At 35.4% G+C, this 57,671-nt stretch carries 44 protein-coding genes (2 of these 44 only partly in view); 29 read left to right on the top strand and 15 right to left on the bottom strand.

From position 1 onward, the window contains the following. The 6 genes from VB798_RS06715 to VB798_RS06690 all read left to right on the top strand — a co-directional run. A protein-coding gene (locus VB798_RS06715) for a DUF5690 family protein (RefSeq protein ID WP_323257248.1) crosses the window boundary here: on the top strand, window positions 1-763 show its 3' portion. It extends 533 nt beyond the left edge of the window; only the last 763 of its 1,296 coding nucleotides appear in the window; its start codon lies off the left edge, out of view; it ends in the stop codon at window positions 761-763. 182 nt (window positions 764-945) lie between these two features. Next, window positions 946-1,443 carry a hypothetical protein gene (locus VB798_RS06710; RefSeq protein WP_323257246.1) on the top strand — a complete coding sequence of 166 codons (498 nt, stop codon included), beginning with the start codon at window positions 946-948 and terminating at the stop codon, window positions 1,441-1,443. Window positions 1,444-1,544: 101 nt separating this feature from the next. Then, entirely contained in the window at window positions 1,545-2,087 is a 543-nt protein-coding gene (locus tag VB798_RS06705; protein ID WP_323257244.1) for a carboxymuconolactone decarboxylase family protein, read from the top strand. Window positions 2,088-2,365: 278 nt separating this feature from the next. Then, window positions 2,366-5,659, top strand: a complete 3,294-nt coding sequence (locus VB798_RS06700) for a SusC/RagA family TonB-linked outer membrane protein (protein WP_323257242.1) — start codon at window positions 2,366-2,368, stop codon at window positions 5,657-5,659. Between the two features lie 67 nt (window positions 5,660-5,726). Continuing rightward, window positions 5,727-7,205, top strand: coding sequence for a SusD/RagB family nutrient-binding outer membrane lipoprotein (locus VB798_RS06695; protein WP_323257241.1), 1,479 nt, complete (start codon window positions 5,727-5,729; stop codon window positions 7,203-7,205). Between the two features lie 15 nt (window positions 7,206-7,220). After that, window positions 7,221-7,796 carry an HD domain-containing protein gene (locus tag VB798_RS06690; RefSeq protein ID WP_323257239.1) on the top strand — a complete coding sequence of 192 codons (576 nt, stop codon included), beginning with the start codon at window positions 7,221-7,223 and terminating at the stop codon, window positions 7,794-7,796. Window positions 7,797-7,893: 97 nt separating this feature from the next. Here the strand turns inward: VB798_RS06690 and VB798_RS06685 are convergent, their stop codons facing one another. The 4 genes from VB798_RS06685 to VB798_RS06670 form a co-directional block, all read right to left on the bottom strand. Continuing rightward, the gene (locus tag VB798_RS06685) at window positions 7,894-8,292 is read right to left on the bottom strand and encodes a hypothetical protein (protein WP_323257237.1); all 399 of its coding nucleotides are present in this window, start codon (window positions 8,290-8,292) and stop codon (window positions 7,894-7,896) included. Between the two features lie 574 nt (window positions 8,293-8,866). Beyond that, on the bottom strand, window positions 8,867-10,042 hold the full coding sequence (locus VB798_RS06680; RefSeq protein WP_323257236.1) for an acetyl-CoA C-acyltransferase: 1,176 nt from the start codon (window positions 10,040-10,042) through the stop codon (window positions 8,867-8,869). Between the two features lie 180 nt (window positions 10,043-10,222). Continuing rightward, on the bottom strand, window positions 10,223-12,622 hold the full coding sequence (locus VB798_RS06675) for a 3-hydroxyacyl-CoA dehydrogenase/enoyl-CoA hydratase family protein (protein ID WP_323257234.1): 2,400 nt from the start codon (window positions 12,620-12,622) through the stop codon (window positions 10,223-10,225). A gap of 195 nt (window positions 12,623-12,817) precedes the next feature. Next, a complete protein-coding gene (locus VB798_RS06670; RefSeq protein ID WP_323257232.1) occupies window positions 12,818-13,348 on the bottom strand; it encodes a GNAT family N-acetyltransferase in 531 nt (176 codons plus the stop codon). Between the two features lie 158 nt (window positions 13,349-13,506). On the opposite strand from VB798_RS06670, the gene VB798_RS06665 reads away from it, so the two are divergent. Both VB798_RS06665 and VB798_RS06660 read left to right on the top strand, forming a co-directional pair. Next, complete coding sequence (locus VB798_RS06665; protein ID WP_323257230.1) at window positions 13,507-14,409, top strand: LysR family transcriptional regulator; 903 nt, start codon at window positions 13,507-13,509, stop codon at window positions 14,407-14,409. Between the two features lie 17 nt (window positions 14,410-14,426). After that, window positions 14,427-14,894: an Lrp/AsnC family transcriptional regulator gene (locus VB798_RS06660; RefSeq protein ID WP_323257228.1), complete on the top strand. Its 468-nt coding sequence runs from the start codon at window positions 14,427-14,429 to the stop codon at window positions 14,892-14,894. A gap of 73 nt (window positions 14,895-14,967) precedes the next feature. Here the strand turns inward: VB798_RS06660 and VB798_RS06655 are convergent, their stop codons facing one another. Together VB798_RS06655 and VB798_RS06650 are read right to left on the bottom strand one after the other, a co-directional pair. Next, complete coding sequence (locus tag VB798_RS06655; RefSeq protein ID WP_323257226.1) at window positions 14,968-15,927, bottom strand: MlaD family protein; 960 nt, start codon at window positions 15,925-15,927, stop codon at window positions 14,968-14,970. Between the two features lie 74 nt (window positions 15,928-16,001). Further along, entirely contained in the window at window positions 16,002-16,814 is an 813-nt protein-coding gene (locus VB798_RS06650; RefSeq protein ID WP_323257224.1) for an N-acetylmuramoyl-L-alanine amidase family protein, read from the bottom strand. 176 nt (window positions 16,815-16,990) lie between these two features. On the opposite strand from VB798_RS06650, the gene VB798_RS06645 reads away from it, so the two are divergent. The 3 genes from VB798_RS06645 to VB798_RS06635 all read left to right on the top strand — a co-directional run bounded on the left by VB798_RS06645 (window position 16,991) and on the right by VB798_RS06635 (window position 21,937). Next, entirely contained in the window at window positions 16,991-19,795 is a 2,805-nt protein-coding gene (locus VB798_RS06645; protein ID WP_323257222.1) for a putative LPS assembly protein LptD, read from the top strand. A gap of 465 nt (window positions 19,796-20,260) precedes the next feature. Then, complete coding sequence (locus tag VB798_RS06640) at window positions 20,261-20,737, top strand: hypothetical protein (RefSeq protein ID WP_323257220.1); 477 nt, start codon at window positions 20,261-20,263, stop codon at window positions 20,735-20,737. A 675-nt stretch (window positions 20,738-21,412) separates the two neighbouring features. Continuing rightward, the gene (locus tag VB798_RS06635; RefSeq protein ID WP_323257218.1) at window positions 21,413-21,937 is read left to right on the top strand and encodes a hypothetical protein; all 525 of its coding nucleotides are present in this window, start codon (window positions 21,413-21,415) and stop codon (window positions 21,935-21,937) included. 159 nt (window positions 21,938-22,096) lie between these two features. Here VB798_RS06635 and VB798_RS06630 read toward each other — a convergent pair whose 3' ends face one another. Next, window positions 22,097-22,804: an Imm49 family immunity protein gene (locus tag VB798_RS06630; protein WP_323257216.1), complete on the bottom strand. Its 708-nt coding sequence runs from the start codon at window positions 22,802-22,804 to the stop codon at window positions 22,097-22,099. A 205-nt stretch (window positions 22,805-23,009) separates the two neighbouring features. On the opposite strand from VB798_RS06630, the gene VB798_RS06625 reads away from it, so the two are divergent. Further along, entirely contained in the window at window positions 23,010-24,401 is a 1,392-nt protein-coding gene (locus VB798_RS06625) for a GH1 family beta-glucosidase (protein ID WP_323257214.1), read from the top strand. A 78-nt stretch (window positions 24,402-24,479) separates the two neighbouring features. Here VB798_RS06625 and VB798_RS06620 read toward each other — a convergent pair whose 3' ends face one another. Both VB798_RS06620 and VB798_RS06615 read right to left on the bottom strand, forming a co-directional pair. After that, window positions 24,480-25,235, bottom strand: coding sequence for a LytR/AlgR family response regulator transcription factor (locus tag VB798_RS06620; protein WP_323257212.1), 756 nt, complete (start codon window positions 25,233-25,235; stop codon window positions 24,480-24,482). A gap of 126 nt (window positions 25,236-25,361) precedes the next feature. Beyond that, a complete protein-coding gene (locus VB798_RS06615; protein ID WP_323257210.1) occupies window positions 25,362-26,390 on the bottom strand; it encodes a sensor histidine kinase in 1,029 nt (342 codons plus the stop codon). Window positions 26,391-26,708: 318 nt separating this feature from the next. On the opposite strand from VB798_RS06615, the gene VB798_RS06610 reads away from it, so the two are divergent. Both VB798_RS06610 and VB798_RS06605 read left to right on the top strand, forming a co-directional pair. Next, window positions 26,709-29,243, top strand: a complete 2,535-nt coding sequence (locus tag VB798_RS06610; protein ID WP_323257208.1) for a TonB-dependent receptor domain-containing protein — start codon at window positions 26,709-26,711, stop codon at window positions 29,241-29,243. Window positions 29,244-29,299: 56 nt separating this feature from the next. Further along, entirely contained in the window at window positions 29,300-29,869 is a 570-nt protein-coding gene (locus tag VB798_RS06605; protein ID WP_323257206.1) for a YceI family protein, read from the top strand. Window positions 29,870-30,005: 136 nt separating this feature from the next. Here the strand turns inward: VB798_RS06605 and VB798_RS06600 are convergent, their stop codons facing one another. After that, complete coding sequence (locus VB798_RS06600) at window positions 30,006-30,713, bottom strand: NUDIX hydrolase (protein WP_323257204.1); 708 nt, start codon at window positions 30,711-30,713, stop codon at window positions 30,006-30,008. Window positions 30,714-31,300: 587 nt separating this feature from the next. Between VB798_RS06600 and VB798_RS06595 the strand changes: the two genes are divergently transcribed. The 11 genes from VB798_RS06595 (at window position 31,301) to VB798_RS06545 (ending at window position 50,562) form a co-directional block, all read left to right on the top strand. Then, window positions 31,301-32,230: a sugar phosphate isomerase/epimerase family protein gene (locus tag VB798_RS06595; RefSeq protein WP_323257202.1), complete on the top strand. Its 930-nt coding sequence runs from the start codon at window positions 31,301-31,303 to the stop codon at window positions 32,228-32,230. Window positions 32,231-32,726: 496 nt separating this feature from the next. Next, window positions 32,727-35,876, top strand: a complete 3,150-nt coding sequence (locus VB798_RS06590; RefSeq protein ID WP_323257200.1) for a SusC/RagA family TonB-linked outer membrane protein — start codon at window positions 32,727-32,729, stop codon at window positions 35,874-35,876. A gap of 36 nt (window positions 35,877-35,912) precedes the next feature. After that, entirely contained in the window at window positions 35,913-37,550 is a 1,638-nt protein-coding gene (locus VB798_RS06585; RefSeq protein WP_323257198.1) for a RagB/SusD family nutrient uptake outer membrane protein, read from the top strand. A 78-nt stretch (window positions 37,551-37,628) separates the two neighbouring features. Next, complete coding sequence (locus VB798_RS06580; RefSeq protein ID WP_323257196.1) at window positions 37,629-38,882, top strand: glycan-binding surface protein; 1,254 nt, start codon at window positions 37,629-37,631, stop codon at window positions 38,880-38,882. 106 nt (window positions 38,883-38,988) lie between these two features. After that, window positions 38,989-40,773 (top strand): hypothetical protein, encoded by a 1,785-nt coding sequence (locus VB798_RS06575; RefSeq protein ID WP_323257194.1) that lies wholly within the window; start codon window positions 38,989-38,991, stop codon window positions 40,771-40,773. A 46-nt stretch (window positions 40,774-40,819) separates the two neighbouring features. Beyond that, entirely contained in the window at window positions 40,820-42,688 is a 1,869-nt protein-coding gene (locus VB798_RS06570; RefSeq protein ID WP_323257192.1) for a glycoside hydrolase family 44 protein, read from the top strand. A 108-nt stretch (window positions 42,689-42,796) separates the two neighbouring features. Continuing rightward, a complete protein-coding gene (locus VB798_RS06565; RefSeq protein ID WP_323257191.1) occupies window positions 42,797-44,542 on the top strand; it encodes a glycoside hydrolase family 9 protein in 1,746 nt (581 codons plus the stop codon). Between the two features lie 231 nt (window positions 44,543-44,773). After that, entirely contained in the window at window positions 44,774-47,581 is a 2,808-nt protein-coding gene (locus VB798_RS06560; RefSeq protein WP_323257189.1) for a glycoside hydrolase family 2 protein, read from the top strand. Between the two features lie 136 nt (window positions 47,582-47,717). Continuing rightward, entirely contained in the window at window positions 47,718-48,908 is a 1,191-nt protein-coding gene (locus VB798_RS06555; RefSeq protein ID WP_323257187.1) for a PQQ-dependent sugar dehydrogenase, read from the top strand. A gap of 455 nt (window positions 48,909-49,363) precedes the next feature. Then, window positions 49,364-50,239: a pirin family protein gene (locus tag VB798_RS06550; protein WP_323257185.1), complete on the top strand. Its 876-nt coding sequence runs from the start codon at window positions 49,364-49,366 to the stop codon at window positions 50,237-50,239. Beyond that, the gene (locus tag VB798_RS06545) at window positions 50,236-50,562 is read left to right on the top strand and encodes a hypothetical protein (protein ID WP_323257183.1); all 327 of its coding nucleotides are present in this window, start codon (window positions 50,236-50,238) and stop codon (window positions 50,560-50,562) included. Before VB798_RS06550 ends, VB798_RS06545 begins: the two co-directional genes overlap by 4 nt. Window positions 50,563-50,603: 41 nt before the next feature. On the opposite strand, the gene VB798_RS06540 is transcribed toward VB798_RS06545, so the two are convergent. Continuing rightward, entirely contained in the window at window positions 50,604-51,140 is a 537-nt protein-coding gene (locus VB798_RS06540; RefSeq protein WP_323257181.1) for a C40 family peptidase, read from the bottom strand. Window positions 51,141-51,291: 151 nt separating this feature from the next. On the opposite strand from VB798_RS06540, the gene VB798_RS06535 reads away from it, so the two are divergent. Further along, window positions 51,292-51,582, top strand: coding sequence for a hypothetical protein (locus tag VB798_RS06535; protein WP_323257179.1), 291 nt, complete (start codon window positions 51,292-51,294; stop codon window positions 51,580-51,582). 9 nt (window positions 51,583-51,591) lie between these two features. Next, the gene (locus tag VB798_RS06530) at window positions 51,592-52,056 is read left to right on the top strand and encodes a type II toxin-antitoxin system VapC family toxin (protein WP_323257177.1); all 465 of its coding nucleotides are present in this window, start codon (window positions 51,592-51,594) and stop codon (window positions 52,054-52,056) included. Here VB798_RS06530 and VB798_RS06525 read toward each other — a convergent pair. From VB798_RS06525 to VB798_RS06515, 3 genes are all read right to left on the bottom strand, one after another. Beyond that, window positions 52,011-53,174, bottom strand: a complete 1,164-nt coding sequence (locus VB798_RS06525; protein WP_323257175.1) for a glycosyltransferase family protein — start codon at window positions 53,172-53,174, stop codon at window positions 52,011-52,013. The genes VB798_RS06530 and VB798_RS06525 overlap by 46 nt on opposite strands. A 12-nt stretch (window positions 53,175-53,186) precedes the next feature. Next, window positions 53,187-54,020 carry a UDP-2,3-diacylglucosamine diphosphatase gene (locus VB798_RS06520; RefSeq protein ID WP_323257173.1) on the bottom strand — a complete coding sequence of 278 codons (834 nt, stop codon included), beginning with the start codon at window positions 54,018-54,020 and terminating at the stop codon, window positions 53,187-53,189. A gap of 63 nt (window positions 54,021-54,083) precedes the next feature. Next, complete coding sequence (locus VB798_RS06515; protein ID WP_323257171.1) at window positions 54,084-54,770, bottom strand: response regulator transcription factor; 687 nt, start codon at window positions 54,768-54,770, stop codon at window positions 54,084-54,086. A gap of 358 nt (window positions 54,771-55,128) precedes the next feature. On the opposite strand from VB798_RS06515, the gene VB798_RS06510 reads away from it, so the two are divergent. Continuing rightward, window positions 55,129-56,070: an ATP-grasp domain-containing protein gene (locus VB798_RS06510; protein WP_323257170.1), complete on the top strand. Its 942-nt coding sequence runs from the start codon at window positions 55,129-55,131 to the stop codon at window positions 56,068-56,070. Between the two features lie 249 nt (window positions 56,071-56,319). Further along, window positions 56,320-57,252, top strand: coding sequence for a metallophosphoesterase family protein (locus VB798_RS06505; protein WP_323257168.1), 933 nt, complete (start codon window positions 56,320-56,322; stop codon window positions 57,250-57,252). Window positions 57,253-57,397: 145 nt separating this feature from the next. Here the strand turns inward: VB798_RS06505 and VB798_RS06500 are convergent, their stop codons facing one another. Further along, window positions 57,398-57,671, bottom strand: the end of a protein-coding gene (locus VB798_RS06500; RefSeq protein WP_323257166.1) for a response regulator. It continues 368 nt past the right edge of the window; the window shows 274 of its 642 coding nt (coding positions 369-642); its start codon lies beyond the right edge, outside the window; the stop codon is at window positions 57,398-57,400.

The following is a 57,671-nucleotide window of genomic DNA, read 5'->3' as shown; positions in this document are numbered from 1 at the left end:
TTTGGTATTTTTTCCTTTATTATTACTTTCAGTGTATGCGATGTCTATCGCTCCGAAACCAAGTAAAATTGATGAATCAGAACGGTCAGAACGTTTGCCAATGGATGCTACTGACAGAAAAAGCTTCTTGAAAAAGTATGGTTTTGGCTTAATTTCCTTGATTGCGATTTATGTATTGATGACGATTCTGAGAGATATTCGAGATAATTTTGGCGTAGAAATTTGGCGGGAAATAGGCGTAACCAACGCTTCAATTTTTACACAAACAGAATCTTTGATTGGTTTAGTGATTTGTGCTTTTACGGCTTTTATGTATTTTGTGAAAGACCACAAGCAAGCTTTTTGGATGAATCATTTAATGATTTTTTCGGGATCTGTGCTGATTCTAGTATCCACAGTTTCATTTTTAAATCATACTACTTCTCCTTTTTGGTGGTCGGTTTATTTGGGAATAGGGCTTTATATGGCTTATGTACCATTTAACGGAATGCTTTTCGAAAGACTTTTGGCAGTGTTGAAAGAAAAAGCCAATGTTGGCTTCTTGTTTTACTTAGCAGATTTTAGTGGTTATGTGGGCAGTGTCGTGATTTTAATTTATCAGAATTTTGGTACTAAAAATACTTCTTGGCTTACTTTACTAACAGATTTATCTTTGTTTTTACCTTTAATTTCAATGGTATTGATAACGATTTCTTTCTTTTATTTTAATCGAAAGCTAACGTCGAAATCTTCTTCCTCAATTGGTTCTGTAAGTACAATTTAGGCTTTATTGATGTTGGAAACTCGAAAATTGAATATTGTTCTGGGTTTCAAAAGCAATGCTGATTTAAGTCTAAAAAATCTGAATAATATTCAAAAAAATGTATAAATTTGAGGGTAATTATCAATTGATTAGTCTTGAAAAGAATCATTAGCATATCGCTTCTTTGTCTTTTGCTGTACAATATGTTCAGTACGGGGATAGTTTTGATATGTTTTGATAAAGAATACGCTCAAGCAACACCTTTTGAAGCCAACGATGAATTCTTGGAAGTTAAAATTCCGATTTCATTGCCTTACACAGCAGATTTTCATAATACTTCTCCTACAGAAGCTTTGATTCAATATAAAGGTGAATTTTATAACGTTATCGAACAACGTTATGAAAATGATACTTTAATTACCAAAATTAAAACCAACCAATCGGCAAGAGAACGATTTGCTTCTTTGTCAGATGAAATCAATACAATTCTTGCTCGTGACCATTCAGAGAAAGAGTCTCCTTTGAAAAAAGCCTTGGAGCTTTGTAAATCTTTATCCGTTAATTACATTCAAAGCAATGAAATGCACCTTGCTAAATCTCAATGGACGGAATTGAGTAAGGTTGCTCAAACTTTTGCTTACAAAGCATATTTGCCTACTGATTACAGTACTTCCTTTTTTACGCCTCCCGAATTGTCTTAATATTCAATGATTTTACCATCGTTTCGGCAGAAACTTTGGTGTTTGTTGCTATGTAAATAGCGACAGATTTTTAATTTCCATCAATCAAAGAATTTAAGACAATGGCACATATAACACTTACCAACCCAAATTTGCCAGGAATTACTGGCTTATTAGATTACAGCAAAGTAACGGCTGTTCCTTTATTAAATCTTGCAGAAGCTTTACTTCGTAGCGATTCAAGTTTGAATAGTGCAGAATGTGAGTTGATTGCTGCGCACGTTTCATATTTAAATGATTGTCATTTTTGCCATACTTCTCATGCAGCAGCAGCGGTAGCACATTTAGGTTGTGATGCAAGTTTGATTGACGACATCAAAGAAAACTTTGCTTCAACACCGATTTCTCCGAAACTCAGAGCCTTATTAGATATTGCTACCAAAGTACAAATAGGAGGAAAAAATGTATTGCCTGAAGACATCGCCAAAGCTCGTGAACATCAAGCAACAGATCGTGAAATTCATGATACGGTTTTAATTGCTTCGGCATTTTGTATGTATAATCGTTATGTGGACGGACTTGGTACTTGGGCGCCACAGAAAAAAGAAGAATACTTAGAAATGGGTCAGGAAATGGCTTTAGTAGGTTACGAAGCTCAGTATTAAATAACAAAGCCATTTATTGATATTTTAAAAATATTACCCACTAAAGCGTAGCGATTACGTTTTTTAGTGGGTATTTTTATATTTAGAAAGTGTCTTTCCCTGACAAAGATTTAGTTTCTATAGCCATTTTACCTTTCCCTAATATTCCCCTAACACTAATCCCGATAAGGGATACTTATTCACATTTATTGTTCATGGATTGATAATGTTCTGCTAAAGTTGTGGTTAAAGCAAGGTTATACTTTTGCGAGGAATTAAAAACCTTACTCACAATCAACATGAAAAACATTTTACGAATTGAATTTAAAAGAAACCTTAACTTGACTAAGAGCGCAACGTTCTTAGCAGTGATGTTTCTTTTCTTGTCGTTCGTTACGCAAGCCCAAGAACGCATTGTTACGGGTAAAGTAACAGACAGTGCAGACAACACTCCCGTAGCAGGAGCAAGTGTAAGAATTAAAGGTTCTAACAAAGGAACGACTACAAACGCAGATGGAACGTACAAAATCGCTACTTCATCTTCAGCTACTTTACAATTTTCATTTGTTGGTTATTCAGCTCAAGAAGTACAAGTAGGTGCTAAGTCGGTAGTAAATGTAGTATTAGCGTTAGATACTAAGGAAATCGGTGAAGTTGTTTTTACTGCTTTGGGTATTTCTAAAGAAAGAAGAACAGTTTCAAACTCAATCCAAACAGTAAAAGGTGCAGATTTAATCAAAGCACGTGAGCCAAACTCTATTAACTCTTTAACGGGTAAAGTAGCAGGGTTAACGGTTGGTCCATCAGCTGAATTATTAGGTCGCCCAAATGTAGTGTTAAGAGGTAATTCTGATATTTTGTATGTAGTTGATGGTGTACCTATCAACTCGGATACTTGGAATATTTCTGCTGACGACATTGAAACATATTCTGTATTGAAAGGTGCTAACGCTGCCGCTCTTTATGGTTTTAGAGGAAAAAATGGTGCTATTTTGATTACAACTAAAAAAGGCACAAAAGATAAACGTGGTTTCTCGGTCGAGTTCAATTCTTCGACCATGATTGAGAGTGGTTTCAACACCATACCAAGAGTACAAGACCTTTATGGCCCCGGTGACCACGGTAGTTATGAGTTCGTAGATGGTAGAGGCGGCGGAAAAAATGATGGTGACTATGATATTTGGGGACCAAAATTTGACCCAACTGGTCAGAAAAAAATCGCTCAATACGATTCACCTATCGATCCAGCAACTGGAAAACGTATTCCTACTCCTTGGACTGCCCGTGGAGCAAACAACCTTACACGTTTTTTGCGTGATGCTGTTTTGACGAACAACAATATTTCGGTAGCAAGTAGTAATGATAAAATGGATATTCGTTTTTCATTATCACACAATTACCAAAAAGGAATTGTCCCTAACACACAACTAAATACTGCTAACTTCAACATTTCTACGAAATACAGATTTTCAGATAAATTAACATTTGACGCCAACCTTAACTACAATCGTCAATCTACACCTAATATTCCAGACGTAAATTATGGACCAAACTCATTGATTTACAATATGGTAATTTGGGGTGGTGCCGACTGGAGCGTTGACGATATGCGTAATTACTGGCAAGCAGGTAAAGAAGGTAGTCAACAAATTTATGCTGAGTATCAACGTTATAACAACCCTTACTTTGTGGCTTATGAATGGTTGAGAAGTCATTATAAAAATGATATTTACGGATATGCTTCTTTAGATTATAAAATCAATAATAATTTTAGCATTACTGGTCGTACTTCAATTACAACGTATGATATATTCCGTTCAGAAAAATTCCCTTTCTCAGCAACCGTTTATGGTCGTGAAGAAGCAAAAGGAGATTACCGTGAAGACAAACGTACTTTGTTCGAAAACAACACAGATGTTTTAGTGAAATTTGACAAGAAATTTGCCAATGATTTTGACGTAAAAGTGTGGGCAGGTGGTAACATCCGTAGTTTCAAATACAACTCAAGTTATGTAACTACCGATTATTTGAATACACCAGGCGTTTATACTTTTGCTAACTCTTTGAGACCAATCAAGGCATTCAGTTATTTGTCGGACATGGAAGTACAAAGTGCTTATTATTCAGCTGACTTTACTTATAAAGGTTTATTTACTTTATCTGCAACGGGTCGTCTTGACCGTCTTTCAACTTTACCAAAAGGAAATAACGCTTTCTTTTATCCTTCATTTGGTTTAACAACAGTTGTTTCGGATTATGTGAAAATGCCAGAAGCAGTATCATTCTTGAAATTCCGTGCATCTTATGCTAACGTAAAAGATGGTTTGACACAATCAACAATTGGAGCAACACCTGGTTCTAGTTATCCATTAGACTATGGTTCGGGTTACAATTCTTCTTATGATGGACCAAGCTATTCCAACTCAGTTGGTTATGGAATCAGACCATCTTACAATATTCTTCCTGGTGCTACATATTCTGATAAATTGAATAATCCATCTTTAAAACCAAATACTTCTGAGCAAATTGAAGCTGGTTTAGAATTGAGTTTATTGAAAAACCGTTTCTCTGCTGACGTTACTTACTTTACTTCAAATGATGGACCAAGAATTTTTAGCCGTGACTTATCACAGACTACTGGTTATACTTCTGCAATCGTAAATGGTATTTTAACAAAGAAAACAGGTTGGGAAATTACTTTAAAAGGAACACCGCTAAAACGTAATAATTTATCGTGGGATGTAGCCTTGAACTGGTCAACTTTCAAAGAAACGTTACAAGAAGTTTATAACGAAAACGGGATTAAGATTGATAGATTGGCTTCAAACTATTTTGTTGGGGGTAATTCAGGTTCTCAGTTTATCAATATCGGCGATAGAATTGATAAAGTATATGTAGCTACTTTCCAAAGAACAGCAGATGGTCAAATCATCAATGATGCTGGTGGTCGCCCAATTCAAAACAATGCTGGTTCATTAGTTGGTTATGCAAATCCAGATTACGTTTGGGGAATCAACAACAAAGTAAATTATAAAAACTGGTCATTATCTTTCCAATTTGACGGTCGTGTGGGTGGTATCATCGAAGACTATATCCGTAAGCAAACATTCCGTGGTGGTCGTCATATCGAAACTACAGAAGGAGCTTTTGGTATCGCACGTGATTTTGATGCGCAAGGTATTAAAACTTATATCGGCGAAGGCGTAATGATTGTAGAAGGTACTCCAACTTACGATGCACAAACTGGTTTAATTAACAATTATACTCAGTTGAAATTTGCACCAAATACCATCAAAACTTATGCACAAGATTATATTAGCCGTTATAACGGAACTGCTGAAGGTAACTTGATGAGCAAAACGTTCTCGAAATTGCGTGAAGTAACATTAGGTTATACTTTACCACAAGCTATTTTAGGAAAAACATTCATCAAACAAGCTTCAGTATCGTTGGTTGGTCGTAATTTATTTTACTTCATCGACAGCAAGCATGATGGTGTTGACTTAGACCAATACACAGGTTTGAACGCTTCTTCAGGTTTACAAACACCAACGATGAAACGTTACGGTATCAATATCAATATTGTATTTTAATCATATTTAGCACAATTCTCTTACTTTTTTCGGAAAGTAAGAGAATGAATACAATCGAAAAATTCTCATGAAAAAATATATTTTATCATTCTTAATCATCACACTCTTAGCGAGTTGTAGTGATTACCAATTGTTGGAGCAAAACCCCAACTTACCAACTTCCGTACCTTCTGCTATTATTTTAAGAAGTGTTTTGAACGGAATGAACGAAGGTGCTTGGAATGGCACCATGCGTAACAATCAGTTCTATTGTTCAAATTATGCCTATTACGATACAAACGAGTACAACTGGCAATATGCTTCTTTGCAATTTACTACTTTGAAAAACGTAGTGAAATTAGAAGAAGAAGCTTTGAAAAGTGGTGCAAAAACTTTGAATCCGTATTCTGCTTTAGGTAAGTTTTTAAGAGCTTACTCTTACACAAACATGACTTTAAGAGTAGGTGATTTACCGGTAAAAGATGCTTTAAAAGGAATTACGGTTGATAAACCAAAATATGATACGCAGAAAGAAGTATTCATTCAAGTATTGAAATGGTTAGAAGAATCAAATAATGATTTAGCCACTTTGATTACTGCGGGTGATAAATCTTTAGATGGAGATATTTATTATGCTGGTGATTTAAGAAAATGGCAAAAAGCTGTTAATACTTTCAGATTAAGAGTATTGATTCATTTAAGTAAAAAAGCAGATGATGCAGATTTGAAAGTAAAACAAGATTTTGCAGCTATCATTGCTAACCCAACGAAATATCCATTAATGACTGATTTATCAGAATCTTTACAATATGTTTGGAGTGTAAACAACAAATATCCACGTAACCCTGATAACTTAGGAAATAACGCTACTCGTGAAAATATGTCGAAAACTTATATCGACTTATTGAAAAACAATAATGACCCACGTCTTTTTGTAGTATCAGAACCTGCTGAAGCACAAATTGCAAAAGGCTTAAAAGCTACAGATGTTGAAGCTTATGTTGGTGCAAGTTCTGGAGAAGATTTAGCAGATATGTCATCAAAGGCTGGTCGTGGAGAGTATTCATTCCAAAGCCGTAAGCGTTATTACAGTTCATACACTGGCGAAAATACTTTCTTGGTATCTTATCCAGAAATGTGTTTCAACATTGCTGAGGCAGTAAATCAAGGTTGGGTTACTGGTAATGCACAAGATTGGTACGAACGTGGTATAAAAGCTTCGATGTCGTTCTATGGTATTTCAGATGCTACAGCTTATTTAGCACAAGCTTCTGTAAAATATGCTGGAAATAATGCAACAGGTTTGACACAAATCTTGAGCCAAAAGTATATCGCTTTCTTCCAGAATTCAGGTTATGAAGCTTATTACAACTGGCGTAGAACAGGTATTCCAAGTTTCTTGATTGGGGCTGGAACAGGAAACGGAACAAAAATTCCTTTGCGTTTTAGATATCCACAATCTGAGCAATCGACTAATATTGATAATTTAAAAGAAGCCTTGACTCGCCAGTTTGGAGTAGGAATTGAAGGCGAAAATATCAACGCAGCAATGTGGTTAATTAAATAAAATACCTATCAACCAATGACAATCTCTGAATCTATCCTCCGTCAAAGACTTGATTCAATCTTTGGTCTTTATGAAATTAATGGTGCCGACGAATACGTCGGCGAACCATTAACTATCCTAGAACATAGTTTTCAAGCTGCCATGTTAGCAGAAGAAGAAGGCTATGATGAAGAAGTAATTTTAGCGGCTTTCTTTCATGATATTGGACATTTTTTGCCAAATCGTGATGAAATGAATGGTTTAGGAAATATCAGACATGAAATTGCGGGAGCTAATTTTCTGTACAAAAATGGTTTTTCAAATAGAATTGCTCTTTTAGTCAGAAATCACGTTGAAGCAAAACGATACTTAACTTTCAAGTATCCTGATTATTACCAAAAACTTTCGGAAGCCAGTAAGAAAACATTGGAGTATCAAGGTGGAGTAATGACAGAAGAGGATGCAAAATCATTTGAAAGAATGCCTCTTTTTGATTTATACATTAGAATGAGAGATTGGGACGATAAGGCAAAAGAAGTAGAATTTGAAAAGCCATCTTTAGAAAAATACAAACAAATGGCTTGGAAACACATTGGTTATCGATTGAATTAAGCAGCATTGTGTTGCATTAAATTTTAACTTCCTATAAAAAGCGAAAGGCTGTCAGTATTCTGACAGCCTTTCGCTTTTTATAGTTTTATATGATAGCTTATTCCACTACGATTGTACGAGTAATCTCTTGTGGTTTTGCAGAATTGATATTGATTGTACGAGTAATCGTATCAGTACCATCTGTTATTTCAATGGTATAAGCACCATCGTTAAGTTCTTGTAAATCAAATTTTCCATGATATGAACGAGCATTTTTGGCAATTTTTTCAGTGTGGATAACTTTGCCAGTTTTGTCTTTAATTAAAACACTTACTGTCTTTCCAGCGATTTTATCTAAGGTAAGGTGCATATCTAAAGTACCAACGCTTTGGTACATTCCGATGGCGAAATTGTTCGCTTTGTTGGCATTTACACTTGTTTCTCCTGCGATAGGATTTGCGAAAATTGAGCTAGTTGTTAAAGTTGCAATGGCGATGATTTGTGCTAAAGTTCTCATTGTTTTTATTTGTTTAGATACGGTTAAATTTTTATTTTAAATTAAAATTAAGAGGTTAAACAGTTGTTTATTAATTACTTACAAATGTTTTTTGCTTTATTGTTGAATCAAAATTAGCAGATGGCTTGATACTTTCAACGCAAAAACCAATGGTCGGTTTGCGGTATTGATAAACGGTAATTTGAATAGGGGATACCAAAATCGACTTCTTTCGACTGGTGATTTTCAAGGATGAATGGCAAGCGCTTATTTGAGTGATTTTTGAGAAATATTTCCACCATCAAAAACAGGGCTAAAACTATCCAAAAGAATGTCTGGAGATACTAAAAGAGTGTCGAGAGCATCTTTTTTGCGGGAAATTGCGGTATTTAGTATCTCGTGATATTCTTTTAGTATCTAACGAGATACTTTTTTGCTGTAATTAGTATCTCTCGATATACTTCTAGTATCTAAAGACATACTTTTAGTATATAAAAACCGAAAAAAACCGCAATTTTTGAGTGGGGAAACTCTTTAGCCCACAAAAAAAGGGTCAGTAAATACCGACCCTTTTTGTATGATTAGTAAACCTAAACTACAACAATTCATAAATACCAGCAACACCTTGTCCGCCACCTACACAGGCTGATACCATGCCGTACTTTTGATTTCTACGACGCATTTCATTAAATAATTGTATCGAAAGTTTTGCTCCTGAACAACCCAGTGGATGTCCCAAAGCAATTGCTCCACCATTAACATTTATCTTTGAACGATCTAAATCTAGTTCTTTAATAACTGCTAATGATTGTGCCGCAAAGGCTTCGTTCAATTCTATTTGGTCGACATCGTTGATACTTAATCCTGCTTTTTTCAAAGCCAAAGGAATAGCCGCTACTGGACCAATACCCATAATGCGAGGCTCAACGCCAGCCGTAGTATAAGTAACCATACGAGCAATCGGTTCAAGATTTAATTCTTTTACCATCGCTTCCGACATCACCATTACAAAAGCTGCACCGTCTGAAGTTTGGGAAGAATTACCTGCCGTTACTGTTCCGCCAGCAGCAAAAACAGGTTTTAGGTTCGATAAAGCCTGCATTGTTGTCCCCGCTCTTGGACCTTCGTCGGTATCAACTACATATTCACGGGTTTTCTTTTTGCCTGAATTAGCATCAAAAAAAGTTTCTTTTACTGTAATTGGTACGATTTCATCTTTGAACAAACCATTTGCTTGGGCCGCCAAAGCTTTGGTATGAGATGCTACCGAAAATTCATCTTGCTCTTCACGAGAAATCTTAAATTGTTCACGTACTTGTTCGGCTGTTAAACCCATTCCGATATAATAGTCAGGATGTTTCTGCGCAATTTCAAAATTCAATGCCATTTTGTAACCCGTTGTAGGTACTAAAGACATAGACTCAGCTCCGCCAGCAATGATACAATCTGCCAAACCCGAATGAATTTTAGCCGAAGCCAAAGCGATGGCTTCTAAACCAGAACCACAATAACGGTTGATGGTAAAACCTGGTACATTTTGTGGCAATGATAAAAGGGCGATGTAGCGAGCAATTTGCATGCCTTGCTCTGCTTCTGGAACGGCATTACCTACAATTAAATCATCTACACGAGTAGGATCTAAAGCAGGTACTTGTGCCACCAAATGTTTGATAACTTCCGCTGCCAAATCATCGGGTCTTGTAAAACGGAAAACACCTCTTGGGGCTTTTCCAACAGCGGTACGATAGCCCGCTACGATATATGCGTTCATGTTAATTTAGCTTTTGTATAGCTTTGAGCCGTAAGCTATGAGCTTTGGGCTGTTAAACTATTGTGATTTTGAATAAATTGCGTAAAAGCTTTGAGTTGTGAGCCTTGAGCTATGAGCTTTTGTGTGTAATAATTTTTTTTAAAAACTCATAGCTCAAGGCTCATAACTCACAGCTTTAAACTAATTTCTCAACGGTTTTCCGCCATTTAATAAACTTTGGATACGCTCTAAAGTCTTTTTCTCTGCTGAAAGCGAAAGGAAAGCTTCACGTTCTAAGTCTAATAAGTACTGTTCAGAAACCAATTGTGGATAACTCAAATCTCCTCCAGAAATTACGTAAGCTAATTTTTCAGCAATCTTGGCATCATGTTCTGAAATGTATCTACCCATTTTCATTCCTTGAATACCTGCTTTGAAAAGAGCAATACCTGCTTTGCCTTGTACTTTAATATCGGTACGCTTTTTAGGTTGAGTATAACCTGCTTCGGCTAATTCAATAGCGGCTTGTTTGGCATCTGCAATCAAGCGAGAGCGATTTAGAACAATTTCATCACCACGACGCAAGTAATTCATTTCAAGAGCTTCTTGTGCTGAAGTACTTACTTTTGCCATTGCAATATTCATAAAGGCATTTTGCAAAGTATTCAATTCTGGGTCGCCATTTTTGTATAAATCAGAGCAACGCAAAGCCATTTCTTTTGTTCCGCCTCCCGCAGGAATCAAACCTACGCCAACTTCTACCAAACCCATATAAGTTTCAGCACCAGCCACTACTCTGTCGGCATGAAGATTGATTTCGCAACCACCGCCCAAAGCCAAAGAATGCGGAGCAACCACCACAGGAATCGAAGAGTATCGTACTCGCATCATCGTTTGTTGGAACTGAGCAATCATCATATTGATTTCATCATACTCTTGTTCAATCGCAAACATGAACAACATCGCCAAATTTGCCCCAGCCGAAAATGCTTCTGTACTGTCATTTCCGATAACCAAACCACGGAAGTCTTTTTCTGCCAAAGCAATTGATTTCTGAATGCCTTCAATCACGCCAGCACCCATCGTATTCATTTTTGAACGGAATTCTAAACCCAGAATACCATCGCCCAAATCATACACATTACTTTCAGCATTTTTCCAGACGATATTATTAGAAAGATTTTCTAAAATAATAAAGGATTCTGTTCCCGGAATTACTTTATACGATTTCGTCGGAATATCATAATACAAGCGTTTGCCACCTTCTCTTTTGTAGAAAGTTTTTGCTCCCGAAGCCAACATTTCATGCACCCAATCTGCTGATTTCATGCCTTCATTTTGCATCAGCTCAAGTCCTTTTTCTACGCCGATAGCATCCCAAGTTTCAAACAAACCCATTTCCCAACCGAAACCTGCACAAATGGCGGCATCAATTCGGTATAATTCATCTGAAATTTCTGGAATACGTTTTGTTACGTAGCTAAAGCCATCTAAAATAGTCTTTCTGTAAAATTCGCCTGCTTTGCCTTTGTCGGCCAACAAAACTGCAAAGCGGTCTTTCAAAGCCAAAGTTTTGGTTTGTTCAAAAACTGAGAATTTCACTTTCTGAGAAGGTACGTACTCAAACGTTTTTAGATTCAATGCCAAAATTTCTGATTTGCCATTTGCTCCTTTGATTTTCTTGTAAAAACCTTGACCAGTTTTGTCTCCCAACCATTTATTTTCTTGGAGTTTTTTCACCATTTCTGGTAAAACGAAAGTGTCCTTAGCGTCGTCGTCGGTTAAACCTGCATATAAATTATTTGAAACGTTGATGGTTGTATCTAAACCTACAACATCAGATAAGCGGAAAGTACCAGATTTCGGGCGACCTACCACTACCGAAGTAAGTTTATCGACTTCTTCTACGGTCAGCCCCATTTCTTCTACCACTTGCATGGTTTTCATCATCGAGTACACGCCCACACGATTGGCAATAAAGGCAGGAGTATCTTTACACAAAACGGTAGTTTTACCCAGAAAACGGTCGCCGTAGTGCATCAAGAAATCAATTACCGAAGCATCAGTAGCAGGCGTTGGAATGATTTCCAACAATTTCAGATAACGAGGAGGATTGAAAAAGTGTGTTCCGCAGAAATGTTTTCGGAAATCATCCGAACGACCTTCAGCCATTAAATGAATTGGAATCCCTGAAGTATTAGAAGTAATCAAAGTACCAGCTTTACGCAAAGCATCTACTTTTTCATACAAAGATTTTTTAATCGCTAAATTTTCAACAATTACTTCAATCACCCAATCGTATTGATTGATTTCGGCAAGATTGTCTTCAAAGTTTCCTAATTTAATCCTATTGGCAAAAGATGCAGAATACAATGCCGCAGGATTAGCTTTTAAAGTTTGTTGAAAAGCATCATTAACGATACGATTGCGCACCGCAGGATGAGTAATACTAAGCCCTTTGGCTTTTTCAGCATCGTTGGGTTCTTTCGGAACAATATCCAAAAGCATGACCTCAACGCCTATATTAGCAAAATGGCAAGCGATACGGCTTCCCATAATCCCAGAGCCCAAAACGGCTACTTTTCTAATTGAACGGTTCATGTTGTTTGTTTTATAAAAAATATAGGTAAAGTTAAATAAAAATAAATTTGTTATGCAAGCATACCATTTATTTATTTCAATCTTTTATAAAACAAAAATCCCCACCAACGGTAGGGATTTTATGTATTAACCTTTTCTAAAAATTCACACGAAAAGTGTAAATGCTTTTGATACACATTTTTAAAAAATGAGTACTTATACTTTAAGTATATTTAATTCTTTAGTCATCAAGTAATCTGTCTGCTCATCATCTCCTAATACAAAAATATGTGTCCCACTTATTTCAAACCCCCAGCTTTTATAAAAGTTCAGTGCTTTTAAATTATACTCCCAAACACCCAACCAGAGCAGGTCACAGCCGACAGCCTTTGTCTTTTCAATACATTGATCAAGTAAATAAGCTCCCAACTTTTTCCCATGAAATTCCTTTTTTACATAGATACGCTCTAGTTCAAGGGCATTTCTGTCTGAAAACTCCGCTTTATTTACTCTTAGTTTAGCATAGCCTACTATTTCTTCGTTCAGTTCAACCATTAAGAAAATTGTACCTTCTGTTTGGATTTCACTTAATAGCTGTTCCTGACTAAAATGTTTAGAAAGATAAGCTTGAAGATTTTCAGGAGTATTTTGATGCCCGTAAGTTTCAATAAAAGTTTGTTCGCCAAGCTTGCAAAGTATTACTACATCTGCGCTATTTGCTTCTTTAATTTGAGGGTTATTACTCATAAGAACGAGCTTTTTAAACGTATATTATTCTTCTTTACAAATAAACCATTTTCTATTTATAATAAAAAATGCTTAATTTATATCAACTTATGCTTTTTAGGCATAAATAGAAAATACCGCACTTATCCATTTACTTCTTGATTTTAAAATAATAAACGATGGATTTTAGACAGTTAACTTATTTTTTGGGAGTCGCTTCTGAGCTTCATTTTTCAAAGGCATCAGAAAAAATGTTTATTGCACAACCAGCTTTGAGTAGGCAAATACAGCAATTAGAAAAAGAATTGGGTGTTTTATTGTTTGAACGTGATAAACGAAATGTAAAACTTACGCCAGCGGGAGAGTATTTGAGTAATGAAGCACAAAAAATACTCTCGCAATTGGAGCATATCAAACACAGAACGCAATTGATTCATAATGGGGGAGAAGGAGAAATTAGAATTGGACATCCCGGTTCGGCGATTTACTCGGTTATTCCGCCACTTTTATCGGCTTTGAAATTGTTTTTCCCGAATATTAAAACCAATTTATCTGAAATGCTTGATAGCTCTGTGATTGAAGCATTGAAGAAACATGAAATTGACGTTGCTTTTATTCGGGAACTCCATCCTGATAAGTATCTTACTTCAAAAGTTGTTTTTAGAGAACCTTTTGCTTTAATTTTACCTGAAAGCCACCCCATCAATGAAAATAACTTTGAAAGTTTGGCACAAGTAAGAAACGATAATTTTATTTTACCGCCCAGAAATTCAAGTTCGGTATATCATGATTTACTCTTGAGGATTTGTGAAAGAGAAGGTTTTTTACCGAATATTGTGCATGAATCAAATTATGGGGCGACGATTTTGAAGTTGGTTGAACACAATTTAGGAATTTCAGTGATGCCGATTTCATATAAATTTAGTTCGGCAATGAAGGTAAAATTTATCGAAATGAAAAACATTCCAGAACGAACGAATCTATCAATAATCTGGCGAAAAGATGATACCAACCCTGTTTTACAGAATTTCCTGAAAGTATCAGATTCCTTAGATTTTAGTGATGCACGCTTGTTAAAATAACATTTAATTTTCCGATTATGGCAGCTTTAGATAATATTGATTTACAAATATTACAGTTCTTGCAAGCAAATGCTTTGATGACAAACAAGGAAATTGCTTCAAGATTGAACCTCACGACTACGCCCATTCATGAAAGAATAAAACGTTTGGAAAACGAAGGAGTAATTGAAAAATACACCGCCATTCTGAACAAATCTAAATTGGGGAAAAGTCTGGTGGTTTTGGTAGATGTAACGCTGAAAGAACATGCAGCGAGTTTCTTGGAACAATTTGAAAAAGATGTTTTACTCTTGCCTGAAGTAGTAGAATGCTATTGCATTTCGGGAGGTTCCGATTTTCTGTTGAAAGTATTGGTGAAAGATATGGATGAGTATCGCCATTTTATTTTACATAAATTAGCGACACTCTCGAATATTGGAAATGCTCAAAGCAGATTTGTTGTCAACGAAATAAAAAGCCAAACACCTGTACCAATTAATTTGTGAGTGAGTGAATTGTGATTTCGTGATTGATTTTCTTTAGAAAACTAACTTATAGAAGCCACTTCCCATTCACAAATTACTTCACCACTGGTGGTGGTGTTTTCTTGCCTCCGAAAACAGAAATGTTTACATAACGTTTTGGCGCTAATCTGAAATCAATTAGAAGCTTATCTAAATCAGCCACTGAACGGTTGAGGTTGGTATAAAGTGAATCATCTTTCAATAATTTACCCATTGAACCTTGACCTTTTTCAATGCCTTGCATAATGCGTTGGAGTCCTTCTAAAGATTTTTGCGTTGTTGCTACCGCTTCGCTAATTTTCAAAGCATTAAGCGAATCAGCCATTGTATTAAATTTACCAATCAATGGTTTTAAGCTTTTTTCTGTTTCAATTAAATTACCAGAAAGGGTTTTCATATTGGCAGAAATTCCTGCTAAGTTATTTCTATTTTCGTTGATAGTAGCATTTAATGAAGAAGTTAGAACACCAACCGAACGGTCTGAATTTTTTACAAAACCATTTACCACCACACCCGTATTTTCAAAACTTTTAGCAACGATACGAAGCGATTTTGTTAATGAATCAAGGTTTTGAATCAATGGGAGGGCTTTTTCTTTTAATAAATCAGTTACGCCTGTTTCAGAAGAAGCGACTAAATTTCCGCCATCTTCAATGAATTTTCCTGAGAATTTTCCCATTTCAATTCTGATGAGTTTCCCACCTAATAATCCATCAGAAGCTAAAACTGCTTTGGTTCCTTCGGGTAATTGTAAATCTTTTCGGATACTGATTACGACTTTTACTTGGTTGTTTTCCCCTTTTATTAACTCTACAGCTTTTACTTGTCCAATTTTCATTCCACTTAATGAAACTTGATTCGCTGCGGTTAATCCTTGTACATCTTTGTAGATTACGACGTATTTGTTTTCCTGGGTAAAGAAATCTTGTCCTTTTAAAAAGTTGAATCCTAGGTATAAAATTACAAAGGTTGTAATGGCAAGTATTCCTATTTTGGTTTCTTTAGAGATGTTCATGTGTTGATTATTGAAGTTTTAGCAATTGATTAATCGGAACAAATATGATTTTTTGCTAGAAACAATCAATTATTCTAATTTTCAATTTCTTCTTTATATGATTTGAATGCTCTGAAAATGGCTTCTGCTACTTCGTTTTGACCCGACTGAGAAGCTAAATATTGTTCTTCGTTTTTATTCGTTAAAAAACCAGATTCTACTAATACACTCGGCATTGCGGTTTCCCAAAGTACTAAAAAACCAGCTTGTTTTACGCCGTAGCTATGTCTTTCAGTTTTTTGTTTGAATTGTTTTTCAATTTTTTGTGCCAACTTAAGGCTATTCATCATAAAGGCACTTTGGTAATTTGCCATCATGATATGCCCTAATGGTGAATTCGGATTAAAGCCATTATAGTTTTTTTCATAATTGGCTTCTTGCAAAATTACGGAGTTTTCTCGCTTTGCCACATCAAGGTTGCTACTTGTTTTATGTAACCCCATTGTGTAGGTCTCAGTTCCTGCAAGTTTAGAGGAATGATGCGCATTACAATGTACCGAAATAAATAAATCTGCTTTATTTCTATTGGCAATAGCAGAACGTTCGTGCAAATCTACAAAGACATTTTTTGTGCGAGTATAAATTACTCTTACTTCTGGATATTCATCTTTGATTCTTTCTCCTAGTTCTAAAACAATTTTTAGCGCTATTTTAGATTCGTCGTTGCTGGCTCCGTGGCAACCGGGGTCTTTCCCGCCATGACCAGCATCTAGTACAACGGTTCTTACTCTAGTCTGCAATGAAACAGGCTGATTTGTTGATTCTTCAACAAGGGAATCTTGAAAAGTAAAACCACTGAGCGAGCAAATCCAAGTGATTATTAAAAAACCTTTAACAAACTTTAACATTATTTTCGGGTTGGTTCGCTATGTTCAACAAGTAATGAAGTATTTTTGTGCGTTGTTTAATAAAAGACAAATATAAATTTTAAAGACTTCTGAAAAAAGCAATCCACATATTCAGTATAGTAATTAGCTTACTTTTAGGGCTTATAACACTAAATCAGTCTTCGGCTCAAAGATTATTGGGCGGAAAACCCTTTAAACCTAAAGCCAGTAAAGCTAATACAGTAATTCCTAAAGATACTGCTAGTTTAGACTCTACCAAGAAAAGTCTTACAAAAAGCTTACCTGATTCTTTAAAAAAAGAAAGTGACCTTAGCACTACGGTTATTTACTCTGCCAAAGACTCTACCATTATGGATACCGAAAACCAAGTGGTGTATCTGTATGGCGAAGCTAAAGTTACTTATGGTGATGTTTCACTGGAAGCAAATTTCATTCAGCTCGATTGGGCGAAGAATGTAGTTTTTGCTCAGGGTACTAAAGATTCGACGACGAATAAAATCGTTGGAAAACCCATTTTTAAACAAGGTGGCGAGCCTTATGATGCAGAGGAAATCAGGTATAATTTTAAAAGTAGAAAGGCTTTTATTAAAGGACTTATCACCACGCAAGGCGATGGTTTGATTCAGGGTGAAAAAGTGAAAAAGGATAATGAAGATAACCTTTATATCAGAAACGCTATTTATACTACTTGTAATCTGGAACATCCCCACTTTAATATTCGGGCTACTAAAATTAAGGTGGTTGGTAAAAGAGAAATCGTAGCAGGGCCTTTCCATTTTGAATTAAACGAAATTCCTTTGCCAATTGGTTTACCTTTTGGTTTCTTCCCTTATAAACCCCCTCAAGAATCGGGTACTTCTGGTATTATCATGCCTACTTATGGTGAAGAACCACAAGGTAGAGGTTTCTTCTTGCGGGATGGTGGTTATTATTTTGCTTTAAGTCCGAATATCGGTTTAAGACTTACAGGTGAAATTTACTCGAAAGGAAGTTTCGGGATTGCTGCCAATTCACAGTATATCAAACGTTATCGTTATTCAGGTACTTTTAATTTGAATTTCAGAAAAAGTAATAATGGTAGCGAGTTCGACCGCCAGTCGAGAAGTGATTATGGTATCCAATGGTCGCACTCACCACAAAGTCGTGGAAATTCTAGTTTTTCGGCATCGGTTAACTTACAAAGTAATTCAAACAGCCAGTACAATAGCGTAAATACAAGTAGTTATATCTCTACGGCTTTAAACTCTTCGGTACAATATTCCCGCAATTTTGGGCAAACTGTTCGTACAAGTTTAAGTTTACAGGCTGACCAAAACACAGTAACGAAAGCTGTAAATGTCAATACCAATTATACTTTTGGGTTAAACCAATTTCAGCCTTTTAAAAAGAAAAATGCTGTTACCGACCGTTTTATCGACCAATTTCGTATGGGTTTAGATGTTTCTGGAACGTATGGTATTACCAACCAAGTGGCATTAACCAACCGTTCTTACAACAACTTTGGTTATACTGTTTATAGAACTATTGATACGCTTGACCTTGACCCAACCAAACCTGTTATCATCGACCCAAGAACAGCCGCTAATTCAGCCACTAACCTTGCCAGAGACGGTGTGATTCCATTCAACTTATCAACTTTACCAGAGTTGTTAAAGAATGCGCAGTTTAAGGCACAATACAGTATTCCGATTTCATTACCGAATATCAAAATTGGTAAATACATTAACTTAACGCCTGGTTTTAACTTTTCTGGAAACATTTATCAGCAGAAGTATAGATACGAGTTCAAAAAAGAAAATGATTTAGCGGGTCGATACAGTAAGGATACTATTGCCCAAAAAGGTGCAGTAGCTATTGATACACTGAGAGGTGGTGCATTTTATGCTGATTATACCTATGCTTTCTCGATGAGTATGAATACTCGTTTGTACGGAACTATCAATTTCAAAAAAGGTAGATTACAAGGCATTCGTCACACGCTATCGCCTTCTATTAGTGTTAATTATACGCCCGATTTTACAGACCCGAAATATGGTTTTTATCAAACGGTTCAAATCAATAATAGAGTTCATAAATATCAAAAAGGGGAAACCATTCCAAGTTCTTTAGCAGGACAAGAAACCCTTCCGGGTGATTTCTTGAATATTTCAAACTTCAATCCTTCGCAAACCAACCGTGGTAGTCAATCAGGGGGGATAAGTTTCGGGATTCAGAATACTTTAGAAGCGAAACTCAGGGCGAAGTCGGATACTGCGCAGAAAGAATCTGAGAAAATGATGTTAATTGATAACTTCTCGTTGACTGGAAATTATAACTTCTTCGCAACCCAATACAAACTTTCTAACTTGAATTTTGGTGCGAATTCAAGAGTGAGAAAATTTGATATTAATTTGGGTGGTTCGTTAGATCCATACAAATATGTAAATGATGGATATTCAATTTCTGGACGTAGAATTGATACTTTGTTAATCAGTGTGGGCGAAGGTTTTGCCAAATTAGCAAGCTTAAACTTCTCGGTAAGTAAAAGCTTTAAACCAGCCGTAGCCGATAAAAAGAAACAAAATAGCAATGGTACTGAAGGACAAATGAATCAAATCAACAGAAACATCAACGATTATGTTGACTGGTCTGTGCCTTGGAGTTTTCAGTTTGGTTTTAACTACAACATGAACAAAACAGGTTTTGCACCTGCTACGATTGTAAGTGCCTTGACTTTCAAAGGCGATGTGAAACTGACGGAGAAATGGAATTTCACCTTGAGTTCTGGTTATGATTTTGTGAACAAAGGGATTTCATTGACCAACATTAGTATTCATAGAGATTTACACTGTTGGGAAGCTAATTTCGACTGGACACCAATCGCCAGTCCATATTATGGTCGTTCAAGTACTTATAATTTCACCATCAGAGTGAAATCAGCTTTATTGCAAGAATTAAAACTTTCACGTAGAAATACTTTCTATGATAGAGGAGGTTTTTAATAGCTAAGATTTATGCCTTGTGAGGGATGTATTCCTTAAAAATAAATATTCCATCATCAGCCCAATTCGTCATGACGAGTTGGGCTGATTTGTTTATCGAAATCTATCTTTATTTGTCTGAATATCAGTGTAGAAGTATTACTCATTGAGTTTGCTTTATCTTCATACAAATACTAAAATCTCCAATTAAAGTCTTGAATTGAATATTGAATTACCGTTTAATAAATATCCCTATAATTTCTTCCTGTTTTATGGCTAAACAATCAATAATTTTTATACGTTTGTTAAGGCAAAAGATTGGTAGCAAGCACCTGATTTTCGACACCGATTACCTTTCTTCTTGCAACATACTTCGTAATATATACTTATTGGAGAAAATTGAATAGTAAACACCATTATTCCATAAGACATTCTACGAAGGACGCTCTCTAAAATCTTTTTTCTAACTTAATAAAACTTACTGGTATGAGTGCATCCAACAAAATTTCAGCTGTTTTGAACGAAGCCGACAAAATAGCAGCAATTGCTTTCTTGCAACAAGCAAAAGACCAATTACCTTTTTTAATTAGTACGCCAGCAGACCAAAGTCCTAGCAGAGTAATGGGTTCTAAAAGCGTTGAATATGTGTTACTGTGCTTGGAGGGCGCTAAAAGCTATCCCAACAAAATGACAGGCGATTTTGATACCGAAGAATTTGAAAAAGATGTAGTATTAATTAGTCAGCTAAGAAGTGTTAAACTAGCAGTAGCAGATTTATTAGATAGGATAGACGACACAATGTTGGCCGCCAGCGCCGATGCAATGATTGCTTCGGATAAAGTATATAAACTATTGAAAGTAGCATGCAAAGAAGACGGTTCAATGAAAGATTTAGTAGATAGAATTGCCCAACGATACAAAAGACCATCCTCTAAAAAGCCTAAAAAAGATAACAATCAGTAATTAATGTTTTTAATATTCTAACCTGCGTAGCTTATCATTTATAAAAGGTAGGCTACGCTATTTTTTTTGATAAAGCACCAACATAATTTGTTCAATACTGATTAAAAATTGATGGCAAGCCAACAAAAAATGGTGAAAGCTGATTAAAAATTGATGGCGAGCCAACAAAAAATGGTGAAAGCTGATTAAAAAATGGTGAAAGCTGATTAAAAATTGATGATGAGCCAACAAAAAATGGTGAAAGCTGACTAAAAATTGCTGGCATGTCAACAAAAAATGGTGAGTGTTAATTAGAAATTAGTGGAGTGTCAATAGAGTTTGTTTAATGATGATTAAAAATTGATGAGGTGTTAATGAAATCAGGTCAATAAAGAAGCTTTATGGGCTTTAATTCTTTATTTGAATTGGAACGATTGATTAAAAAAAAGATGAGCTGACACAACTATTGTCTTAGCTGATTGAGTACTAGACATTTGTGTGATAATTAAGCTTTTAATTAGGTAAAAACTATCAAATTTTTTCAGAAATCAGGATAAAACCTACAATATTATTACTTATGACACAGTTTTAGAGACTATACGATGAGTAAAATTATTCTTAAATTTGCCAATCTTTTTGAATAGATTTTACGTACAGTAAATAGTCAACAACTTTCATTCAAGCAATCGAAATATTATGGAAACAGAACTTAACAAAGACCAAAAAACAATCCTCAACAACATTGGTTATTATCAAATTATAGGTGGTGTTACAGGTATTGGCTTTACCATTTATCAACTATTACAAACAAATACTGTTAATCAAACAATAGCAATACTGTATTTATTTTGTTTAGCTGTGAGTGCTTTATCGGTGTATAGTGGGCAGTTACTTGTGAAAGGAAAACACAACAAAGGCTTACAATTTTCATTGCTTAGTCAAGTATTACAAATCTTTAACTTTACGCTTTCAGGCATTACTTTAAAGTTTGTAGCAGGCATCATGCTGTCGTTGGGTATTAGTTATACCGAAACATTTAAAGTTATCTCAGGTTTTTCACTTGCTGAAAATACACTCAACTTTGATGCAAGCGATAACTCAGTCATCCTCTCAATAAATATCGTAGCATTGTTTTTAGTATATCTTATTGATAAAGTACAGAATGACATAGAAGACAAAGAGATATTACTCGAGAACGAAGCGAATAAGACGATTTATTAAGAGTGAGTTATCACGAATATTAAAAACACCAAAAGCTGTCGAAATTAGTTGTTCGACAGCTTTTTGTATTTAATGGACACAGAATTTCTACTGTTAGTCAGGTTATTTGCAAGAAGGCGACTATTTTGTTGTTAAAAAACACCCTACGCCAAGCAATGGTTAAAATTCATAACCAATATAATTATCAAGTTCTCTGACTGGTAACATCTCTTTGGGTACTAATGGGCTATCTACTTCTACTTCTATCCCTTTTCGCCAAGCTAACTTAGCTAATGCTGTTATTTCAAATGAAAAATAGGTTTTTGCATACCAAAATTCACCTCTTCTTCCGTGTGTTTTAATTAATTCTTGTAACCCCTGTTCTACTAGTATTTTGTTGTTGTTCAAAATACCCTCACAAACGTTAATCATTCCTGTAAAACCTTTATTTCCTTTCTTCGTAACAGTTATTTTTAATTTCTCAATTTGGGCTTTAAGCTCTTCTGCATTATCAGTAATAATAGACCTAATGGCAGTATTAAAAATATAACCAATAAAATTCTTGTTTGACACTTTATTCTTTAGTGTTCCATAGCGATTAATAATATCTGTATTGTCACTTAACACAGCACAGCAAATTTTATAAATTGAGGTATCCATCAGCTCATCATAATTTCTCACCATATATTCTCCACATAAAGCGGCTTTATAAAAATGTTCTCTGGCTTTAACATAATCATTTAAAACATACATAGAATGAATGGCTATACCTCTGGCTGTCAACTCTAGATTTCCTATAGCCCAATTCCTATACTCAGATAAATTTATTCGTTCTAAACAAATTTTCTCATCTCTCAAACAAATTTTCAGGGTTTCTTCTAAACTCACGTATTTCATTTTAATTGAATGGATTAAGTTTTATTAATACAATTTCTTTAGTTTCATATTCAGATTTTAGTATTTCCTATAAACCAAAATTAATGAATAGCATTTGTTCTCAACCAATTTACCAAGCCAACCTTCCCTTCCAAAAATTTAACATAACAATAACGATTTTTATACTTACTTTTGCAACCCAAAATTTTAGGTGTAAATGCAAGAGAATCAATATATTAGTTTGTCGCCCACTACTGTTGTGCAGGAAAATACTTTTTCAAAAGAAGCATTCGGGAAAGATTTTGCTTGGGGAATAGCCATGGCTGCTTTTCAAAACGAAGGTGCTTGGGATAAAGATGGTAAAGGTGAATCTATCTGGGATAAGTTTTCACATAAAAAGAATAAAATCAAAGACCAGCAAAATGCTAAAGTAGCTTGCGATTTCTACCATCGTTTTGAAGAAGATATTTTACTGGCAAAATCGCTCAATTTTAATACTTTCCGTTTTTCTATTGCTTGGACACGTATCTTGCCGCATGGCACTGGCAAGGTAAATCAGGCTGGATTAGAGTTTTATCATCAAGTAATAGACTGTTGTTTAGAAAACGGATTAGAACCTTATGTCACGCTTTATCACTGGGATTTACCCCAAAGCTTAGAAGATAAAGGCGGTTGGACAAACCGTGATGTTATCGACTGGTTTTCGGATTACTGCGAAGTTGTTACTCGAGAATTTGCTGCCAAAGTAAAGCATTGGTTGGTACTAAATGAACCCGCAGGCTTTACAGGTTTGGGTTATATGACGGGCTATCATGCGCCCGGTCGTTTGGGTATGAGGAATTTCTTACCAGCCGTACATCACGTAGCCATGTGCCAAGCCGAAGGTGGAAGAATTATCCGAAAAAATGTCCCCGAAGCAGTGATTGGTACTACTTTTTCTTGTTCATTCATCGAGCCTTTTACCGATAGCGAAAATGATAAAAGAGCTGCCAAACGCATTGATGCTTTACTGAATCGTTTGTTTCTTGAACCTACTTTGGGCTTGGGTTATCCTGTACATGAGCTGCCTTTTCTACAAAATATGATGAAAAAATATGTTCATGCGGGAGATATGGAGAAATTGGCTTTTGATTTCGACTTTATTGGTGTGCAGAATTACTTTAAATTGGTAGTGAAAAGTGCCTTTTGGATTCCTTATTTAAAAGCCCTTGAAGTAAAACCTAAAACCAGAAAGATTGATAATGTAACGGACTTGGGCTGGGAAGTGTCGCCTGATGGAATGTACAATATTTTGAAACAGTTTGGTGAATACAAAGACATCAAACAAATTATGGTGACGGAAAACGGTGCGGCTTTTAAAGATGAATTAATTGACGGAAAGATAAATGATAGCCAAAGAGTAGCCTTTTACCAAAGTTATTTACAACATATCTTGAAAGCCAAGCAAGAAGGAGTAAATATAAATGGTTACTTAGCTTGGACGTTGACAGACAATTTTGAATGGACAGAAGGTTATAAACCAAGATTCGGTTTGGTTCATATAGATTTCAAAACCCAAGAAAGAACAGTGAAAGAATCGGGGAGATGGTTTGAAGAGTTTTTAAAATAGCTTTGAGCTTTCAGCGATGAGCTATGAGTTTTTGATAAACTTAGCTCATTGCTCATAGCTCACAGCTGAAAAGCTATTTCATCGTTCAATAAACTCCTTAAACGCCTTTCTATAAGTATCCGAAATCGGTAAAAATACTTTGCCGATTTGTACTTTTTCTCGGTGAACAGATTCTATCCATTCTAAAGCTACAATATAAGAATTATGTATTCTGACGAATTGTGTTTCGGGCAATTGAGCTTCCAAAGCTTTCAAAGTTTGTAATGCCACTACTTTTTGTTGAGTAGTATAAATGGTGACGTAATCCTTCAAACCTTCAATATACATAATTTCCGACAAGCGAATTTTTACCAGTTTTGTGCCATCTTTTACAAAAATAAAAGCCTGTGTTGCATCTGCTTGGTTGATGATTACTTCTTTGATTACCTTCTCTTGTATCACAGGTGCTTGTGGCTGTTGTTGAACAGAAACAGTCGTATTCAGTCGTAAAGAAGCTTTTTCAACAGATTTTAAGAATCTTTCAAAGGTGATGGGTTTCAACAAATAATCCAACACATCTAATTCATAGCCTTCTATGGCATATTCAGAATATGCCGTCGTGAGAATTATCAAAGGTTTTTTCTGTAAAATTTTTAACAAAGTAATGCCAGTTATCTCAGGCATTTGGATGTCCGAGAAAAGAATATCAACCGTATTATCTCTAAGAAAATCTAAAGCTTTTAATGGGTCTGAAAAAGATTGTACTAATTGCAAGTACGGCACTTTTTTCACGTAAGTTTCCATTAAACTACGAGCCAAAGGTTCATCTTCAACAATGATACAAGTATGGGGCATCTTTTTTAGTTGTGAGTGATTGTGTTAATTGTGATTTAGTGATTTTTTTAATTGTGAATTAGAGAATTGCGAATTAATGAGTAATGTTTTATAGAAATCACTAATTCACTCAATCACAATTCACAATTAAATTACAAGCGTTAATTTTACTTTATAATTCGTTTCTCCGTCTTCAACGTCTAATTGGTATTTATTAGCGTAGCTCAAATCTAATCTACGACTAACATTTCTTAAACCAATACCTGATTTTTCATGATTTGAAGACTTCAATTTACTGTTTTCTACCGTATAAATCAAAGACTCGTTACTCACCAATAATTTTACAGCAATAAAAGCATCGGTTGAATTATTACTTACACCATGTTTGAAAGCATTCTCCAGAAAAGTAATCAGAATTAAAGGGACAATTTGTGCTTGTGTGATGTTTCCTTCAATTTCAAAACTAATCGGAATTTGGTTGTTCAACCGTAGTTTTTCGAGACTAATATAATTTTCGATATACTCAATTTCTTTACTTAACAATACTTTCGCATGATTAGAATCATAAATCATGTAGCGCATCATTTGTGATAATTTAGCAATTACTTCGGTAGTATTTGGCGAATTGGTAAATGCTAAATAATACAGATTGTTCAAAGTATTAAATAAAAAGTGCGGATTGATTTGCGCTTTCAAGAAAGTAAGCTCTGCCATCAACTTTTCATTTTCTACTTCTTTTCGTTTGGCTTCAAGTTCTAACCAATCTTCTGCAAACTTTAACATTCCCACAAAAATGACAATGAAAAACGTTCCTACAGCTTGTTGAACAATAAATTTCGAGCTATAAAAGTAACCGATATGCTCATTATGTGCCATTTGATACCTTTTTACATAGATATATGCTGTAATCATAATGGCAAAAAGTGGAAGGAATTCAAACAAATAAGCTACAAGGTTCTTGTTCTTTAGAAAACGTGGAAGAAAAATAAAATAATTGATATAAGCCACTAAGGCTACAAAACCTACGTGAAGTACGGAAGTAACCAAAGCTTCTACTAAATCGGGTTCTTCACCGGGTTTGGTGAAGCTGACTTGATAATAAAAGAAAGAGAAATACACACACCAGAAAGACAAGTGTATGAGTAAGATTCTATTTCGTTGGATATAAGCTTGCATATTTTTATAATGAATAATAATCAGTTTGGTATAAGTTCAACTCAAATTTCTGTAAAAAAACTAACATATATACTCTTGATGGGCTTGAAGTACTCCAATTGTCTAAACTATTGGATGAGTCCTCTATTTTATCCGATAATTCACCTCGAAATCCCGACAATTCCACTTTATCGTGTTGGTATCCGATTCGTCGATTTTCCTCCCCAGGTTGTCTATCGCTGATTTTCCTTTCATTTTATTGTATTTGTTTTGTAGCAAGAAATTCACAAAGACCAAAAAATCAAAAGCGTTTTCGATACAATCAAATATTTTACGACGATGAAAAAATTATTAACATTATTCCTAATCATTTTCACAAGTAGTGAAATCGCATTAGCTCAATTCGGAGGTCCGCCAAACGGAGGCGGTGGAGATGGAAATGGTAGAAGACAAACTTCTCAACAACAAGCTGCACCAAGTTTTGAAATCAATACTCCTAAGGGAAATTCTAAAATCTCAGGTTTTATCATTGATTCAACTGCTACGAATGCGGTAGAATTTGCGAATATTTCATTAATCAACAAAGCTACTAAAAAGCCAGTTGATGGAACAATGGCAGATGAAAAGGGGAAATTTTCATTAACGAAAGTTGCTGTTGGTGATTATAAATTAACGATTTCGTTCATCGGTTTTGAAAGTAAAACCATTGATAATATTAAAGTAGAAAAAGGAAAAGACATTGATTTGGGCGTATTGAAATTAGCACCAATTTCTCAAATGTTAGATGGAGTAACAGTTACAGCTGAAAAAGCATTGATTGAAGAAAAAGTTGACCGCCTAGTATATAATGCTGAAAAAGATATGTTAGCAAAAGGCGGAGACGCTTCGGATATTTTGAAAAAAGTACCAATGCTTTCGGTCGATTTAGATGGAAATGTATCGCTAAGAGGAACGACCAATATTAAAGTTTTAATCAATAATAAGCCTTCTACCATTGTAGCAAGCAGTATTGCAGATGCTTTGAAAATGATTCCTGCTGATTTGATTAAAACGGTAGAAGTAATTACTTCGCCATCGGCTAAATATGATGCTGAAGGTTCAGCGGGGATTATCAACATCATCACTAAAAAATCATCTATTGAAGGTTTGACATTGAATGTAGATTCAGGAGTAGGACTTCGTGCTTCAAACTTAGGACTAAACGGAAGCTATCGTAGTGGTAAATTAGGTGTTACTTTAGGAGGTTTTGGAAGATTATTCTACAATAAATCAGCTACTTCTTTAGAGCAATCAACTGTGAGAGATGGTGTTACACAATTAACACAACAAAGTTCTGATGCTAAAGACAACGGTCTTTTTGGAAGATATAACTTAGGTTTTGATTATGAAATTTCAAAAAGTCAATCAATCAATGCTTCGGTAGCTTTTGGTACAAGAAATTTAGAACGTAGCCAAGATTATATCACGAGATTATTTTCAAACAGTTCGTTAACTTCTACTTCTTACAGAGATGTTGATAGCAAAGATTTATCCAATTCAGTAGATGTGAATGTTGATTATATCAAAACATTCAAACCACAACAAGAGTGGTCTATTTCTACTCAATACAGCCAAAATAATTTAACGAATAATTTTGATGCTAATATTTTGAACGGAGCTAGTGAATTATTGAGTCGTCAGAGAAACATCAACGGTAATACCAACCGTGAGATTACACTTCAAACAGATTATCAAACACCAATCAAACAAAACCAAATGTTTGAAGTAGGTTTAAAAAGTATTACTCGTCAAGTAGATAGCGACTACCAATATTTATTCGCAGGTAGTACAGGAGGATATAGTACAGATGCTAATAATCCTTCGGGCTTATTGAATTACAAGCAAATGATTTCGTCGGGATATGTTTCTTATACTTATTCAACCAAGAATAAATATACTTTCAAAGTAGGAACACGTTACGAATACACAACAATTGATGCTACGACCGATAAGAATGCTATCAATATTCCATCTTATGGAAATTTAGTGCCAAGTATTAATATTTCTAAAAGTTTAGGTGGTGCAACTTTGAAATTGGCTTACAATAATCGTATTCAACGTCCGGGTTTACAACAACTGAATCCGAACTTCAATGCTTCAAATGCACAAAATATTACGATTGGTAATCCGAGCTTAAAACCAGAAATTACCAATAATATTGAATTAAGTTTGAGTAAAAATATCAACAGAACGTATTTGAATGTATCGGTGTTCGGTCGTCAGACAAACAATTCAATTGTAAGAATCAGTACACCATCAGACACTTTGGTTGGGGCAATCGTAACAACTTTCCAAAACATTGGTAAGCAACAAACATACGGAGCGAATATTTTTGGAAATACTTTCATCACACCGAAATGGTCGTTGAACGGAGGAGTAGATATTTACTATAATTACTTAGATGGACAAGCAGCGAATGCAACAGGCGGTTATTCACTAATTAGTAACTCAGGTTTAACAATTGGTGGAAGAATTTCATCACAAATACAATTAAATAACGGTTGGGGCGTTCAAGCATTCGGTGGTTACCGTGGAAACCAAGTACAATTACAAGGTTCACAAAGCGGAATGGGAATGTATTCTGTTGGTGTAAAGAAAGATATCAACAACAAAAAAGGAAGTATTGGCTTAGCAGCAGAGAATTTCTTTGGAGGAATGACGATGACTTCAACGTTGAATACCGCACAGTTTAGTCAGAAAAGTGTAAACAATATTTATAACCAAAATATCAAATTAACGTTTAGTTATAAGATTGGTAACATGAAGTTTGTAGAACAGAAAAAATCAAAATCTGTTAAAAATGATGATGTAAAAAGTGGGGAATCTAATAATTAAGTATAAAATTTGTAAATTCAAACGTTAAAATAAACCAGTCTAATCAATCTAAAACAATGAAAAAAATCGCAATCCTAGTAACAACCATTGTTGTATCAGTAACATCATCATTTGCTCAAAAATGGAATGTTGATAAAGCGCACTCTAAAGTAGGCTTTACAGTAACCCACTTAATGCTTTCAGAAGTAGATGGTAATTTCAAAACTTTTGATGCAACCATTACTTCATCAAAAGAAGATTTTACGGATGCTGTTTTTGAATTATCAGCAGATGTTGCAAGTGTGGCTACTGATAACGATATGAGAGATGGACATTTGAGAAAACCAGATATGTTTGATGCTGAGAAATTCCCAAAATTGACGTTCAAAAGTACTTCTATCACTAAAGTTGATGCTAAAAAGTATAAATTAGCAGGCGATTTAACGATTAAAGGAGTAACAAAACCAGTAACACTTGATTTAACATTGAACGGTGTTGGTAAAAACAACAGAACTCAAAAGCCAATTGCTGGGTTTAAATTAACAGGGACTATCAAACGTACTGACTTCGGTGTAGGCGGAATGCCATCAGCAGTAGTAAGCGAAGACATCGAAATTAGAGCAGTAGGTGAATTCGGTAAAGAGTAAAAAATAAGAAATAACATTGATTATTTCTTCAAGATATAGTCAGTCTGGAACACACGTAAAGTTGTGTTTTTGATTGAAAAAAAGAAAGGCTTGCTGTTCTACGGCAAGCCTGTTCTCTTTTATGATAATGAGTAAATTACTTTCCAGTAAATCTGTACAAATAAGGCGCTTTGTTGGCTGCACCTGTCATTTTTTTATCTAATCTTTCCAAAATTCCCAAGCTTAACATTTTGCGTTGGAAGTTAGTGCGAAGTAACTTTTTATCTAAAATGGTTTCGTATAAATTCTGCAAATCATTCATCGTAAATACTTCTGGCAAAAGATTAAAACCAATTAGTTTTTCATCCAGAAAGAAACGTAAGGTTTCCAAAGCTTTTGATACCATTAATGAATGGTCATAAATCAAAGTAGGAATTTCTTTAATATCATACCATTCGCAAGTATCAGAATGTATATCTGGAGTTGGTGTTGCTTTCGTAAAATCAATTAAAGCATAAAAACCAATCGAAATAAAGCGTCTCATCAAAAAATGGTCGGGACCAATAATATTTCCACCAGCTGCCATTGCAGATTTCATTACTTCATTATCTCGTCTATTTCTATCACCAAATACATGAAATTGTTCTAAGTAAATATTCGTCAAACCTGTTCGTTCTTCTAAAATTCTTTGGGCTGCCTCTTCTAAATTTTCACTTTCTTTGATAAATCCACCCGGAACAGCTAACCAATCTGTACTTTTAAAATTCAGTAATAATATTTTCAATTGATTGTCGTGAAATCCAAAAATCACGCAGTCAATTGAAATGCCAGGAAGATAATCAACAGAACTAATTAGAGTACTCATAAGCTTTTTTGAGATGTTTAAGCGAAATTTTGATAAATGTAAAGAAAAATTTGGTAAGATAAAAAGGTTCAATTATCATTGTACCGCAATGATACAATAATTTTAATACTATTTAATCTGGAAAAATAAATATGATTTTTTTGAGTATTTTTCTTAGCACTTTGTTATTCAGGTTTTTGACAAATGGTGAGGCAAATTAAGAAAAGAGAAAGTATGAATTCAGATAGCTTCCATTGTCTTAATGAATATGATATCCTAAGATTATTTTAGAAGTAAAAATGATAGCTATTTTAATCACGTAATGGATACTGAAAATTCAAGGAAGATGTAAAATAGACAGAATAGCTGAATAAAACCATTCTTATTGAAATAATGTATTGAAAACCAGATTTATAAATTGACGATTTACCCATAAAGAAATAAAGTACAACTATAAATTCGGACTCATGCCTGCCTTAGGGCAGGCGATGTCAATGAATATCTGTAAACACTCTTGTATCCAATTATAATATTTGATTCGGAAAAACATAACCACAATAAAAACGGCTTATTGTTAAAGATTTGATAATAAAACATAACCTGAAACTATGCAAAATAGAAGAGACTTTCTTAAAAACACAGGTGCTTTAGCACTTGGTGGAATGCTACTACCAAATTTGGCAGACGCATTTGCTACTAAACTTACTCCGAAAAACTTTGGAGTGCAGTTATTCACAACGATGTCGATTATCGATAAAGATGTAACAGGAACATTGAAGCAAATTGCTGGAATTGGTTATAAAGAAATAGAATCGGCTTTCAGTATGAAAGGCGGATATTATGGCATGAAGCCAAAGGAATTTGCCACTGTAGTAAGTGATTTGGGCATGACTTGGCAAGCACACCATATTATGGGGGCGCCTTTCAGAATGCCAGCTCCAAAACCGGGAGCACCCGTAAATCCGAATGCTGAAATGTTGAAAAAAATGCCACCGATGAAATCGTTAATGAACGATACTCAGCAGGTAGTTGACGAAGTTGCAGAAGGCGGTGCAAAGTATTTGGTATGTGCAAGTATTCCTGTGAAGACATCAGAGGATATTAAATCGTCTTTAGAGATTCTTCAGAAAGCAGGAGAGGCTTGTAAAAAAGCAGGACTTACTTTTATTTTCCATAACCACACGGCTGAATTTGAAAAAGTAGATGGACAATTACCTTTCGATATTTTTACTTCACAAATTAGTGCTGATTTATTGAAATTTGAATTGGATTTGGCTTGGGCAACGAAAGCTGGTGTAAATATTCCAGAATTATTTGCTAAACATCCGGGACGTTTCCCATTGTTTCACGTAAAGGATTTGAACAAAGAAACCTTGTTGCCTGTAGAAGTAGGAACAGGAATTGTTGACTTTAAATCAATTTTTGCGGCTGCTGATACTGCTGGAGTAAAACATCTTTTCATCGAACAAGATGGAGCGCCATCTCCAATTGATAATTTAACGACAAGTTTTGGTAACTTAAAGAAGATTACAGCTTAATAGCCAATCAAGTAATTTAAAAATCCCACAAGCGATGTGATATTGCTTGTGGGATTTTTAATTTTTATACGTCTATACTTATGAGTTGGAAACTCGTTCTACAAAAATGTAAATTTTTTGTATTATTCTTCAAAGTAAATGATACTAAAATTATAGACTTAATTAATGATTCTTATTTTTTTAACGAATGATATATTTTTCAATAAAAAAGGAATCTTTCTACAACCAGTCTCCTAGTGTGTCTAGTCCTTCTTTTTCAATTAAATCTTGTCTGTTTTGTCAAAAACCAAGGGTAAACCCTTGATTTTTAAATCAGGGGAAAGCCCTGATTTATATAGTACAAATTAAACCCAATTTTGTACTATTATTTTTTATACTATCCCGATATAAAATTCAACTTTTTTAAGTGTGCCGTTTTGCTCTAATATTCAAATACATTATACCCAATAAATCCTTTACAATGAAAACAACTTTCCAAAGCAGTGATCCACCAAAAATGGACAAAAATTTATTCTTCAAATTGTCATTTATGTTGTTGATGTTCGTTTTTCAAATCAGCGAAGTATCAGCTCAGAAAGCCCCTGTACAAACACAAAAAATTACAGGTAAAATTGTTTCTAGTCAGGATAATCAACCTGTTCCCGGAGCAAGTATTTTGGTAAAAGGAACTACCACTGGTAGTACGGCTAATGCTTCAGGCGAATTTAGTATTGATGCAGGAAGTAATGCAACTTTGCTCATTACGTCGGTAGGTTATTCTTCGCAAGAAGTGAAAATAGCAGGCAGATTAAAAATCAATGTAACCTTGGTAGAAAACATTTCGTCTTTGGATGAAGTAGTAGTGGTTGGTTATGGTTCGCAAAAAACTCGTTATCTGTCAGGTTCGCAAACCAATATTGGTGAATCAGAAATTAAAAGAACAGTCAATACTTCACTAGACCAAGCCTTGCAAGGACGTGCGGCTAACGTTTATGTAGCAAGTAACTCAGGAAAACCGGGTGGAGCTGCGTCTGTTTATATCCGTGGAGTTTCGTCAATTAATGGAAATACTCAGCCAATGTATGTGATTGATGGTGTACAAATTATGCCACCAAACAGTACTGAATCTGACGGACAATCAAACATTTTGGCAAGTTTAAATCCAGATGATATTGAGTCGATGAACGTATTGACTGGACCTTCTGCACAATCAATTTATGGTTCGAGAGCTTCAAATGGTGTAATTGTAGTAACTACTAAAAAAGGGAAGGCTGGCGATACCAGAATTAACTTTACAAGTATGTATAACTTCCAGACATTACCGAACCAATTGCCAGTAATGAACCTGAAGGAATACGCAATTTATAGTAATGCTTGGGCGGATATAGCTGGTTATGGTCGCCAAGCGGAGTTTTCAGACCCTTCTATTTTAGGGGAAGGTACAAACTGGCAAACAGCTTTGTTCAAAACCGCTGCGATGAAGAAACAACAGCTTTCGCTCAGTGGAGGTAACGAAAGAACTACTTATTACCTTTCTTTTGAATTATTGAATCAAGACGGATTGGCACCCAATTCAGGTTTTGATAGAAAATCGTTAAGATTAAACCTTGAAACTAAACTTCGTAGCTACTTAAAAGTTGGAACAAACTTGTCTCTTTCAGGAACCAACGAAAACCTATCAATTGGAGATGACCAGATTATTAGTACTGCCATCCAACAATCACCAGCAACACCGCTAAAAAATGGTGATGGCTCATGGGGTGGACCGCAAAACGTAACACCTACCACTCCTTCTTACGTTTTTGTGACCAACCCCGTGGCATTGGCTTATACCAATAGCAACGTTTACAAACGTATAAGTACCTTCGGTGCTGTTTATGCAGATTTGAATATCTTCAAAGATTTGGTATTTCATGCAGAATTTAACGGTACTTATGGTAATGATACCAGAGCAATTTTTAATCCATCGTATCAATTTGGAGTAAATAATATCACTCAAGGAGCAACCAATGCGGTTACTTCATCAAGACGATATGCAGGAAATAGTTATTATTGGAGTACTAACCAGCGTTTGAATTATACTAAAAGATTTCAAAAACATGACATTAACATAAACGTTGGTCATGAATCACAATATAGTTTTTCTGAGAATTTATCAGGACAAGTAACAGGATATACAAGTAATAATATTCCAGAATTATCCGCTGGTGATTTGAAAACTTCTATCAGTGGAAGTAGCAGAGATGCAAGCTCACAAGAATCGTATTTTACTCGTATAGGTTATATTTTTGATGATAAATATATTCTTCAAGCTACTTATCGTGGAGATGCTTCTTCAAATTTTGGTCCGAATAATCGTTGGGGATTCTTCCCTTCAGTTTCTGCCGCTTGGAGGGTTTCAAGAGAGAATTTCATGAAAGGTGTGAGTTCAATTGATGATTTGAAACTAAGAGTAGAAATGGGAACTACTGGTAACCAATACTGGGGAAAACCAATCTATGCTTCTTTGAATGCTATTCCAACACAAACGGGTCAAGGCTTTTTAGCAGCCAATTTTGCTAACCCAGATTTGAAATGGGAAAGTACAAAATCATACAATATCGGTTTAGATTTACATGCTTTCAAAAATAGAATTCATTTAGTTTTTGATGCTTATTTAAGAAAAACCAGTAACCTAATTACAGAATTACCATTGCCAGCCTATGCAGGAACAACTGGAACAGGAGCAATCGGTTCGCCAGTAGTAAACCTTGGCGATTTAGAAAATAAAGGAATTGGGATCTCAATCAATACTGTACCGATTGAAGGGAAATCAGCAGGTTCATTAACATGGAAAAGCGGTTTTAATATCTCATTCGATAGAAATAAATTGTTAAAACTCAACACAGACAGAGCTTTTGCTAGTCGTAAACCTTGGTTTACTGATGTAATTTCTCGTTCAAATATTGGTCAACCACTTTGGCAGTTTTATGCTTATAAGTATGCTGGTATTTTCCAAAATTACCAAGAGCTTATCAACAGTGCTGTTCCTGCAAATGTACCAATTAGTCAAAATGGCGTTTGGGTGGGTGATGTGAAATTTGTAGATGTAAATGGAGATAATGTAATTGATGATTTAGACAGAACCGTTGTTGGAAATCCTTGGCCAAAATATACTTTCGGTATCAACAATAGTTTCTCTTATAAAAACTTCGACTTGTCAATTTTCATGCAAGGAACGTATGGAAACCAAATATTCAACCAATTAAAATTGAACAATTCGGGCTTTACCAACTTAATTCGTGGAGCTTACAAAGAAGTAATCAATTTCGCCAGACCAAGTAGTTATGATGAAACTGCACAATTGTTGAATCCGGGAACGAATGTGCCAAGAGTAGGAAATACACCAAATGGTAACGGTCGTGCAACTGATAAGTTTATCGAAGATGGTTCGTATTTACGTGCTAAAAACATTACTTTGACTTATAATTTACCAAAAGCAATTCTTAAAAAATACTTGCCAATTAATGGTTTACGCTTAACGGCTGGTGTTCAAAATGCTTTTACCATTACCAAATATTCAGGATATGACCCAGAAGTAGGAAATGCTTCAAATGTTCCAGGTTTTGACAATGGTCGTTATCCATCTTCAAGAATGTACACTTTTAGCTTGTCGGCAGACTTTTAATCAACGTACATTTTATCAAGTTTAAACATCAAGAAAATGAAAAGATATAATTTTTTAAAATACATATTTCTGTTCTTAACTATTTGTGGTCTGACAAGTAGTTGTAAAGACGATTTCTTAGAAAGACCGCCATTAAGTAACCTAACGGCTGGAACATTTTTCAATACCGATGCTGAATTACTTACTTCAACAGCAGCTTTATATAACCAAGTTTGGGCAGGTGCAAACGGACAATCTTTATTAGCTTTTGGTGATGGTCGTGGAGGAAACTTCTTTACTCCTTATGTGGCTGACTGGCTTCAATTTTGTTCGTTTGCTGTTTCAAATACCAACGGTGCTTTGAAGGATTCTTGGTCTTCGTTTTATAATATCATCGCTCAGTCGAATGTATTGATTAGCAATGTTAATACTTATGCAAAGCCAGCAGTTTCGGCAACAGCTAAGAAAACAGCCTTGGGCGAAGCTCGTTATATGCGTGGTTTGGCTTACTCTCTTTTGGTACAAAACTGGGGTCCAGTACCAATTATTACAGATAATATTAAACAAGGTGGAGATACTACTTTATCAAGAAATACTGTAGAAAGCGTTTGGGAATTTGCGATTCGTGACATGCAGTATGCCATTGCCAATCTTCCTGCTACTTCTACGACGGGTCGTTTAACGAAGTACTCTGCGGAAGGAATGTTGGCTAGATTTTATTTGACTCGTTCAGGGTTGAATTCAAGCAATGGACAACGTAACCAAATGTATTTAGATAGTGCTAAGTATTATGCTAGAGATGTAATTATGAATAGTCCATACAAATTGATGGATAATTATGCTGACTTATTTTTTACAAAAAATAACAATAATCCAGAGCAATTATTTGGTTTACAGTGGGTTCCATTGCGTGACCCTTGGGGAGTAGGAAATGGGTTTCAATCACAATTTGCAGAAAACAGTACGATTACTGGAGGTTCAGATGGTTGGGGTGGCGGACATGGTGCTTCGGCAGACTATGTTTTAAATTTAGACCCAATCGACTCTATTCGTAGAAAAGCAACTTACATGTTTCCGGGTGACCATTATCCTGAATTAAACAAAAAAGGCGGAGGATGGGCAGAGCCAATTCCATCAGCAAGTACTTATAGCAATATTGCTCACTTCAAAAAATACATTGTTGGTACACCAGATGATAATGAAGGAAAAGGGCAGGTTCAAGCTACTGGGAACAATACTTATATGCAACGCTTGGCAGATGTGTACTTTATTTATGCAGAAGCAATTTTAGGAAATAATGCTTCTACTACTGACCCTGAAGCATTGAAGTATTTTAATGCTGTAAGAAACAGAGCAGGTTTACCTTCGGTGACTTCTATCAACATTGATAAAATTTTGCATGAACGTCGTTACGAATTTGCAGTTGAAGGCGATGCTTGGTATGATATTGTTCGCTTGTATTACTACAATCCAACCAAGGCTAAGGCAATTATCAACGCTCAACAAAAAGGAGAATATAAAATAGACATCAAGCCAGGTACTTATGCAAATGGCAGAATTCGTGAATTTACGACTACAATTTTAGTACCTCGTACTTATACGGTTAATGATGCAACGATGTTTTTGCCATATCCTGATACAGAATTGGCGATGGCTCCAAACTTGAGAAAACCACCAGTTCCTTACAAGTTTTAGTTTCAAGTATCAATTGTAAAATTTGGAAGGAGAGGATTCCTCTCCTTTGATAAATTCTCATAGAAAATGAAAAAATCAATGAATCATATATTTGGTAAGCTGGGATTACTATTCATCGTCTCGCTTGCTATTTTATCTTCTTGTCAGGATTCCGAATTAGAGCCTATCTCTACAGGAACGCCTGTTATCAAGAAAGTCTATCTTCTGGATACTATTTCAAGGCATAAAGACAGCACATTTGTATCAACCATTCCAGATGATAAACTGTTGGTGATTAATGGTGAAAATCTAGGAGGCATCATCAAAGTATATTTTAACGATTATGAAGCTTCATTCAATACCAATTATAACACTAACACACACTTAATTATTAGACTTCCCAAAGAAGCCCCAACTGAAGCAACGATGGCAACGGTTTCTAATAAACTTAGAATTGTAACTAGTCATGGAGAAGTATCTTATGACTTCTTATTATTGCCACCACCGCCTAATATTTATTGGATAGATAATGAAAATGCACTTCCGGGAGCAACAATTACAATACATGGAGCTAATTTTCTTTTAGTTCAAAAGGTGGTTTTTCCGGGAAATATTGAAGTAACAGACTTTAAAGCAACGAAAGAAGGAGATAAAATAGAAGTAAAAGTTCCTGCTAATTTAACCCTTTCTGGAGCACTTCAAGTAGTAACGAAGTATGGTATTTCGAAAACAGTAGCACCTTTTAATTTGAATTCAGGAGCAAGCGTATTTGCTAATTTTGATGATAAACAATGGGCAAATTGGATGTGGAATATTTTTGTAAAAAACAGCACTACAGACTATCCGGGTGCGCATGGTTCTTATGCTTATTTTGAAAAAAATACAGTAACAAAAGCAGGAGATAATGCTTGGTGGAATGCAGATGGAAGAGCTTTGTGGCTAACAACAGATTTGAGAAATCCATTAATGAGCAAAGATAGTTTAACGAATAGAGTAGAACATTTTTCATTGAAATTTGAAATTAATGTGAAGCAAGCTTGGGCATCAGGGGCATTTTTGATTAAAGCTAATGGCAAAAACTACGCTGCTCGTTATGAACCTTGGAGAGCCGCTGGAAAAGCATTCTCTACACAAGGTTGGCTAACACAAACGATTCCGTTAACGGATTTCAGAACCTCCGATGGTACTGGTACTTCAGCAACTTCAATCAGTGATATTTTGGGGGCTGATGGAAATAATGGCGGAGCTGAATTTGTTTTCTTCTTCGATAATACAACACCACAAAATAGCGATATTGATAAAATAGCAATGGCTGTTGATAACCTTCGTATCGTAAGAACAACGAATAAATAATTCACTTCACTCTCAAAAAGAAAAAATCCTTCTAGTTGCTATAGAAGGATTTTTTTTCAAACATCCTTACTTTTTCGATAATTCATCCAACTTTACTGACATAATTATGAAATGCTTTAATCCAATACTATGTTTTGGACTATCAATTCTTTTGGGTTCTTCCTGCTCAAAAACGGTAGAAGAAAATATCATTACTGTTCCTAAAGACACTACAACAGTTACCATTATTCCTCCTGTTGAGCCTAAAATTGCCAATACAGTTGGTTTTTTCTTAGACGATTGGCAAGCTAAAAATTACATAGCTCCTGCCTATACCGATTTTGCTGCACCAACGCAAGCCTTGACGACAGTAACGGTTGATGCTTCGGATATTATTGCTAAAATACCTCAACAAATCTTTGGTCATAATGCCAATACTTGGATGGGTACTTTGGTTGATCAACCTAGTTTTGTTACAGATATTACTAACCTCAAACCTAACATTATTCGTTGGCCTGCGGGCAGTGGAAGTGATGGCTACTTTTGGAATGCCTCGCCCGTTCAAGACCCTAATAATAATAGCAGACAAACACCAGCCGCCCAATACATGAAAGATTGGGGAGTACCAGACAAACACATGAATAAAGATGGTGCTTTGGTAGATGCTTTCTTTTTCTATGGACAAACAAAAGATAATTGGCGAGGTTCTCTGAGTAATTATTATGATTTGCTGAAACAGAGTAACAACAAGGGAATTATTACGATTAATTACGGTTTTGCTCGTTACGGTACAAGTGCAAATCCTGTAGCAACTGCGGCACATTTAGCTGCGGAATGGGTACGTTTTGATAATGGAAGAACACAATATTGGGAAATTGGTAACGAAAATTATGCTGATTGGGAAGCTGGCTATAGAATTGATGTAAGTAAAAATAAAGACGGACAACCTGAATTTTTAACAGGGAAATTATACGCACAGCACTTCAAAGTATATGCTGATTCTATGCGAAAAGCAGCGGCTGAAATTGGTGCGAAAATTAAAATTGGAGCTGTGATGCAAGAATCTGTCACTGAGTCTTGGCAAAATAATACGACTAAAACTTGGAATGCTATGCTGATTCCTGAAATCAATAATAAAGCTGATTTTTATATTGTTCATAATTATATTACTCCTTTCGGACAAAAATCTAATGCGGCTACTATATTAAGTTCAGCCCTGAATATTCCTGCTGTGATGATGAGTTTTGTTACGAATGAAATTACTAAAAATGGGGGAGAAGTAAAACCAATTGCCTTTACAGAATGGAATATGTGGGCGTTGGATTTAAAACAACAAGTATCGAATATAAGTGGACTTTTTGCTGTCATTGTTCAAGGAGAAGCTATTAAAAATAAATATGGTTTGGCCGCTCGTTGGGACTTGCTCAACGGTTGGGAAAATGGTAATGACCACGGACTTTTTAGCGATGGTGGCAGTGCCGACGACCCACGCTGGAATCCCCGTCCTTCGTTTTATTATATGTATTATTTCCAAAAAATGATTGGCGATAGATTGGTTTCTTCAGCCGTAACAGGAAATGGTGCCACAGCCATCAAAACCTACGCTTCAACTTATAGCTCAGGTCAGGTAAATGTTACTTTACTGAATACTTCAAGTGTTCCGCAAACGGTTGAAGTAAAAACTAAAAACTTTTTGATGGGCAACCGCTATTACTGGTATAGTTTGGAAGGAAGTAACGACAATGGCGAATTTTCAAGAAAAGTATTAGTGAACGGAAATGGCCCGAAAGGTGCTGCTGGTGGACCAACGGATTATGGTTCTTTAAAAGCACGTTCGGCACTTACTGGAACAGGTATCAAAGTAATTGTACCAGCTTATGGTTCGGTTTATATGACGGTTGATAAAAAGTAGTGAAAGGTTTTATTTATCAATAATTTAGCTTCAAAATATAAATTTTATGAAATACATTTTATTTATATTCATTTTTATGAGTTTGTCGATACAAGCACAAGTATCTATTAAAATTGATGCTACTGCCGACAAAAAAGCTATTTCTCCGTATTTATATGGTAGAAATAATTCCCTTTCAACAGACCCAGGGCAAGTCTTGAACATTAATTGGACGATGCTAAAAGATGCAGGGATAACTTTTTTTAGGGAAAGTGGCGGGAATAATTGCACAAAATACAATTGGCGAAAGAAATTGTCCTCGCATCCCGACTGGTACAATAATGTTTATGGCAATGATTGGGATGTGGCGGCGAAAGCCCTAAAAACCTACATACCAACAGCACAAGGAATGTGGGCTTTTCAACTATTAGGAAAAGCAGCTAAAACAAACAAAGCCAATTTCCCTGATTGGGATTATAACAAATCGCAATGGTGGGAGGGCGTCAATCAGAATTTAGCAGGCAGTGGTGTCCTTAATCCTACAGGTACAAAAGCAAAAGTAGAAGGGAATATTAATCAATATTTAGAAGATTGGTCTGCCGATTCTACTGTAGCAATATTAGACCACTGGTTCAAGGATTTGGCATTAGACAAAAATAAATTATTGTATTGGAACATGGATAATGAAGTAGAAATTTGGAATGGCACACACGACGACGTAATGCCAGTACAAATTTCAGCTGAAGAATTTATGCAAAAGTACTTTGAGGTAGCTAAGAAAGCTCGTGCAAAATTCCCCAATATCAAATTAGTTGGACCAGTTACAGCCAACGAATGGCAATGGTACAATTGGCCAAATGGTATTACTGTCAATGGGAAAAGCTATCCTTGGTTAGAATATTTTATCAAAAGAGTAGCCGAAGAGCAGAAAAGTTCAGGTGTCAAATTATTGGATGTGTTGGATATTCATTACTATCCGGGAAGCAACAAAGTAGATGAAGTACTACAATATCACCGAGTTTTCTTTGACAGAAATTATGTATATCCAGAAGCCAACGGCGTGAAAACTATCAATGGCGGTTACGATAATTCGCAAAATAAAGAGTATATTTTTGGCAGAGTAAACGAATGGTTAGATAAATACTTAGGAACAAATCATGGTGTAAAATTAGGCGTTACCGAATCGGGTATTAATATCACCGACCCAAACGCCATAGCTATTTGGTATGCTTCTACATTGGGTGAGTTTATGAAAAATGAAGTAGAAATATTCACACCTTGGTCTTGGCCAGTGGGAATGTGGGAAACGGTACATTTATTCAGTCGTTATAATCAGTCGTTTTCTATCAAAAGCACTTCTTCAGACGAAACACTTGTATCGGCATATCCAAGTATTAACGCAACCCAAGATTCTATAACGGTTGTGTTGGTGAATCGTTCTTCAAGCGGTTCAAAAACTACTTCTTTGAGTTTTGATAATTTCGTTTTGTCTGGTAAAACTGCCGCTGCTTTGGCTTTAAAATCATTGCCCAATACCGAAACATTTGTATCGCATACCCAAAATGCCTTGAGTAAAAGTAATGTGGGTATAGAAAACAATACTATTTCGTTGACACTTCCTGCGATGTCTATTACTTCAATAACATTGTCGGGAAAATTAGGACAATACGCTGCTGTGTTGGGTACTTCAACAGAACCAGAAAGTATCATTAAAGTTTTCCCTAATCCATTTACAAATGAATTTACGGTTGATACAGGTGTTGAGAAATTCAAACAAATCGAACTCATCGACGAAACTGGAAAGCAAATTTATACTCAATTTATACCGAACGGCGAGACTGTGATTAGCGTAAATCAAAAAGTAAAATCAGGTACTTATTTCTTAAAACTATCTAGTGAAAAAGCATTGATAGTGAAGAAAATTGTAGCCCTATGACAAATAAATACACAAGGAATTACTTTGTTTTTTAGCAATTCATGCAGGAATATTTTTACAGATATTGCTACGATTTGAATCACAACAAACCATTTATAAAATTATCCAATGAATATTAAACTATTATCCATTTTATCCTTAATAGCGATTCCGTTTGGTTCAGTTTATTCGCAACAATTATCTGAAAACATTCGCCTCAATCAAGTAGGTTTTTATCCAAATTCGCCCAAAGTGGCTGTAATTGTTAATGCTAATGCAGAGACTTTTATGGTCAAAACTGCTGATTTGAAAAATACTGTTTTAACAGGAAAATTAAGTAATGAGCGTCAGTCGGAGTTCTCAGGAAAAAGAACACAAATTGCTGATTTTTCAAGCTTGCAAAAAGACGGAAAATATGTAATTGAAATACCGACGTTGGGTATTTCTTATCCATTTGAGATTAAAGATGAAGTGCACCATGATGTAGCGAAAGCTTCCCTGAAAGCCTTTTATTTCCAAAGAGCATCTACGAAAATTCCTGAAAAGTATGCTGGAAAATGGGCAAGACCATTCGCTCATCCTGATACTAAAGTATTGATTCACGCTTCGGCAGTTTCCGATAAAAGACCCGCAGGAAAGGTTATTTCATCGCCAAAAGGTTGGTACGATGCGGGAGATTACAACAAGTATATCGTAAATTCTGGCATAACGATGGGAACGCTTTTCTCAATGTATGAAGATTTTCCAGACTATTTTCAGCATCAAGACCTGAATATTCCAGAAAGTAATAATGCTGTTCCTGATGTATTGGATGAAGCTCTATGGAATTTGCAATGGATGTTGACCATGCAAGATAGCGACGGTGGTGTTTATCATAAATTGACAAATGCCAATTTTGATGGTATGTTGATGCCAAACCACGCCAAGAAAACTCGATATGTTGTTCAGAAAAGTACTGCCGCAACATTAGATTTTGCCGCAGTAATGGCACAAGCCGCTCGTATTTTCAGACAATTTCCTAAAGAATTTCCTACTTTGGCAGATTCTTGTTTGGCAGCATCTATTCGTGCTTGGGAATGGGCAAGTAAAAACCCAACCCTGAAATACGAGCAGAATAAACTGAACGAACAGTTTTTACCGAAAATTACTACTGGTGCTTATGGCGACAATAATGTAACGGATGAATTTATTTGGGCTGCTTCCGAATTATACATTACTACTAAAGACGAAAAGTATTATCAAAGCATTGATTTCTTGCCAGTCAATAAAATGTCTGTACCTTCTTGGAATCAAGTTCGTTTGTTGGGTTATTACTCTTTAGCAAGATTTCATAATCAATTAACTGGAAAGGCGAAAGAAGATTTTCCGACCTTGAAAAGTAATTTAATAGCTTTTGCAGATACGCTTTCAAATGGTATTGAAAAACGTTCATTTCAAACTGTGATGGGCAAAACTGCTAAAGATTTTGTATGGGGAAGTACGGCAGTTGCCGCCAACCAAGGCATTGCCATGATTCAGGTTTATCAACTCACAAAAGATAAAAAGTACTTAGATTTAGCTTTAACAAACCTTGATTATATTTTAGGAAGAAACGGTACAGGATATTCTTTTTTAACCGCTTTTGGTTCAAAAACTCCTATGCACTTGCATCATCGTTTGGCAATTGCTGACGGAATTGTCGAGCCTTTACCCGGTTTTTTATCGGGTGGAACAAACGCTGGGCAACAAGATAAATGTGAAGGCTATACCACCAAAGTAGCCGATGAATGTTATTTAGATGCGGAATGTTCGTACTCAACCAATGAGATTGCCATCAATTGGAATGCTCCAATGGCGTATTTAGCTTCAGCGATTGAAGCACTCCTTAAGAAGTAACATTAACATTTCTGTAGCACAGCTTATCTTAAAAAGCTTTGCTACAGAAACAATACTTTCCATTCCCCGACGCTCCGAATCCTTTGATTTCTCCTCAAACAATTGTGAATCAAGAATAAATCAGCCCTTTAGCAAGTAAATACATACAGGATATTGCTTTGTTTTTTGGAATTTCATGCAGAAATATTTTACCGAATATTTTATAAGAGCGTAAATTAAACCTTATTGTGAATGAATATGAAAAAAAACAAAACGATTTATGCTTTCTGGGCCATTCTGCTTTTACTCTCAATCAATGTTTTCGCTCAAGAAAGTCAGAAAATTTATCTTTCAGGAACTGACAAAGACCACACCGTTCAATGGGATTTCTTTTGTAACAAAGGAATGAACAGTGGCAAATGGACAAAAATCGCAGTGCCTTCTAACTGGGAATTACAAGGCTTTGGTAAGTACAGTTATGGTACAGAAAACCGAAAAGAAGAAACCAAAGCCGACGAACAAGGATTGTACAAACATACTTTTGATGTTCCGAAAACATGGAAAAGCCAAAGAGTATTCATCGTTTTTGAAGGTTCGATGACGGATACCGAAGTGAAAATCAATGGAAAATTAGCTGGAGATGTGCATCAAGGAGGTTTTTATCAGTTTCAATATGAAGTTACGTCTTTATTGAAAACAGGTAAAAATCTATTAGAAGTAAAAGTAAATAAAGCCTCAGCCAATAAATCTATTGATGTTGCTGAACGTCACGGTGATTTTTGGGCTTTTGGTGGAATTTATCGACCAGTTTATTTAGAAGTTGTTCCGCAAAGTTTTATCGAACGTTTGGCGATTGATGCAAAAGCTGATGGTAATTTTTCTGTAGATGTTTTTACTTCAAAAACCAATGTCAATCAAAGTATTGACGTACAAGTACAAACTTTATCAGGGCAAAATGTGGGTACTTTATTCTCTTCAAAAATCAATCCTTCAGAAACAAAAACTGTCTTGAAACAAGCTTTTCAACAAGTAAAATTGTGGAATGCTGAAACGCCTAATTTGTATCAAGCAAAGATTTCACTGAAAGATGAAAAAGGAATTATTCACAGCCGTACCCAACGTTTTGGTTTCAGAAGTATTGAAGTCAGAAAGCGAGATGGTATTTATGTGAATGGGGTAAAAGTAATGCTTCGAGGTTCAAACCGCCATTCTTTTAATCCTGAAACAGGCAGAACTACCAGTAAAGAATTAAGCATCAAAGATGTGAAATTGATGCAAGAAATGAATATGAATGCCGTAAGGATGTCGCATTATCCGCCTGATATTCACTTTTTGGATGTTTGTGACTCTTTGGGTTTGTATGTAATGGACGAGCTAACGGGCTGGCAAAATAAGTACGATACCATTCCGGGTAGAAAATTAGTGAAAGAAGTAGTGATTCGAGATGTAAATCATCCTGCTATTTTGTTTTGGGACAATGGTAACGAAGGCGGTTGGAACAGAGATTTAGACAAAGATTTTGAGTTGTACGACCCACAAAAACGTCCTGTGTTTCACCCTTGGGAGCGTTTCAATGGCTTTGATTCCAAGCATTATATTACTTATAATTATTTGGCGAATGCTGTTTTGTACGATAAAGACATCATGATGCCAACCGAATTTATGCACGGTTTGTATGATGGTGGACACGGGGCAGGCTTAGAAGATTTTTGGGATTTGATGCTCAACCATCCGCATTGTTCTGGTGGTTTTTTATGGTCGTTTGTGGATGAAGCCGTAGTGAGAACGGATAAAAATGGTATTTTGGATGGTTTTGGTAACAATGCTCCTGATGGAATTTTAGGACCTCATCGTGAAAAAGAAGCCAGTTTTTATGCGATAAAAGAAATCTGGTCGCCAGTAAGAATCACTAAAAAATACTTGCCACGTACTTTTGATGGAAAATTGCCTGTAGAAAATCATTATTCTTTCACCGATTTAAATCAATGTACTTTTGAATGGCAATTGGTTTCTTTCCCAAAACCAAGCGATAAATCTTTAGCAACAATTATTAACCAAACTGGTAAACCAAGTTTTACTTCCATTCCTGCTGGCGAAACGGGTTATTTAAAATTGAATTTACCCAACAATTGGACAGATAGTGAAGCACTTTATTTAAAAGCAATTGACCCAAATGGAAAAGAGCTTTTTACTTGGTCTTGGGTGATTCCTGAAAAAGAAGAAAGTACTACGAAAGTAATTGTTTCAAAAGGTGTTAATACAAAAGTTGAAGCCAACGAAGAAAGTAATTTCCTGACGATTAAAGCCGATAATGTTACTTATATTTTTGATAAAAACACAGGTTGTTTAACCAAAGTAAATAATTCAAAATCGGATATTTCCTTATCGAATGGTCCAAGTTTGGCGGGCGTTAATCTTTCCTTAAAATCCTTTAAACATTATGCTACCACAAATGGCTATGAAGTATCTGTTAGTTATGGTGGTGATGGCGGATATTTTAATGTTTGGTGGAAATTTGTGACAAATCAGCCTGTTGAAATGTCGTATCAATATTCACAAAAAGGCGATGCAGATTTTATGGGAATTACTTTCAATTATCCAGAAAAAGAGATTACGGGCATGAAATGGCTGGGACGTGGTCCTTACAGAGTATGGAAAAACCGCATGAAAGGTTTGCAATACGGCGTTTGGCATAAAGATTATAATGATGCCATCACGGGCGAAGATTTTCAATATCCAGAATTCAAAGGTTACCATTCAGATTTGAAATGGGTAGTGATTGAAACCAAAGAAAGTGCGTTTACGGTATATGCAGAAGACGAAAATATGTTCTTGCAAATGCTTCAACCACAAAAGCCTAAAGGTGCGACGAACGATAATACCAGTCCGCCATTCCCGACTGGAAACATTGGTTTCTTGAATGCCATCAGTCCGATTGGTGCAAAATTTAATCCAGCAAATCTATACGGCCCACAAAGTCAGAAAAATATGATGCTGAATTATACGCCAATAAAAGGTAAATTGTTATTTGATTTCAAAAATAAAGCCATTGAAAACTAGTTAGAGAGTTGAGAGTGAGTGAGTTTTGAGTTAGAGAGTTGTGAATTGTGAATAGGATTACGTATTTTAAACAATGACATAAATTCTCAGATACTTCACAACTCTCTAACTCACAATTCACAATTAAAAAATAGACATGAAAAAACTCATTAATATTCTTTTTTGCAGCTTAATTTTTAGCTGTACTGGCTATAGTCAGGAAACGATTTCGACTTTAAAAGTTGATAAAAAATTAATTACGGATGCCCTTTCGCATCCAACGGCTTTTGCTGAACCTAATGATAAATCTGGAAGATTATTTGTTTGCGAGCAAGAAGGAAAAATTAAAATTATCCAAAAAGGTAAAGTATTGCCAAGCTTGTTTTTAGACATTAGCGATGAAGTAGTTAAGAAAAAAGGCTACGAAGAACGTGGATTGTTGGGCTTGGCTTTTCATCCAGATTTTGCTAAAAATGGCAAATTGTACGTGTATTGCAGTATGCCCGTTGCTGTGCCTGCCAGAGGATTAGACCATAAAACTGTAGTGCGAGAATACACCGTTTCTGCTAAAAATAAGAATACTGTTGATGAAAGTACGGCTAAAACAGTCTTGGAATTTGATGAACCACAATCGAACCATAACGGAGGAGATTTGAAATTTGGTCCAGATGGATTTTTATACATTGCCGTTGGCGATGGCGGAGGTCAAAACGATAAACACGGAGTAGCTGGTAATGCTCAAAATCTCAGTAATTTCTTAGGGAAAATCCTTAGAGTAGATGTAAAACAATTGCCTTATAGCATTCCTTCGGATAATCCATTTGTTGGAAAATCAGAAGTTCGTCCAGAGATTTATGCTTATGGTTTTAGAAATCCTTGGAGAATCAGTTTTGATAAAAAAACGGGGGAATTATTTGCAGGAGATGTGGGTCAAGATAATTATGAAGAAGTAAACCTTATCACAAAAGGCGGCAATTATGGCTGGAGAATCAGAGAAGGTTTACACGAAAAATTCCCGAATGACCCTGACCCTAAAAACTGGATTAATCCTATCTCAGAGTATCCACATTCAGATGGTTTGAGTATCACAGGCGGTTTTGTGTATAGAGGAAAACAAATTCCTGCCATAGCTGGTAAATATATTTTTGCCGATTGGACGGGGCCAGTTTGGGCATTGACCAATAATAAAAAAGAGCTGTGGGACAGAGAAAAACTTTCAATCTCGCAAGATGCTGGCAACTGGCATATCTACAGCTTTGGCGAAGACCAAGCGGGGGAAGTATATTTACTAACAGTACTTTTAGGAAGCGATAAAGGAGCTTTGTATCAGTTGGTGGCTGGTAAGTAGTTTGATGATATTTTTGGTATTTCAGGTCTTGGGCTATCCTAAGACCTGTTTTTTTTTAGAAAGTTAGGATTTGAAAGAGTACAATACAGAATTCTAGCTTCGTAACTTAGAAAACGAGCGATGTGATTTAGAAAACTTGCTTTGTGATTTAGGAAACGAGCTATGTAGTTTAGAAAACTTGCTTTGTGATTTAGAAAACAAGCGATGTAATTTAGAAATCTAGCTTTGTGACTTAGAAAACGAGCTATGTAGTTTAGAAAACTTACTTTGTGATTTAGGAAACAAGCGATGTAGTTTAGAAATGTTGCTTTGTGATTTAGGAAACAAGCGATGTAAGCGAGTCTGTTCACTAAACTGTGTCAATAAATTTTTAAGGAGAAAGTATAATCTTGTCCTAGTTCAATGTTTTGGGAGTATCGTCGCAGTAATTTTGAGACAAGAAAACAAACAAGACGATGGACAGAAAGACTTTCATACAAAAAGGAATTACAGGAACAGGTATTTTTGCAGCTTCTGCTGCTCTAGGAAATGTTATTAAAAACGATATTGACGAATTGAAAGAACTTGATATTATTGGATTTAATCATATTCCCAATACGCCTTCTAAGATTTTAGAAAATTCTGTTTTTCATAAAGCTGATTCTCGTGGACATGCCAATCATGGTTGGTTGGATAGTAACCATACTTTTAGTTTTGCCAATTATTATAATCCTGAACGTATGCACTTTGGTGTATTGAGGGTTTTGAATGACGACCGTGTGGATGCAGGAAAGGGTTTTGGAACGCATCCGCATGATAATATGGAAATTATCTCTATTCCTTTAGAAGGGAATTTAGAACATAAAGACAGCATGGGAAATGTGGCAGTCATTAAAAAGGGAGATATCCAAGTAATGAGTGCAGGTACGGGCATTTACCATTCAGAATATAATCAAAGTAAAGATGATTTGGTGAAGTTTCTACAAATTTGGGTTTTCCCAAACAGAAAGAATGTTACGCCTCGCTACGACCAAATTACGTTAGACGTAAACGACAGACATAATAATCTTCAACAAATTTTATCACCCAATCCAGATGATGCAGGAGTTTGGGTTCATCAAGATGCTTGGTTTCATTTAGGAAAATTTGATGAAGGTTTTGCCAAAACATATCAAATCAAGAAAAAAGGAAACGGCGTTTATGCTTTTGTATTGAATGGAAGTTTTGATATTGAAGGTTTTACGGTTGCTCAAAGAGATGGTTTTGGTGTTTGGGATATTGAGCATTTGCAAATAAAAGCGAATAGTCAAGATGCAGAAATCTTATTAATGGAAGTACCGATGTCGTTATGAGAAAGTTCGAAATATTAGTAATAGGAAGAAATGTTGATATTCACGAAACAGTTTTGAGATTAATCAACAAAAATGAAGATTGGCAAGCTACAGGTGCTTTAACAGATGAAGAATCGTGCAGGTTATGCAAGGAAAAAACGTATGATATGGTGTTGTTGGGAAGTGGAATAGAAGAAGAATCTGAAAATAAATTGAGGGAATACTTTCAAAGTATCAACCCTAATTTACCAATTGTTCAGCATTATGGTGGAGGAAGTGGTTTGTTATACTGCGAAATTATGCAGGTTATAGATAAGCTAAAAGCAACAAGCATTGAGAAGTGAGACAAAATCACTAATTCACTCAATCACAATTCACAATTTTACTAATCCTTTTCAATCTTAATATTCTTAGCATCAGCAGGATTCATTACACGTTTAATACCCATAAATCTTTTCTGGTAATAAGCGGCATCTAAATAATCGTAGCGAACACCACCGTTCCAAGCTGAGTGAATAAACTTAATATATTTGTCGGTTACTTCGGTAACAATTCCGACGTGACCGACTCTCTTCCCTTTGGCATTATGCCCTTTAAAGAAAATCAAATCACTAGGCTGGGCTTCAATTCTGGAAACAGAGTAACCCAATAAACTTTGTGCAGCACTACCGTGGGGTAAAATCATTCCAAAATTTTTAAAACAATAGCGGACAAAACCAGAGCAATCAAAACCTTTTTTAGTAGTTCCACCAGAGCGATACCTCAGATGAAGGTGGTCATTAGCGAAGTCGAGGAGATTATTTACTGTACCGAAAGTGAATTGATTAGACTTGTTGTGAGTCGAATCGGAAGGAGCAAATTGACCAAAAGAGGCAATACGAATTCCAACACAAAATATGGTAAATAAAGCTTTTTTCAGCATAATATTGGGTATAATGTCTGAGTTCAGTTTCTAAATTAGTTAAAAAAGTTCAAAAACGAAAACGTTTGTCTTTATTTTATCCAATTGTCGATAAGCTTTTAACTGATTTTTTAAGATTATAGTATATCAAAATTGATAATTCATCTTGAAAATGCTGACAGCTTTAGCTTTCAAAAGAGTAAAGATGGGAATAGAAGCGATTGATTTTTTTGTTATATTTACAGCATATCATCCTTTAGAAATCATGAAAGTTGACTCAACTAATAAGCCATATCTTTTCAAGAAAGTAAAAACTTATTCCGCAGAAGAAATCATAGCGGCTGGAGGAACTACTGCTTTTGGCAAGTTGACGGGTTATAATTACAAGAAATTGTATGACATAAAAGGCGAACCGCTTACAGAAGAAGAATTTCTAAAAGCCTTAAAAATGTTAAGAAAATAAAGTTTAATTATGAATCTACTCCTTGACACCAATATAATCCTACACATTACTCGTAATGATGAAGGAATAAAGTTACTGAAAGAAATAAATCCAGATGAACAGTTAATTTATGTTTCGTTTGTTAATATTGCTGAAACTCAATCCATAGCATACCAAAATAATTGGGGGAAACTAAAAACTAGCCGAATGGAAAGTTTTTTTAATGCTGTTCGGATTATTGATATAAGTGATATGCTATTATCAACTTATGTAGAAATCGACGCATTCAGTCAAAGAAATCATCCAAGTTTTCAGGAATTCCCTCATAAAACATCCAGAAATATGGGTAAAAATGACCTTTGGATTGCTGCTACAGCCTCTTTGTTAAATTTAACCCTAGTCACTACAGATGCTGACTTTGATCATCTCAATAATTACTTCCTCAAACTCTACAAACTAGAACCCAAAGACCTACGGAAATATCTTGCTAATTGAGTTGTTCTTCTGAAAGTATAAATTTCAATTTCTTTCTTGGTTACTTCTTCTAAAGTATGTAAAAAGATACTTGCTGTTTGTGTTTGCCAAGCTTGAAAAGTCTCACTAATACTTTTGTGCTGAGGAAGATATTCAATAAAACGTGAGAAATTAAAGGTAGTATCAGCAATACCAGCACCAGCACGTTCGCCATCTAAAGCATTAATTTGTTGTTCAATATGATTTGGCACAGGAACCATCATAATAGGTTTGCCCAAATACATAGCTTCGCAAACAGATTCAAAACCTGCAGTACAAACTAATCCAGCGCAATTTTGCATCATGTTCAAAAACTTGTCGGCATTTACTTGATGAAAAGTAAGATTTTCATGGCATTGCCATTCATTTGCAAACTCACGATTATTCCAAAAACAATGTACTTCCACATTTCTGTGTTCAGCATGCCAATTGATAATATCTTCCGCCAATTTATGATGGGTAATATAGGCTAGAAAATAAGGTTTAATCGTAGGTTTTAACGCTTTTACTTCTTCACGCAAAAGCGGAGGAGTAACCACAATGTGGCTAGCATTATCTTCGGGCATTTCCACAAAAGATAATGCTAGTTTTTTTGTTGAATTTAGAGAGGTAAGATGGGTATTGAGATTTAATAAAAAACGATCTATTTTTTTGTCAGGTAATGAAACAAACTGATTGTGAAGTAACAAATATTGATGTCCCACACAAACAACTGGAATATTCGGACGATGAAATTGTGCATATAATCCACAAATAATATCGTAAAAATTCACGATAACATCTGGGCGATGCGTATTTACTTCTTCCGCTAAATATTGTACGCTTTTGCGGTACTTACTGAGTTTTAGCAAATGTGTTTTGATAGTATCCCAAACTTTCACCGCTTTGGTTTGTCCATAAACTAAACTTGGCGCTGCAAAAGTATTAATCGGAGCGTTGATTTTATCCGTAAAGAAAGTCGGTAAATTACGATTATCTTCCATGCCAACCATTACAGAAACCACTTCATGCCCTGCGGCAGTCAGGATTTCAAAAAGAGAAATAGCCTGTGTTAAATGTCCACGACCTTCTCCTTGCACGACGAATAAATACTTGCTCATATTGGTTGTATGTTAAGAGATACTCATAAAAATTCCTTTGGCAGTTTTCATTGCCTCCGTATCTATTACTTCATCTGTTAATTCTTCTTCTAAATCCAGTGTGTTTTGGAGTAAATAAAGTAAATCCCAATTGCCTTGGTAGTCTTCAACCAAAGCCGTTAATGATTCTACCCAATCGCCAGAATTCATATAAGTAATGTCTTGAATCAAACGAATGTCTGGTTTGTGGATATGCCCACAAATAATGCCTTCGCAATGATTTGCTTTGGCTAATTCGATGAGTTTTTCTTCAAAATCCGAAACATAGTTTACCGCTTCCTTTACTCTTTGTTTAATTTTCTGAGAAAAAGAGTAATAAGAAAAACCTCGCCACTTACGATATTGGTTATATAGTTTGTTGATGGATAAAAGGAAATTATAACCAATATCGCCGAGGTAGGCGAGCCATTTCATTTGTGAAGTCACCGAATCAAAAATGTCTCCATGAGTAATAAAGAAGCTTTTTGAACCAGATTGTAAAATATAATCACGCTGAACGATAAAGTATTTTCCTAATTGAAAGGGAATGATTTGGTCTAAAAAATCATCATGATTTCCTCTCAAATAAATTACTTTGGTATTATGATTTTCAATCATTTTCAAGACAGCCCTGAAAAAAGCAGTATGTTTTTTCTTCCAAGAACCACCCTTTTTCAATTGCCAACCATCAATAATATCGCCATTCATAATTAAGGTTTCGCAGGAAATACTCTTCAAGAAAGCTGTTACTTCTTTAGCTTTTGAACCTTCTGAGCCTAGGTGAACATCAGAAATGATGACGGTTTTATATTGCTTTGGCGTTTTCATAATCCAAAGTTGTTATTTTACTTTAATCAGATGATTGCCAGAATATTAAAGGATTGTTAAGGATTAGTTTCTTGAAAATAAATAACCTACTCCTTTAATAGTGCGGATATAGTCTTCTCCGATTTTTTCACGAATTTTACGGATGTGTACATCAACAGTGCGTTCTGTGACGTGTATGCCTTTTCCCCAAACACTTGAAAGGATTTCGTCTCGGGTATAAACCTTATTTGGATTACTCACAAAGAACATCAACAAGTCGAATTCTTTTTTTGGTAAAGTCCATGAAGATTCTTTTACAGCAATAGAATAATTTTGGCGGTTAATGATTAAATCCTCCAAAACCACTTTTTCTTCTTCTAAAGTTTCGGCAATGTTGCGTTGGAAAACTGCTTTGATTCTGCTAATTAAAGCCCTAGGCTTTACAGGTTTGATGATATAATCGTTTGCACCAATATCAAAAGCGGCAACTTCCGAATACTCTTCTGTTCTGGCGGTCAAGAATATCAGATAAGAATTCTTCAATTCTTTAGATTGTTTGATGATTCTGCCAGCTTCAATACCATCCATAACGGGCATCATAATGTCCATCAGAATCATGTCTGGTAAGAAATCTTGAGCTACTTGAATCCCTAGAAGGCCATTTTCGGCGGTACGGATTTGAAAACCTTCTTTCTGTAGGTTGTATTCAAGTAATTCTAGAATATCTGGGTCGTCGTCAACCAATAAGATTTTCAGAGATAGGTCAATCATTTTTTATAATCTTAAAAAGTTTGATAAATTTTAACCAAACTTACTGCCCTAAGATTATCTCAGTGTTAAGCTTGAATTATGCTTTCTTTATGTTTATTATGAAACAAACATTGAAGTCATAAACCAAGTAAAATTGCGTTGAAAAACGCCTAGATAACGTCCTACTTTTTGCATGAGATAATTTGTTTTAATTTACGTCTCAAAAATAGTTTTCTAATGTAACCATATCATTAACAACACTTTACGTTTTTGTAAAAGATGCTGTTTGTATAAAAAATTAACACATCCATAATTATCTGATAATCATTGGACATTGTAATGTCTATTATTTTCGATTTCTAATATTAACGATGAAATCATGTCAGCTCAAAAACTCATATTCCTATATTCAGATTCCACTTTCACACCGTGGAAAGAAAATATTTTCGGAAGTACCATTGCTACTTTTTTGAAAGCTACACCAGATGACTACTATCCTTATGTAACACATTTTGTGGGTTTTACGACAGAATTTGCCGATTTCTTAAAGCAATTCGATGTAGTTTTTAATGTGTGTTATGGATTCGGAGAAGTCGGTCAGGCGGATATTGCTCGTTGGTTGGATAGCCATGCTATCAATCACACCGCAAGTACTTACGAAGTACAAATCTTAGCGAAAGACAAAATGAATCTTCCACAAATCTGTGAAGAAATACAAGTAAAAACGCCTCCTATTATTGAGCTTAGTGATGTCGCTTTTTTAGAGTACGAACGTTATATCGTAAAACATCGCATGGGAAGTTTGCATTTGAATATGTTGGTTTTTGATGCTTCTGAAATACCTTATCAGGCTTTAATGGAGAAGGAAGATTACATCATTCAACCTTATATTACTGGTCGTGAATTTACAGTTGGTGTAATTCCGAATGAAGACGGAACAGATTATATGGCTTTATCACCTTTAGAGATTCGTCCTGATGATAACAGAGAAGTATATATTGCAGGACAAGCCTATGGAGTAACTGAAAAAATATTGAATCCAGCAATTGAAGAAAGTATTCGTCAGGAAATTATGCAAAAGGTTTTGACTTTACACAAAACCATGAAAATAAGGGGAATGTCTAGAACAGATATTCGTATTCATAATGGGGAAATCTATGTATTGGATATTAATACAATGCCCAATTTAGATGCACGTAGTTTTTTACCAAGTATTGCCTTGAACGAAGGCATTGATTTAAAAGAACTTTTCCGTAGAATTTTATTAGTTACTAAATCAGCGTTTAGCTATGAGCTACGAGCTGTAAGTTATGAGATTTGAGCAATAAGCTTTGAGCCTTGAGCAATGAGCTTTGAGAAGTGAGTTTTGAGTTATCAGCTTTAATACTCCCTTTTAAAAGGTTTGCAGCTATAAAATCTCAAAGCTCATTGCTCAAGGCTCGCAGCTAATAGCTCACCGCTAATTTACAATTTCTTTACAATCCATCAATAAAGTTTACAAAGGCTTAATTGTCAGACAACCAATAGCTTATCTTAAAAGGTAATCTTTGCGAAACCAAACTGAAATTAGATGCAAAGACGTGATTTACTTCGCCAGATGGGGCTTGTAGCTGGCGGTTTATCCATTCCGAATTTTGTAAAAGCAAAAGAGCAAACAAACACTCCGAAAAGAGTTTTAAGAGTAGCTCATATTACAGATGTACACATTGAGGAAGCCATTCCTTTGGTAAATTCTTCAAAAGGTTTTGCTAAGTGTTTGCATCATATTCAAGATGTTGTAAAACCTGATTTGATTATCAATTCTGGAGATTGTGTGATGGATGCCCATAAACACAGGAAAGGGAATGTAAAAAAACAGTGGAATTTATTCAATGATGTACTGAAAGCTGAAAACTCTTTGCCTGTTTTCCACAGTGTTGGTAACCATGATATTTGTTGCGAAGGCGATAGCCAAAGTAGCTTTGAAGATGGCAAAAAATGGGCAATGGACGAAATGGGCATGGATAAGCGTTATTATAGCTTTGATAATAAAGATTGGCATTTTGTGATGTTGGATAGTGTTCAGAAAAAGAAAGATGGTTCTTGGTACACGGCCAATGTTGATGAAGAGCAATTTGACTGGCTGAAAAAAGATCTTAAAATTTTACCAGCCAATAAACCAACGATGGTTATCTCGCATATTCCTATTTTGGCAGCTTGTGTTTTTTTTGATGGAAACAACATGAAAGAAAAAGATGGGCGTTGGGAAGTACCTGGAAGTTGGATGCACACTGATTCTAAACAATTAGCAGAACTTTTTCATGACCATAAAAATGTAAAACTTGCTGTTTCAGGACATATACATTTAAGTGACCGTGTGGATTATAATGGTGTTTCGTATTGTTGTAACGGAGCTGTTTCTGGCAGATGGTGGTTTGGAAAATACCAGCATACCGAAGCGGGCTATGCAGTAATTGATTTATACGACGACGGTTCGTTTACTAATAATTATGTGAGCTATTAGTTGTAGTTGTGAGTTAGTGAATTGTGAGTTATGGAGTTAGTTAATTAATGATTATTTTTGAAGTAAGTAGTAATATAAACTCTAAATAAGAATTAGTGATTTACCTATTCACTAACTCACAATTCACAACTCACTCATTCACTAACTACTTCAAATATCCATATTCAATAGCAAGTTTGATGAGTCCTGCTACGTTTTTTACTTCAAATTTTGCTAATAAATTACTTCTGTGTGTTTCTACGGTTTTGTCGCTGATGAAAAGCGTTGTGGCAATTTCTTTCGTCGTTAAACCTTTTCCGATAAGGTCAAGTATTTCTCTTTCTCTTCTTGTAAAACGAATCTGATAAAGGCTTTTTTCTTGTTGTTTTTGTCGTGTCAATCCCCTCATGATGATGTTCATCACTTCTTCACTTTGATAA

The organism is Arcicella lustrica (assembly GCF_034930985.1).
Lineage (GTDB): Bacteria > Bacteroidota > Bacteroidia > Cytophagales > Spirosomataceae > Arcicella > Arcicella lustrica.
The sequence above is the reverse complement of the archived record's forward strand: the minus strand, read 5'-3'. Positions and strand labels throughout refer to the sequence as shown.

Bases quoted from the DNA above. Each gene is read 5' to 3' on its own strand.
- VB798_RS06605 (WP_323257206.1), top strand. From the start codon at position 29,300: ATGAAAAAAATCGCAATCCTAGTAACAACCATTGTTGTATCAGTAACA.
- VB798_RS06640 (WP_323257220.1), top strand. From the start codon at position 20,261: ATGAGTGCATCCAACAAAATTTCAGCTGTTTTGAACGAAGCCGACAAA.
- VB798_RS06575 (WP_323257194.1), top strand. From the start codon at position 38,989: ATGAAATGCTTTAATCCAATACTATGTTTTGGACTATCAATTCTTTTG.
- VB798_RS06560 (WP_323257189.1), top strand. From the start codon at position 44,774: ATGAATATGAAAAAAAACAAAACGATTTATGCTTTCTGGGCCATTCTG.
- VB798_RS06685 (WP_323257237.1), bottom strand. From the start codon at position 8,292: ATGAGAACTTTAGCACAAATCATCGCCATTGCAACTTTAACAACTAGC.
- VB798_RS06650 (WP_323257224.1), bottom strand. From the start codon at position 16,814: ATGTTAAAGTTTGTTAAAGGTTTTTTAATAATCACTTGGATTTGCTCG.
- VB798_RS06655 (WP_323257226.1), bottom strand. From the start codon at position 15,927: ATGAACATCTCTAAAGAAACCAAAATAGGAATACTTGCCATTACAACC.
- VB798_RS06555 (WP_323257187.1), top strand. From the start codon at position 47,718: ATGAAAAAACTCATTAATATTCTTTTTTGCAGCTTAATTTTTAGCTGT.
- VB798_RS06695 (WP_323257241.1), top strand. From the start codon at position 5,727: ATGAAAAAATATATTTTATCATTCTTAATCATCACACTCTTAGCGAGT.
- VB798_RS06700 (WP_323257242.1), top strand. From the start codon at position 2,366: ATGAAAAACATTTTACGAATTGAATTTAAAAGAAACCTTAACTTGACT.
- VB798_RS06525 (WP_323257175.1), bottom strand. From the start codon at position 53,174: ATGAGCAAGTATTTATTCGTCGTGCAAGGAGAAGGTCGTGGACATTTA.
- VB798_RS06670 (WP_323257232.1), bottom strand. From the start codon at position 13,348: ATGAGTAATAACCCTCAAATTAAAGAAGCAAATAGCGCAGATGTAGTA.
- VB798_RS06570 (WP_323257192.1), top strand. From the start codon at position 40,820: ATGAAATACATTTTATTTATATTCATTTTTATGAGTTTGTCGATACAA.
- VB798_RS06535 (WP_323257179.1), top strand. From the start codon at position 51,292: ATGCTGACAGCTTTAGCTTTCAAAAGAGTAAAGATGGGAATAGAAGCG.
- VB798_RS06710 (WP_323257246.1), top strand. From the start codon at position 946: ATGTTCAGTACGGGGATAGTTTTGATATGTTTTGATAAAGAATACGCT.
- VB798_RS06680 (WP_323257236.1), bottom strand. From the start codon at position 10,042: ATGAACGCATATATCGTAGCGGGCTATCGTACCGCTGTTGGAAAAGCC.
- VB798_RS06620 (WP_323257212.1), bottom strand. From the start codon at position 25,235: ATGCCCCATACTTGTATCATTGTTGAAGATGAACCTTTGGCTCGTAGT.
- VB798_RS06665 (WP_323257230.1), top strand. From the start codon at position 13,507: ATGGATTTTAGACAGTTAACTTATTTTTTGGGAGTCGCTTCTGAGCTT.
- VB798_RS06635 (WP_323257218.1), top strand. From the start codon at position 21,413: ATGGAAACAGAACTTAACAAAGACCAAAAAACAATCCTCAACAACATT.
- VB798_RS06595 (WP_323257202.1), top strand. From the start codon at position 31,301: ATGCAAAATAGAAGAGACTTTCTTAAAAACACAGGTGCTTTAGCACTT.
- VB798_RS06610 (WP_323257208.1), top strand. From the start codon at position 26,709: ATGAAAAAATTATTAACATTATTCCTAATCATTTTCACAAGTAGTGAA.
- VB798_RS06530 (WP_323257177.1), top strand. From the start codon at position 51,592: ATGAATCTACTCCTTGACACCAATATAATCCTACACATTACTCGTAAT.
- VB798_RS06540 (WP_323257181.1), bottom strand. From the start codon at position 51,140: ATGCTGAAAAAAGCTTTATTTACCATATTTTGTGTTGGAATTCGTATT.
- VB798_RS06550 (WP_323257185.1), top strand. From the start codon at position 49,364: ATGGACAGAAAGACTTTCATACAAAAAGGAATTACAGGAACAGGTATT.
- VB798_RS06515 (WP_323257171.1), bottom strand. From the start codon at position 54,770: ATGATTGACCTATCTCTGAAAATCTTATTGGTTGACGACGACCCAGAT.
- VB798_RS06660 (WP_323257228.1), top strand. From the start codon at position 14,427: ATGGCAGCTTTAGATAATATTGATTTACAAATATTACAGTTCTTGCAA.
- VB798_RS06565 (WP_323257191.1), top strand. From the start codon at position 42,797: ATGAATATTAAACTATTATCCATTTTATCCTTAATAGCGATTCCGTTT.
- VB798_RS06675 (WP_323257234.1), bottom strand. From the start codon at position 12,622: ATGAACCGTTCAATTAGAAAAGTAGCCGTTTTGGGCTCTGGGATTATG.
- VB798_RS06545 (WP_323257183.1), top strand. From the start codon at position 50,236: ATGAGAAAGTTCGAAATATTAGTAATAGGAAGAAATGTTGATATTCAC.
- VB798_RS06585 (WP_323257198.1), top strand. From the start codon at position 35,913: ATGAAAAGATATAATTTTTTAAAATACATATTTCTGTTCTTAACTATT.
- VB798_RS06600 (WP_323257204.1), bottom strand. From the start codon at position 30,713: ATGAGTACTCTAATTAGTTCTGTTGATTATCTTCCTGGCATTTCAATT.
- VB798_RS06510 (WP_323257170.1), top strand. From the start codon at position 55,129: ATGTCAGCTCAAAAACTCATATTCCTATATTCAGATTCCACTTTCACA.
- VB798_RS06580 (WP_323257196.1), top strand. From the start codon at position 37,629: ATGAATCATATATTTGGTAAGCTGGGATTACTATTCATCGTCTCGCTT.
- VB798_RS06505 (WP_323257168.1), top strand. From the start codon at position 56,320: ATGCAAAGACGTGATTTACTTCGCCAGATGGGGCTTGTAGCTGGCGGT.
- VB798_RS06705 (WP_323257244.1), top strand. From the start codon at position 1,545: ATGGCACATATAACACTTACCAACCCAAATTTGCCAGGAATTACTGGC.
- VB798_RS06520 (WP_323257173.1), bottom strand. From the start codon at position 54,020: ATGAAAACGCCAAAGCAATATAAAACCGTCATCATTTCTGATGTTCAC.
- VB798_RS06590 (WP_323257200.1), top strand. From the start codon at position 32,727: ATGGACAAAAATTTATTCTTCAAATTGTCATTTATGTTGTTGATGTTC.
- VB798_RS06625 (WP_323257214.1), top strand. From the start codon at position 23,010: ATGCAAGAGAATCAATATATTAGTTTGTCGCCCACTACTGTTGTGCAG.
- VB798_RS06690 (WP_323257239.1), top strand. From the start codon at position 7,221: ATGACAATCTCTGAATCTATCCTCCGTCAAAGACTTGATTCAATCTTT.
- VB798_RS06615 (WP_323257210.1), bottom strand. From the start codon at position 26,390: ATGCAAGCTTATATCCAACGAAATAGAATCTTACTCATACACTTGTCT.